The following is a 57,671-nucleotide window of genomic DNA, read 5'->3' as shown; positions in this document are numbered from 1 at the left end:
ATCCCCTGACGCTCGCTCTCCGGCTCCCTGCGCGGGGCATCCCCCTGTCGGCGTCCGGACGCGGAACCTGCTCTTCACCCCGCGGGGCCGGCCTCACGGGGTGAAGAGGGGGTCGCAGCGGTGCCGCGTCCGGTCGTAGGGCTGTCCGGGGCTACTCGACCGTGACCGACTTCGCCAGGTTCCTCGGCTTGTCGATGTCCCGGCCGAGGGCCTTCGCCGTGTAGTAGGCGAGGAGTTGCAGGGGGATGCCCATCAGGATCGGGTCGAGTTCGTCCTCGTTCTTCGGGACGACGATCGTCTGGTCGGCCTTCTCCTGGCACTCGTGGGCCACCGCGAGGATCCTGCCGCTGCGGGCCTTGATCTCCTCCAGGGCCGCGCGGTTCTTCTCCAGCAGATCGTCGTCGGGGACGATCGCGACCGTGGGGAGGGCCGGCTCGATGAGGGCCAGCGGGCCGTGCTTCAGCTCGGACGCCGGGTAGGCCTCGGCGTGGATGTAGGAGACCTCCTTGAGCTTCAGGGAGGCCTCGCGGGCGACCGGGTAGCCGCGGACGCGCCCGATGAAGAGCATCGAGCGGGCCTCGGCGAACTGCTCCGCCAGCTTCTCGATCTCCGCCTCCTGATCGAGGATCTCCGCGATCTGGCCGGGCAGCTTGCGCAGCCCCTCGATGATCCGCCTGCCGTCGCGGACCGAGAGGTCGCGGGTGCGGCCGAGGTGCAGGGCGAGCAGCGCGAAGGCGACCGTGGTGTTGGTGAAGCACTTCGTCGAGACGACGCACACCTCGGGGCCGGCGTGCACGTAGATGCCGCCGTCCGCCTCGCGGGCGATCGCCGAACCGACCACGTTCACCACGCCCAGCACCCGCGCGCCCTTGCGCTTGAGCTCCTGGACGGCGGCGAGGACGTCGTACGTCTCACCGGACTGGGAGACGGCGATGTAGAGGGTGTCGGGGTCGACGACGGCGTTGCGGTAGCGGAACTCGGAGGCCGGCTCGGCGTCTGCCGGGATGCGGGCCAGCTCCTCGATCATCTGGGCGCCGATCATGCCCGCGTGGTAGGAGGTGCCGCAGCCGAGGATCTTCACCCGGCGGATCTTGCGGGCCTCGCGGGCGTCCAGGTTCAGGCCGCCGAGGTGCACGGTGGAGAAGCGGTCGTCGATCCGGCCGCGCAGCACGCGGTCCACGGCGTCGGCCTGCTCGTGGATCTCCTTGTGCATGTAGGTGTCGTGGCCGCCCATGTCGTAGGAGGCGGCCTCCCACTCCACGGTGGTGGGCTCGGCCGTGGTGCGGGTGCCCTCGGTGGTGTAGGTGCGGAAGTCGTCGGCCTTGAGGGTGGCCATCTCGCCGTCGTCGAGCGTGACTATCTGGCGGGTGTGGGCGACCAGCGCGGCGATGTCCGAGGCGACGAACATCTCCTTCTCGCCGATGCCGAGGACGACCGGCGAGCCGTTGCGGGCGACGACGATACGGTCCGGGAAGTCGGCGTGCATGACGGCGATGCCGTAGGTGCCCTCGACGACCCGGAGGGCCTGGCGGACCTTCTCCTCCAGGGTCTCCGCCTGGGAGCGGGCGATCAGGTGGGTGAGGACCTCGGTGTCGGTCTCGGACAGGAACTCGACGCCGTCCGCCTCCAGCTTGCGGCGCAGGTCGGAGGCGTTGTCGATGATGCCGTTGTGGACGACGGCGACCTTGAGGTCGGCCGACATGTGCGGGTGGGCGTTCACGTCGGAGGGGGCGCCGTGGGTGGCCCAGCGGGTGTGGGCGATACCGGTGGTGCCCTTGAAGCGCGCCGGGACCTTGGCCTCCAGGTCCCGGACCCGGCCCTTGGCCTTGACCATCTTCAGACCGGCGGTCCTCGGGGAGGTGACGACTATGCCTGCGGAGTCGTACCCGCGGTACTCCAGCCGCTGCAGGCCCTCCAGCAGCAGGGGGGCGACGTCACGCTTCCCGATGTATCCGACGATTCCGCACATATATAGGTATCCCTCGGTCCTGGCTGGGTGGACTCACCCGTAGACGATGCGACGCAGCTGCCGGAGCGAGAGCTCCGGCGGTGCGACCGCCCGGTACTTCAGGTCCGCCGCGACCCGTTCGAAGATCTCCGCGTTGACCAGGCCCTGGGCCTGCAGCTCGCGGTGGCGGCGACGGACGTAGTCCTCGGTCGTCTCGTCGAAGTAGGCGAGCACGTCCTGGATCACCCGCAGTGCCTCGCCCCGCTGGAGGGGCGTGGACCGCGTCAGATGATCAACAAGTTCGTCGTGCACCCGGTAGATCCTGGGGGACGGTGGCGGCTTTCGCAAGAAATCTGCCCGATTTCGGGCAAGCGCCTGTTAAGGAGCCTTGGGGAAGCGTTGAATGTGTTATGAGCGCCTGTTCGCACCCCGTCCATTTGGTGTCTTGCGCGCCGTCGCCCAAGGCGACGATTTTCAGACCTCATGGACACTCCTCGCATGGGCGTACCCGACGAGCTCGCCGAGCGCATGAGCATGGCCGAGCAGCACGAGTACCTGCGCGCACGATTCTCCCGCCGCTCGATGATGCGCGGTGGCGCGGTCACCATCGGCGCCGTCGCCGGCGGTACGTTCCTGACCGGTACCGAGGCCCAGGCCGCCGTACCGACGAAGACCCCCGACAGCAGCCCGGCCGTCCAGTACGTCGACGGCGCGTACGTCGCCCCCTTCGGCCGCCACCTGGCCTGGGGCAACGACCCCCGCACGGAGATCACCATCTCCTGGCAGGTCCCGCTCCCGGTGAAGAAGCCCTTCGTCCGGATCGGCACCCACGCCTCGCACCTCTCCGTCAAGATCGAGGCCGAGGTCCGCGCCCTCTACACCCCGGCCGGCGTCGGCGCGAGCGGCGACCACACCCAGTACTACGTGCACGCCAAGCTGACCCACCTCAAGCCCGGCAGGACCTACTACTACGGCGTCGGCCACGACGGCTTCGACCCGGCCTCGCCGCAGTTCGCGGGCACCATAGGCACCTTCACCACCGCCCCCGCCCACAAGGAGCCGTTCACCTTCACGGCCTTCGGCGACCAGGGCGTCAGCTACCACGCGCTGGCCAACGACAGCCTGCTCCTCGGCCAGAACCCGTCCTTCCACCTGCACGCCGGCGACATCGCCTACGCCGACCCGGCCGGCCAGGGCAAGACCTCCGACACGGTGTTCGACTCGCGGACCTGGGACCAGTTCCTCGCCCAGACCGAGTCCGTCGCCAAGTCCGTGCCGTGGATGGTGTCGTACGGCAACCACGACATGGAGGCCTGGTACTCGCCCAACGGCTACGGCGGCGAGGAAGCCCGCTGGAACCTCCCGGACAACGGCCCGGACAAGAACAACCTCCCGGGCGTCTACTCCTTCGTCTACGGCAACACGGCGATCATCTCGCTGGACCCCAACGACGTCTCCTTCGAGATCCCGGCCAACCTCGGCATCTCCGGCGGCACCCAGACCAAGTGGTTCGAGGCGCAGCTGAAGAAGTTCCGCGCCTCGAAGGACATCGACTTCGTCGTCGTGTTCTTCCACCACTGCGCGTACTGCACGTCCACCGCGCACGCCTCGGAGGGGGGCGTGCGCCAGGAGTGGGTGCCGCTGTTCGACAAGTACCAGGTGGACCTGGTCATCAACGGCCACAACCACCAGTACGAGCGCACCGACGTGATCAAGGGCAACACGGTCACCAAGAAGCTCCCGATCGGCGGCACGGCCTACCCCGAGACCGAGGGTGTCGTCTACGTCACGGCGGGCGCGGCCGGCCGCAGCCTGTACGCGTTCACCGCCCCGGACTCCTACGAGGGCCACGAGAACGAGGTCGACTCCGTGGCCTCCTTCATCAACCTCAAGGGCGGCAAGCAGAACGAGACCGTCACCTGGTCGCGGGTCCGCTACCTGAACTACTCCTTCCTGCGCGTGGACGTCACCCCCGCGCCGAAGGGCCACTACACCACGCTGAAGGTCCAGGGCATCGCCGAGACCGGTGACCGGATCGACCACTTCACGGTGGCCCGCAAGGCCAAGTAGTCACCCCAGAGGCGAAGTGGTCGCCGAACGGCACCACCGCGCGCCCCGAAGGCGGGGCGCACACCCCTGAGCCCGGCAGGCGGTCCTCACATCTTCCTGAGGACCGCCTGTTTGGCCATCGTGAACTCCTCGTCCGTCAGCACCCCGTCCCGGTGCAGCTCGCCGAGCTCGCGCAGCCGCCGCAGCAGCGCGTCGTGGTCGTCCCCGGCCGCCGGGCGGTCCGGCCGAGGGCGCGGGGGCACGACGTCGCCGGGCGCCGTCGCCGGATGCGGCAGCCGGGCCTGGACGGCCGCCGCGACCAGCGCCATCAGCGGGTCCTTCTTGAAGCCCCACAGTTCGACGGCGTTGGGGTCGTACTTCGGCGGGGCCTTCGTGGGCGCGCCGCGCACGCTGAACCGCAGGTGGCCGTTCTCCAGGCCGACGGCCGGCTTCCACTCGACGCCGACGATGTCCTCGACGGCGAGGGTACGGGTGCCGGCGGCGGCCTTCGCGTCCTCGGTCTTCCAGTTCCACTCCAGCCGCACCCGCTCGCCGTCGAAGCTCGCCGTGCCGTCCCCGGCGGAGAAGGACAGCGGCACGGACGGGCCGGGCAGCAGGTACGCGCCCACCGGGCCGGCCGGCACCTGGTCCAGGGCCAGCGCGTGGCGCACCTCGTCGACGAAGTACTCGGCGACGCCGTACCGGTCGGAGTCGACGGTCAGCTGGTAGGGGTCGTGCGGCTCGGTCAGCCGGCCGCCGGTCGCGTGCAGCAGCGGGTCGGCGCCGTCCCGCAGCCGTAGCCGCAGCCGCCCGGCCCGCTTGCCCTGCTCGAACGAGACTCCCGCCAACGCTCCCAGCGGGAGCCCGAGTTCACCCAGTTCCCGGCGCAGCAGCCCGACGTTCTTGTCCCGGCCGGGGGTCAGCCGCAGCGCGTCACCGTCGAAGACCCAGGTGCCGTCCTTCTGGATGATTTCCGCCATGGGGGAATTCTGGCATCGGGCCGTCACGGCTCCAGCGCGTTCCCTGCAGGGAGAGCGGGGCTCGGGAGGACCGTACTTCCGAGCCCCGTCCCGCCTCGATCAGAACCCCGTGACGGGATTCTCAAGGGTTCCGATCAGCTGGAGGGCGCCCGAGGGATCCGCCAGGTCCACCATCTGCTCGTTGTTGCGCAGCTGGAGCCGGTTGAGGCAGGACAGGGCGAACTCGGGGGCGAACATGTCGTACTGGCGGAACCGGTCGGCCAGTTCGGGGTTCGCCTCCTGGTAGGCGCGGGTGACCTCGGCGACCGTGCGCCAGAAGCCGTCCTCGTCCAGGATCCCCTCGTCGGCCAGGCAGGCCGCGAGGAAGCGGAAGAAGCAGTCGAAGACGTCGGTGAAGAGGGACAGCAGTTTCCTGTCCTCGGGGACCTCGACGCGGATGCGCCGCACCTCCGGCGGCAGCACCGCGTCCGGGTCCAGCACCGCGATCTCCTCGGCGATGTCCTTGTAGACCGCCCGCCGCACGACCCCGTCCCTCAGCACGAGGATCGTGTTCTCGCCGTGTGGCATGAAGACCAGGTCGTAGGCGTAGAAGCTGTGCAGCAGGGGCGTGTAGTACGCCTCGAGGTAGTGGCGCAGCCACTCCGCCGGTGCCAGCCCCGACTGCTCGACGAGCGCGCCGGCCACCGACCTCCCCTCGTGGTCCACATGGATCAGGGAGGCCATGGTCGCGAGCGACTCGCCGTCCTGGAGGGACGGCACCGGGCTCTCCCGCCACAGCGCGGCCAGCATCTTGCGGTACGGCGAGTAGCGGTCCGTGGCCGCCTCGTACTCCAGGTGCCGGTAGCCCACGGCCGCCCGCTCCCGGATGATCGACAGTCCGGCCGACTTCAGCACCGGGTCGTTCTCGATCAGCTGGGCGAGCCAGTCGTTGATCGCCGGGGTGGCCTCCATGTACGCGGCGGAAAGCCCGCGCATGAAGCCCATGTTGAGGACGGACAGCGCCGTCTTCACATAGTGCTTCCCGGGGTGCGAGGAGTTGAAGAAGGTCCGGATGGACTGCTGGGCCAGATACTCGTCGTCGCCCTCGCCCAGGCACACCAGGTTCCTGCGGGCGACCTCGGCGGCGAAGGTGACGGTGAGCTTGTTCCACCACTGCCAGGGGTGGACGGGGACGAGGAGGTAGTCGGCGGGGTCGAGGCCCTGCTCGCGCAGGACGCCGTGGAACCGCTCGACGGTCGCCGGGCCCAGTTCCTCGCGCAGGAAGGACTCGTACTCGATGCCGGCACCGGCCGTGAAGGCCGCCCGCGACCGGTGCGCGGCCAGCCACACCAGGCGGACCGGGCTCGCGGTCTCCGGGGCGTAGGACAGGTATTCGTGGACGCCGAACCCGAGCCGCCCGTTGTTGGCGACGAAGCAGGGGTGGCCCTCGGTCATCCCGGTCTCGATGCCCTGGAAGCCGCCGCGGACCAGCTCCGCCGAAGTGACCTCGGGCTTGGTGAGCTTGTAGCAGGTGCCGGAGAGGGTGGAGGAGATCTCTTCCAGGTAGACCGGCAGGATCGCCTCGCTCAGCCCGAGGGTGTTCTTCAGCTCGACGAAGAAGTCCAGTGCCGCGAGCGGGAGTTCGGCGCCCTCGCGGGTGCGGGTGATCGAGTCGGCGGCCACCTGCCAGTGGTCGAGGGCGCGGCGGACGGCGGTGAAGCGGTAGTACGTCAGACCGTCGTCGCTGCGGATGACGTACCGCCCGTCCTTCTCCTCCGGGGTGATCAGCCGCTCGTGCGCGAACTCGGCGAGGGCCTTGCGGACGAGAAGGCGGTTGGCCTTCTCCCAGCGCTCGGGGGAGAGGTGGGCCACGGCGTCGGCGAGGGTCATACGGACACCCCCACGGCCGCCTCGAACCGCTCACGGGTGCAGAAACTCAACAACGCCTGCTTCTCCGGCTTCCGGATCTCTCGCTCGGCCACGAAGCCGACGGCCTCGTTCAGGGCGTGGACGGCCGTGTTGGACACATCGGGCTCGACGACGACGCGCCGCACCGCCGGGTCCTCGAAGAGGCGCGCCATCACCGCCGTGATGACGGCCCGGGTGAAGCCGTGCACCGGGGTGTCGGTCGCCGGGGTGAGGAAGTGCATGCCGACGTCACCGGGCAACGGCTCGTACAGGCCGACCAGTTCGCGGTGGGCGGGGTCGTAGTGCTCCATCAGGAAGACGGGCACGCCGTCCTGGAGACCGAGCAGGGCGTGCTGGTGCGGGTCGGCGGCGATCTCCATGTAGGCACGCTCGACGTCCACCAGCTTCGCGTCCTGCATCATCCAGTAGGCGGCCTTGGGATGTGTGAGCCAGGAGTGCAGCAACTCGGCGTCGGTCAGCGGGTCGAGGGGGCGAAAGGTGAACGTCATACGGTGAACTCCTGGAACGCGATCGTCTTCTCGACCGGGTAGTACTCGCTGCCGAGCAGCTCACGGATGATGAAGCTGTTGCGGTAGGCGCCCATGCCGAGGTCGGGGGACGTGACGCTGTGCGTGTGCACGCCGGCGTTCTGCAGGAACACGCCCCGGCCCGTGGTGTCGATGGAGTAGTTGCGGGCGACGTCGAAGTTGCCGTGGGAGTCGTAGCGCAGCCTGTCCTTGACGGGCGCGAGGAACTCCGGCTCGCTGTAGTGGTAGCCGGTGGCCAGGACCAGCCCCTGGGAGTCGAGCTCGAAGTCCTTCTCCTGCTCCTCCTGGCGGAAGGAGAGCGTGTACGTGCCGTTCTCGTGGCGCGCGCCGGTCAGCGCGGAGTTGGTGAGCAGCCGGGTGGGGACCGGCCCGCCGAGGTTCTTCTGGTACAGCAGGTCGAAGATCTCGTTGACGAGGTCACCGTCGATGCCCTTGAACAGGCCCTTCTGCGCCTGCGTGAGCCGGTAGCGGGTGGCCTCGGGCAGGGCGCGGAAGTAGTCGATGTACTCCGGCGAGGTCATCTCGAGGGTGAGCTTGGTGTATTCGAGGGGGAAGAAGCGCGGGGAGCGCGTCACCCAGTTGAGCCGGTAGCCGTGGACGTCGATCTCGCCGAGCAGGTCGTGGTAGATCTCGGCCGCCGACTGCCCGGACCCGACGAGCGTGATCGACTCCTTCTTCTGCAGCTCCGCCTTGTGCTGGACATAGCGGGAGTTGTGCAGGAAGTCGCCGCCGAGACCAGCGCAGGCGTCGGGGACGTACGGCGTCGTACCGGTGCCGAGGACCAGATGGCGGGCGCGGAACTCCTCACCGGCGGTCGTCTTCACCACGTACAGGCCGTCGTCGTACGTCACCTCCGAGACCGTCGTCGAGAAGCGCACGCTGCTCAGCTTGTTCGCGGCCCAGCGGCAGTAGTCGTCGTACTCGACCCGCAGCGGGTAGAAGTTCTCGCGGATGTAGAACGAGTAGAGCCGGCCCTTCTCCTTCAGGTAGTTGAGGAAGGAGTACGGCGAGGTCGGGTCGGCCAGGGTGACCAGGTCCGACATGAACGGGGTCTGGAGGTGGGCGCCGTCGAGGAACATGCCGGCGTGCCACTCGAAGTCGGGCTTGGACTCCAGGAAGACACCGTCGAGCGTGTCGATCGGCTCGGTGAGGCAGGCGAGGCCGAGGTTGAAGGGGCCGAGCCCGATCCCCACGAAGTCGAAGGTGCGGCTGGCTTCAGGACGCGCGGTCAAGGGAGTCTCCCAGGTACTGCTCGGCGTGGCCGGCGATCAGGTCGAGCACGGCGGCCATGTCGTCGATCGTCGTCTCGGGGTTGAGCAGGGTGAACTTCAGGTAGTGGCGGGCGCCCACCTTGGTGCCCGCGACCACCGCGTCGCCGGAGGCGAACAGGGCCTTGCGGGCGTGGAGGTTGGCGCGGTCGATCTCGGACGGATCGGTGACGGCGGCGGGGATGTAGCGGAAGACCAGGGTGGAGAGGGACGGCCGCACGACGACGTCGAAGCGCGGGTCGGCGGCCAGCAGGCCCCAGCCCTCCACCGCCAGGTCGCAGACCTCGTCGAAGAGCTGTCCGACGCCGTCGGCGCCCATCACGCGCAGCGTCATCCACAGCTTGAGCGCGTCGAACCGGCGGGTGGTCTGCAGGGACTTGTCCACCTGGTTGGGGATGCGTTCCTGCACCATGCGGCGCGGGTTGAGGTACTCGGCGTGGTAGGTGGCGTGGCGCAGCGTGGCCGCGTCCCGGACCAGCACGGCGGAGGAACTCACCGGCTGGAAGAAGGACTTGTGGTAGTCGACGGTGACGGAGTCGGCGCGCTCGATGCCGTCGATGCGGTCCCGGTGCCTGGGGGAGGCGAGCAGACCGCAGCCGTAGGCCGCGTCGACGTGCATCCAGGTGCCGTACCGGGCGCACAGTTCGGCGATCTCGGGGAGCGGGTCGATGGAACCGAAGTCGGTGGTGCCCGCGGTGGCGACGACGGCCATGGGGACGAGTCCGGCCCTCGTGCAGCGCTCCAGCTCCCGGGCGAGGGCGACGGTCTGCATGCGCTTGTCGTGGTCGACGGGTATGGAGACCACGGCGTCCTGGCCGAGCCCGAGCAGTTTCGCCGACTTCCTCACGCTGAAGTGGCCGGCCTCGGAGGTGAAGACGCGCAGTTCGGCGAGCGAGCGGGTCTTGGCCTCCTCGCGGGCGAGCAGCAGCGCCTGGAGGTTGGACTGGGAGCCGCCCGAGGTGAAGATGCCGTCGGCGGCCGGTCCGAGGCCGATGCGCTCGGCGGTCCAGTCGATCAGTTTCCGCTCGATGAGGGTGCCGCCCGCCGACTGGTCCCAGGTGTCGAGGGAGGAGTTGACGGCGGACAGGACCGCCTCGCCGAGCACGGCCGGGATGACGACCGGGCAGTTCAGGTGGGCGAGGTAGCGGGGGTGGTGGAAGTAGACGGCGTCACGGAGGTAGACCTCTTCGAGCTCGTCCAGGACGGCCGCGGTGTCGTGCAGCGGCCGGTCCAGGTCGATCCGCTCGATACGGGGGGCGAGGTCGTCGACCGTGACACCGGTGAACGGACGGTCGGTGGCGGCGATTCTGGCGGCCACCCGCTCGACTCCTTCGGTCACGGAGCGGCGGTACTGCTCCGCGGTCGTGTCATTGAGCAGGTGCGAGCGCATGGTGGGGGTCCTTCGGTGGGGACGGTCCGGTGCGGTGTCGATCAAACTTAGGTAAGCCTAACCTAACTAATCATGGGTCAGGTCTGGCTCTCCCGTGACGGTGATCACGTACGGGGAGTCGGTACGGCTATCCGGCCTCGCGCAGCTCTTCCTCGGTCATCCCGAGCCGCCAGTACCCCACGAAGGTCACGCGACGCCGGTCGATCCCGCGCTCGCCGACGAAGTGCCGGCGGAGCGCCTTCACGGATCCCGACTCGCCCGCGATCCAGACGTACGGATGCGCGGCCTCCGGCAGCCGGGCGGCACGGAGCGCGGCGAGTGAGCGCCCGGCGTGCAGCCAGGTCACCTCGGCGTCCGCCGGGGAGGTCAACTCGTGCACGTTTCCCGAGTCGTGGGCCTCGACCCAGGCCCGGACCCGCATCCCGGCGGGCAGGGACCCGAGGATGGCGGAGACGGCGGGCAGGGCGGTCTCGTCGCCCCACAGCACCACCAGGTCGGTGTCCCGCGGCGGCCGGAAACGGATCGCCCGGTTGTCGGCGACGGCCGGCCCGAGCAGCAGGACCCGGTCCCCGGCGGCGGCCCGTGAGGCCCACTCGGAGGCGGGCCCGGCCGGGCTGTGCAGCACGAAGTCGATGTCGATCTCGTCGGGATCGCGGCGCGACGCCCTCAGCGTGTACGACCGCATCACGGCCCGTACGTCATCGGGCAGCGCCCGCCACCCCTGCCACCACCCGTCCCCCAGCTCGACGGGCACCCGCGGCTCGAGCTGCCCGGGCGGCGGGACGAACAGGGACAGCGACTGGTCGAACCCGTCGGAGAGGAAGTGCCGTAGATCGTCCCCGGCGAAGGAGACCCGCACGAGCGAGGCCCCGACCCGCCGGGCCCGCACGACATGGAGGGAGAAGAACCGGAAAGGGGCGCTGCTCAAGGGGGTGACTCCTGAAACAAGGGGGCTCTGTTCAGCTGACCTGCTTCGCCTTCTCGAGCGCCTCGGCGAGGTTCTCCAGCAGCGGCACGCACTTGTCGTAGGACAGGATCGGCTCGGGCGACCGGGCGATGACCTGCCCCGCCTTCACGGCGGGCAGCTTCTTCCATGTCGCCTCGGTGATCGCCGAAGGCTGCAGCGCGGACGTCCGGTCGTCCATCATGATGATGTCCGCCGCGTACTTGTCGACGTTCTCCCAGCTCAGCGACTCGTACCAGCCGCCACCCTGCTTCTTCGCGCTCTCCGGCGGCTCGACGAAGTTCACGCCGAGGGCCTTGAAGTACTCCAGGTCGATGGAGAGATCGGTGCCGGAGACGTAGAACAGCTCGGCGCTCGCCGAACCGGCCATCACCTTGATGCCGGGCTTGGCCTTCGCCGCGGCGCGCAGCCGCGTCGCCGCGGTCTCGAACCGCTTCTTCGCGTCGGTGACCTCGGCCGCGCTCATGTCCGCGCCGAGCGACTCGGCCAGCTCCCACACGCGCTCCAGGGGAGCGGTCAGCTGACGGTCGTAGACGGATATGCCGACGCTCGGGGCCAGCTTGGCGATCTTGTCCTTGGAGGCCTCGGGGACGTACCAGAGCGTGCCGGCGTCGTCGAACATCGTGGAGATGAGGACGTCGGGCGCGAGGGCCGCGTACTTCTCGACGTTGAACTCGTCCCAGACGTTGCCCAGGACGGTGACCTTGGAGACGTCCATGTCGCCGGCCTGGACGTCGGCCTTGCCGTCGGTGGTCCTCGTCGGGCCGAAGACGCCCTTGACCTGGATGCCGTAGTCGTGGAGGGCGGCGCCGACGCCGGTGAACGCGACGATGTTCGCGGGGACCTCGTCGAGCTTCACCGTGGTGCCGCGGTCGTCCTTGAAGGTCCAGGGACCGGACTCGGCGGAGGTGCTCGCCGACGCGTCCGAGCCAGCGCTTTTCGCGTCGCCGTCCCCACAGGCAGCGAGTACGGCACCGAGGCCGACGGCACCGCCGGCGGCGAGGATGCCGCGGCGGGTGAGGTGGTGGGCGCTGGCGTTACGCATGAATATGACTGCTTTCGGACGTGCGGGATCACCGCCGGACAGATCGAAGATAGGTTAGCCTAACCTCACCTCCTGTCCAGTGGGCGGGACCCGCGCGCCGGCCTGCGGCTGCGGGCCGGCCTCAGCCCGCCAGCCCCAACTCCCGTGCGATCAGCATCCGTTGCACCTCGCTCGTGCCCTCCCCGATTTCCAGGATCTTGGAATCGCGCCACATCCGGGCCACCGGATACTCGTTCATGAAGCCGTACCCGCCGTGGACCTGGGTGGCGTCACGGGCGTTGTCGACGGCGATCGTCGACGAGTAGAGCTTCGCGAGCGCCGCCTCCTTCTTGAACGGCTCGCCCACCACCAGCCGCGAGGCCGCGTCCCGCCAGGCCAGCCGGGCCGTGTGCGCCTTCATCTCCATGTCGGCGATCTTGAACTGGACGGCCTGGTTGGCTCCGATCGGACGGCCGAAAGCGTGCCGTTCGCGCGCGTACTTCACCGACTCGTCCACACAGCCCTGGGCGAGCCCGGTGGCGAGGGCCGCGATCGCGATCCGCCCCTCGTCCAGGATCCGCAGGAACTGCGCGTATCCGCGCCCCTGCTCGCCCAGCAGGTTCGCCGCCGGGACGCGCACGTCGGAGAAGGACAGCTCCCTGGTGTCGGAGGCGTTCCAGCCGACCTTCGAGTACGGCTGGGCGACCGTGAAGCCGGGCGTGCCGGACGGCACGATGATCGCGGAGATCAGCGGACGGCCGTCCGGCTTGCGGCCGGTGACCGCCGTGACCGTCACCAGCCCCGTGATGTCCGTGCCCGAGTTGGTGATGAAGCACTTGGTGCCGTTGATCACCCACTCGTCCGTGTCCGGGTCGAGCCGGGCCGTCGTCCGTGTCGCGCCCGCGTCCGAACCGCCGTCCGGCTCCGTCAGCCCGAAGGCGCCCAGGATCTCGCCCGAGCACAGCCGCGGCAGCCACTCCCGCTTCTGCTCCGCCGTACCGAAGAGGTGGATCGGCATGGCGCCCAGCGAGACCCCCGCCTCCAGGGTGATCGCCACGGACGAGTCGACGCGCGCGAGCTCCTCCAGGGCGATGCCGAGCGCCAGATAGTCGCCGCCCATGCCGCCGTACTCCTCCGGGAACGGCAGCCCGAACAGGCCCATGCGGCCCATCTCGCGGACGATCTCGTACGGGAACTCATGCCGCTCGTAGAAGTCGCCGATCTTGGGCGCGACGACGTCGTGCGCGAACTCCTCCACCGTACGGCGGAGTTCTTCCAGTTCGGGGGAGAGACGGTGGTCCATGGTCGGTCACTCCTGGTGGGAGAGGGCGCGGACGGTGCGGGACGGGCTGGGTCGGCCCAGTTGTTCGGCCATCCACACGCTGGTGGCGACGAGGCGGCCGAGGTCGACCCCGGTGTCGATGCCGAGGCCCTGCAGCATCCACACGAGGTCTTCGGTGGCGAGGTTGCCGGTGGCGGACTTCGCGAACGGGCAGCCGCCGAGGCCGCCCGCGGAGGCGTCGACCGTGGTGACGCCGTGCTGGAGCGCGGCCAGGGTGTTGGCGAGCGCCTGTCCGTAGGTGTCGTGGAAGTGCACGCCGATCACGTTCGTCGGCACGCCCTGCTCGTTCAGCGAGGCGAGCAGCTCCAGCACATGGCCGGGCGTGGCCACCCCGATGGTGTCGCCGAGGCTCAGCTCGTCACAGCCCATGTCGAGCAGCGCCCGGCACACCCGGACCACCTGGGCGATGGGCACGGCCCCCTCCCAGGGGTCGCCGAAGCACATGGAGAGATAGCCGCGGACCTGGGCACCCTCCGCCTTCGCCCGCGCCACCACCGGCGCGAACATCGCCAGCGCCTCGTCGACCGTGCGGTTGAGGTTGGCCTTGGCGAAGGACTCGGTGGCGCTCGCGAACACGGCGATCCGGCGGGCGCCGAGGGCGAGGGCGCGGTCCAGTCCGCGTGCGTTCGGCACCAGGACCGGGAGCGCCGCGTCCAGATCGCTGACGAGCGGGAACAGCTGCTCCGCGTCGGCGAGTTGGGGCACCCACTCGGGGTGGACGAAGCTGGTGGCCTCGATGGTGGTCAGGCCCGCGCCGGCGAGGCGCCGGACGAACTCCGCCTTCACCGCCGTCGGCACGGTCGCCTTCTCGTTCTGCAGGCCGTCGCGTGCGCCGACCTCGTGGATCCTGACCCGCGCGGGCAGGTCCGGCGCCGGTACGACCATGGGGAGTGTCACTGGTCCTCCTCTGCGGGTGACTCCGCGGGGGCGATGACGGCCAGCACCTGGTCCATGGCGACCGTCGTCCCCGGTGTCACGTCCAGTTCGGCGACCGTGCCGGCGTGCGGGGCGGAGATGACGTGTTCCATCTTCATCGCCTCCACCACCAGCAGGCTCTGACCCGCCGCCACCTCGTCGCCGACGGCGACCTTCACGACCGTCACCGTCCCCGGCATGGGGGCCGTGAGCGAGTCGGCGCCGGAGTGCGCGGAGCCGGTCAGGGAGGCGGCCACCGGGTCGTGGTCGCGCACCTGCCACGCGTCGCCGCCGCGGCCGAGCCAGTCGGCGGCGCGGTGGAAGGTGTGGCGGAGGCCGTCCAGGGTGACGGTGACCTGGTCCTCGGTGACGGTGTGGGTGCCGCGGGGCACGTACTCGACGGGCTCGCGCACCCGGAGGTGGAAACCGACGGGCCGGGGCGCCCCGCCCAGCCGCCAGCCGCTCGGCACGGAGAAGGGGTCGACCCACTCTCCCCGGGGCCGGGGCCTCAGCCCCTCCAGCCGTACGGCCGCCGCCGCCTCGTACACCTCCTCCGGTACCTCCGTGGCGACCAGCTCGTCCACCACCCGCTCCACCAGCCCCGTGTCCAACTCGCCCGCCACTACCGCGGGATGGGCGAGCAGCCGGCGCAGGAAACCGGCGTTCGTCGGCACGCCCAGCGTGACCGTCTCCGCGAGGGCCGCCCGGAGCTTCCTGAGCGCCGTCGCGCGGTCGGGGCCGTACGCGATCACCTTGGACAGCATCGGGTCGTACAGGCTGCCGACCTCGGTGCCCTCGCTGAGCCCGGAGTCGGTGCGCACGCCGTCGCCCTGGGGCTCGTGCAGCCTGACGACCGTCCCGCCGGAGGGCAGGAAGCCGCGCGCGGGGTCCTCGGCACAGACACGCGCCTCGATGGCGTGCCCGGTGAGCCGTACGTCCTCCTGGCCGAAGCCGAGCGGCTCGCCGGCCGCCACCCGCAGCTGCCACTCGACGAGATCCAGCCCGGTGACCAGCTCGGTCACCGGATGCTCCACCTGGAGACGGGTGTTCATCTCCATGAAGGAGTACGACGACGGATCACTTCCCGGGACGATGAACTCCACCGTGCCCGCGCCCCGGTACCCGCACGAGCGCGCCGCCTGTACGGCGGCCTCGCCCATCGACGCGCGCGTGGCCTCGTCGAGGAGCACGCTCGGCGCCTCCTCGACCACCTTCTGGTGCCGCCGTTGGAGGGAGCACTCGCGCTCGCCCAGATGCACCACGTTCCCATGGGCGTCGGCCAGGACCTGGATCTCGATGTGCCGGGGGCGGTCGATCCACCGCTCGACGAGCAGCGTGTCGTCGCCGAAGGAGGCACGGGCCTCGCGGCGGGCGGCGGCGATCTCCTCCTCCAGCACGGACAGGTCCCGCACCAGCCGCATGCCCTTGCCGCCGCCGCCCGCCGAGGGCTTGAGCAGCACGGGCGCGCCCAGCTCGCGGGCCGCCTCGGCCAGTTCGGGATCACGGCCGCCGGGCACGACCGGCACCCCGGCCGCCTTCACCGTCTCCTTGGCGCGGATCTTGTCGCCCATGAGGGAGATCGCGTCGGCCGGCGGCCCGATGAAGACGAGCCCCGCCCCGGCGCACGCGCGCGCGAAGTCCGCGTTCTCCGCCAGGAAGCCGTACCCGGGGTGGACGGCCTGGGCGCCGGTCCGCGCGGCGGCCTCCAGCAGCCGCGTCACCGACAGATAGCTCTCGGCCGCCGGTGGCGGACCGATCCGTACGGCGGTGTCGGCCTCCCTGACGTGCCGCGCCTGAGCGTCGGCGTCGGAGAAGACGGCCACCGAGCGCACGCCCAGCGAGCGCAGCGTACGGATGACGCGTACGGCGATCTCGCCCCGGTTGGCGACGAGTACGGTGTCGAACACGAGTCCCCTCCTCACATCCGGAAGACGCCCATCCGGGGTTCACCCAGGGGCGCGTTGGCACAGGCGGTCAGGGCGAGGCCCAGCACCTGGCGGGTCTCCAGCGGGTCGATGACCCCGTCGTCCCAGAGCCGGGCGGTCGCGTAGTAGGCGTTGCCCTGGTGCTCGTACTGGGCGCGGATCGGGCTCTTGAAGGCCTCTTCCTCCTCCACGGGCCACTCCTGCCCCTGGGCCTGGAGCTGGTCCCGCTTGACCGTGGCGAGGACGGAGGCGGCCTGCTCGCCGCCCATGACGGAGATCTTGGCGCCCGGCCACATCCACAGGAAGCGGGGGGAGTAGGCGCGGCCGCACATCGAGTAGTTGCCCGCGCCGTACGACCCGCCGACCACGACCGTCAGCTTCGGCACGCGCGTGCACGCGACGGCCGTCACCATCTTCGCGCCGTGCTTGGCGATACCGCCCGCCTCGTAGTCCCTGCCCACCATGAACCCCGAGATGTTCTGCAGGAACACCAGCGGGATCCCGCGCTGGTCGCACAGCTCGATGAAGTGGGCGCCCTTCTGCGCGGACTCGGAGAACAGGATGCCGTTGTTGGCGACGATCCCCACCGGGTGGCCGTGGATCCGGGCGAAGCCGGTGACCAGGGTCTGTCCGAACTCCGCCTTGAACTCGGAGAAACGCGAGCCGTCGACCACGCGCGCGATGATCTCCCGTACGTCGTAGGGGGTGCGGGAGTCGACCGGGACGGCGCCGTAGAGCCCGTAGGGGTCGGCCTTGGGCTCGGTGACGGGCGCGACCTCCCAGGGGAGCGGCCCGCGCGCGGGGAGCGTGGCGGCGATGTTCCGCACGATCCGCAGTGCGTGCGCGTCGTCCTCGGCGAGGTGGTCGGTGACGCCGGAGACGCGGGAGTGGACCTCGCCGCCGCCCAGCTCCTCCGCGGTGACGACCTCGCCGGTGGCGGCCTTCACCAGCGGGGGACCGCCGAGGAAGATGGTGCCCTGGCCGCGGACGATGACCGCCTCGTCGCTCATCGCCGGGACGTACGCCCCGCCGGCCGTGCACGAGCCGAGGACCGCCGCGATCTGCGGGATCCGGGCCGCCGACATCCTGGCCTGGTTGTAGAAGATCCGCCCGAAGTGCTCGCGGTCGGGGAAGACCTCGTCCTGCATGGGCAGGAAGGCCCCGCCGGAGTCGACGAGGTACAGGCAGGGGAGGCGGTTCTCCAGGGCCACCTCCTGGGCGCGCAGGTGCTTCTTCACCGTCATCGGGTAGTACGTACCGCCCTTGACGGTGGCGTCGTTCGCCACGATCACGCACTCGCGGCCGCTCACCCGCCCGATGCCGGCGATCACCCCGGCGGCCGGGGCCTGTCCGTCGTACATCCCGTCGGCGGCCAGGGGGGCGAGCTCCAGGAAGGGCGAGCCGGGATCCAGCAGGGTGTCCACCCGGTCCCGGGGCAGCAGCTTGCCGCGCGCGGTGTGCCGGGCGCGCGCCTTCTCGCCGCCGCCGAGCGCCGCCGCGGCCAGCTTGCCGCGCAGCTCCCCGACGAGCGCGAGGTGGGCTTCCTCATTGGCCCGCCAGGCCTCCGACGCGGGGTCCGCCGCGCTCGTCAGCACCGGTGCCTGTTCCATCCCGTGGTTCCCCTCACCCGGTGATCGCCTGTTAATGAGCGTTAACCATTTCCTCCAGGTTAACGACCGCTAACCTCCCTGTCTAGAATTACCTCCATGGCCACCAGAACCGACGCCACCACCCGCCGCGAACAGATCCTCAAGGAGGCCGCGCGGCTGTTCGCCGAGCGCGGCTTCCACGGCGTCGGGGTCGACGAGATAGGAGCCGCGGTCGGCATCAGCGGCCCCGGCCTGTACCGGCACTTCCCGGGCAAGGACGCGATGCTCGCCGAGCTGCTGGTGGGCATCAGCGGCCAGCTCCTGACGGGCGCGAAGCGCCGCCTGGCGGAGGCCGACGGGGGTTCGGCGGAGACGGTCCTCGACTCGCTCATCGAGGGGCACATCGACTTCGCGATCGACGACCGTCCCCTGATCACCCTGCACGACCGCGAGCTGGACCGCCTCCGCGACAGCGACCGCAAGCTGGTCCGCCAGCTCCAGCGGCAGTACGTCGAGCTGTGGGTGGAGGTGGTCCGCGAGAACTACCCGGCCCTCACCGAACCGGCGGCGCGCTCGGCCGTCCATTCGGTCTTCGGCCTTCTCAACTCCACCCCGCACCTGGCCCGCCCCGGCTCCCTCCCGGGCCGCACCGCCACGGCGGCGCTGCTGCACCGGATGGCGAGGGGGGCTTTCGCGGCCGCGGGGGCGGGAGGAGCCGGGGCTTGAGGAGCCGGGCCGCCGGGCCGTGACCGGCTCGGGCGTCGGGCGTGACGAGCGTTACGGGCGTCCTGGCCGGATGCCTCTGGACGCCTCTCGCTACCCACCGGTACGGTAATCATCTGAGCAAGCGCTTAGATATGGACCTTTGAGCCAGGTGGAGGTGGCGGCGGTGCGCCGTACGGTGTTCAACGAGGATCACGAGGCGTTCCGGGAGACCCTCCGGGCCTTCATCGAGGCCGAGGTCGTCCCCGTCTACGACGAGTGGTTCGCCGCAGGCCAGGCGCCGCGCGACTTCTACTACAAGCTCGCCGAGCTGGGCCTCTTCGGGATCAACGTCCCGGAGGAGTTCGGCGGCGCCGGCATCGACTCGTACAAGTTCGAGGCCGTGATGTACGAGGAGACCGCCCGCGCGGGCGTCCACTTCGGCGGCTCCGGCGTGCACGTCCTGCTCGGTCTGCCGTACATCAAGATGCTCGCCACCGACGAGCAGAAGAAGCGCTTCCTGCCGAAGTTCGTCTCCGCCGAGGAGATGTGGGCCCTCGCGATGACCGAGCCGGGCACCGGCTCCGACCTCGCGGGCATGAAGACCACCGCCAAGCTCAGCGAGGACGGCACGCACTACGTCCTCAACGGCTCCAAGACCTTCATCACCGGCGGCGTCCACGCCGACCGCGTCATCGTCTGCGCCCGCACCGCCGCGTCCACCGCCGAGGACCGCCGCCACGGCATCTCCCTGTTCGCCGTGGACACCAAGTCCGAGGGCTACTCCATCGGCCGCAAGCTCGACAAGCTCGGCCTGCGCACCTCCGACACCGCCGAGCTGGCGTTCGTCGATGTCAAGGTGCCCGTCGAGGACCTCCTCGGCGAGGAGAACAAGGGCTTCTACTACCTCGGCCACAACCTCGCCTCCGAGCGCTGGGGCATCGCCTTCGGCGCCTACGCGCAGGCCAAGGCCGCCGTCCGGTTCGCCCAGCAGTACGTGCAGGACCGCACCGTCTTCGGCAAGCCGGTCGCCCACTTCCAGAACACCAAGTTCGAGCTGGCCGCCTGCAAGGCCGAGGTGGACGCGGCCGAGGCCGTCGTCGACCGCGCCCTGGAGGCCCTCGACGCGGGCGAGCTGACCCCCGCCGAGGCCGCCAGCGCCAAGCTGTTCGCCACCGAGGTCGCGCACCGCGTCATCGACCGCTGCCTCCAGCTGCACGGCGGCTACGGCTTCATGAACGAGTACCCGATCGCCCGCCTGTACGCGGACAACCGCGTCAACCGCATCTACGGCGGCACCAGCGAGATCATGAAGACGATCATCGCCAAGGACATGGGTCTGTAAGGTCCCGGCAACTACTGCCCGGTACAACCAGACGTCATGAGCCAGGCACTGAACGATCTCCTCGATCTGCTCGACCTCGAGCAGATCGAGGAGAACATCTTCCGCGGCCGGTCCCGCTCCGCCGTCGTCCCCCGCGTCTTCGGCGGGCAGGTGGCGGCGCAGGCGCTGGTCGCCGCCGGGCGTACGGTCCCCGCGGACCGGCACGCCCACTCCCTGCACGCGTACTTCCTGCGCATGGGCGACCCGGGCGCCCCCATCGTCTACAACGTCGAGCGGATCCGCGACGGCCGCTCCTTCACCACCCGCCGCGCCGTCGCCGTCCAGCACGGCCGGCCGATCTTCGCGCTGTCCGCGTCCTTCCAGTCGTACGAGGACGGCCTCGACCACCAGGCCCCCATGCCGCCCGCGCCCGACCCCGAGGCGGTCCCCACCGGCCAGGAACGCCTGCGCGGCTACGACCACCTCGACCCCGCGATCGTCGAGCGGTTCCTCGAGGCCCGCGAGGCCATCGACCTGCGGTACGTCGAGGACCCGCCGTACGGCAGGTTCGGCGAGCCGCGCGAGCCGCACTCCCAGGTCTGGTTCCGCACCAACGGCAAGCTGGCGGACGACCCGCTCCTCCACGTCGTCCTCGCCACCTACGTCTCCGACATGACGCTCCTCGACTCGGTCCTCCTCGCGCACGGCCGCGGCGGCTGGGCGGTCGGGGACGTGGTCGGTGCCTCCCTGGACCACGCGATGTGGTTCCACCGCCCGTTCCGCGCCGACGAATGGCTCCTCTACGACCAGGAGTCCCCGTCCGCGTACGGCGGCCGGGGACTCGGGCAGGCCCGCATCTACACCCAGGACGGGCGGCTCGCGGTCTCGGTCATCCAGGAAGGGGTCGTACGGGTGCCGAGGTCTACTCCTCGGTGAGCCCCGCCGCGGCCAGCAGGTACGCGATCATCGGGTCGTAGTGCCGCGGGCTGACCACATGGTCGTCGAGCGGGACCGCCACCTGGACGGTCCCCTCCGACTCGGCGACGAACAGCCCCGGGTCGTTGCAGTCGGCGTACCCGACGGAGTCGACGCCGTGCTGCCCCGCGTAGCCCGCCCAGCCGTGGTCGGCGACCACCAGATCGGGCAGCGGCCGGCCGTCCCGCTCCAGCGCCGTGAGGATCGCCTTCATCGGCTCACCCGAGTGGGTGTGCCACAGCGTGGCCCCGTGCTCGAGGACCGCCACGTCGGCGACCTGCCACACATACCCCTCGTCCGTCTGCAGCCCGGCCGGGATCACCAATATCTCGCAGCCGGCCTCGCGCAGCGCGGCCGCGGTACGACGGTGCACGTCGAGCAGGCCGCCCGGGTGACCGGTGGCGAGCAGCACCCGCTGCCGGTCCTCGGCGGCCTTGCGCAGCCGCGCCGCCAGCCGGTCCAGACCGGCGACGGTCAGCTCCGGGTCGATGGTGTCCTGCCCGTACCGGTACTCGGGATCGTCGTTGACCCCCACCCGCTCGGCCATCACCGCGAGCACGTCCTGCTCGTCGGTCCAGCGGTCGCCGAGTTCCAGGCCCAGCCAGTAGTTGCGGTTGCCGTTCGCGAGCTGGCGGTAGTGCGAGAGGTTGTTCTCGCGCGGCGTGGCGACCTCACCCGCGATACGGGTCTTGACGAGGTGGTCGACGAGCTCGGCGCGGCTGGGAGTCCCGGGTATCGGCATGGTCCCCATTGTGAGGCAGCGAACGGGGGCCGTCTGCGCTGTTCCGAGCGCTGGGACGCGCGTCACTGGCCGGTCACGCGCAGGGCGAACCACAGCTCCATGCGGACGTCTGGATCATCCGGATCCGTCCCCAGGAGCGCCGCGCACCGCGCGATCCGCTGCCGCACGGTGTTGCGGTGCACGCCCAGCGCGACCGCCGTCCGGTCCCAGCTGCCGTGCAGCGACAGCCAGGCGCGCAGGGTCTCGGCGAGGGCGGGCGAGGCGTCCAGCGGCGCGAGGACCGCACGGGCGTGCTCCCGCGCCTCGTCCTCCGCCACCAGGCCGGCGAGACCCGCGCGCCGGCCGTGCCGCACGAGGGCACCGCGGGTGGCCCGGGCCCGGGCCAGGGCGCGCGCCGCCTGGGCGTCGGCGGCCGGCCACTGCCCCGGTCCGGCGACGGCGCTCACCCCGAGCGTCCACCCGGCCTGCGGCCCGGGCTCCCGGCCGGCCGGCACCAGGACCCGTACGACGCCGTCGGCGAGGTCCACCAGCGGCGACCCGAGCGCGGCGCCGAGCGCGGAGGCGGCCAGGGCGTCGGGGGCCGCCGCCTGCCCGGCGGGCCGCGCGTGCACCACGAACCACCGCTCCCCGCCGCCCAGCAGCGGGGCCACCTCCTGCGGCGGGGCGCCCAGCAGCAGCCGTACGAGCGCGGCGGAACGGGCCGCGTCCGAGCCGCCGCGCTGCTCGCCGGTGAGGAGGGAGAGGAGGACGGCGGCCACCGAGGCGATGCTCTGGTCCCCGGGCTCCCGGCGCGGCGAGGCGACCCCGAGGACGAACCCCTGACCCGCCCCCAGCGCGTAGGCGGCGAGATGGACGCCCTCGGGGGTGGTGTCACTGGCGGTCGCGGAACCACGGGAGACGAGCAGCCGGGCGAGGGAGGACAGCGCTCCCTCTTCCGGGGCCGCCGTGCCCGCCGCCGCGACCTCCGTCCCCTCCGGCCCGTAGAGCACCGCCCGCCCCCCGGTCTGCCGGGCCAGCCGACGGAGGACCGCGAGGACCGGGTCGGGGCGGGCCGCGGCGGCGGCCAGACTCTGCTGGGCCTCGGTGACGCGGCGCAGCTCGGCCGTACGGGTCCGCTCCATCAGCTGCCAGACCGCGCGGGCCACCGCCGCGAACGTCGTCCGCGGCGGCACCTCGATCAGCGGCAGCCCGTACGCCTCGCAGGCCGCCACCAGCGCCCCCGGCACCGTGTCGTGCACCGGCGCCACCCCGAACCCGAGGGCCGCCCCGCCCGCCGCGACGATCCGCGAGACATAGCCGTCGAGGCCGGTCCCCGCACCGGCCGTCTCCGGAATGTGCACCCCGGCCGTCAGCAGCAGCTCGCCGCCCAGGAGATACGGGTACGGGTCGGCCATCTCCGAGGCGTGCGCCCCGTGCAGCACCGTCCCCGGGCCGGCGGGACCGGCGATCTGCCGCAGCGCCAGGTCCTCGCGGGCCAGCAGGGAGGCGAGGGACACCGGAGGGGTGAGGGGAACGGACGGCCGCTCGGACATGGTGTGCGTTCCCTCCACTTCACGGGTACGAGATGGATGAAACGTACACTTCGCGCCCGCTTTCCGGTCACCTATCGTCGAGGCAGTCCCCCAGGAAGAAGGCATGCGACCATGACCGGCAACGAGACGCCCCGCGGCCCCGTCGACTCCTCCCGCGTCCCCCGGTACGCCGGCCCCGCGACCTTCGCCCGGCTGCCCCGCCTCGACGAGGTCGGCCGCGCCGACGTCGCCGTCGTGGGCGTGCCCTTCGACTCGGGCGTCTCCTACCGGCCGGGCGCCCGCTTCGGCGGCAACGCGATCCGCGAGGCGTCCCGGCTCCTGCGCCCCTACAACCCCGCGCAGGACGCCTCCCCGTTCGCCCTCGCGCAGGTCGCGGACGGCGGCGACATCGCCGTGAACCCGTTCGACATCCACGAGGCGGTCGAGACGATCGAGGCGGCCGCCGACGACCTGCTCGGCACGGGCGCCCGGCTGATGACCCTCGGCGGCGACCACACCATCGCCCTCCCCCTCCTGCGGTCGGTGGCGAAGAAGCACGGCCCCGTGGCCCTGCTCCACTTCGACGCGCACCTCGACACCTGGGACACGTACTTCGGGGCCGAGTACACGCACGGCACCCCGTTCCGCCGCGCGGTCGAGGAGGGCGTCCTCGACACGTCCGCGCTGTCGCACGTCGGCATCCGAGGCCCCCTCTACGGCAAGCAGGACCTCACCGACGACGAGAAGATGGGCTTCGGCATCGTCACGTCCGCCGACGTGATGCGGCGCGGCGTGGACGAGATCGCCGACCAGCTGCGGCAGCGCATCGGCGACCGCCCCCTCTACATCTCCATCGACATCGACTGCCTCGACCCGGCGCACGCCCCCGGCACCGGAACCCCGGAGGCGGGCGGCATGACCTCCCGCGAACTCCTGGAGATCCTGCGCGGCCTGGCATCCTGCAACCTGGTCTCGGCGGACGTCGTGGAGGTGGCCCCCGCGTACGATCACGCGGAGATCACGTCGGTGGCCGCGTCCCACACGGCGTACGAACTGACCACGATCATGTCCCGCCGGATTGCGGAGGCTCGCTCGAAGTGACCCACGACCACGACCTGGTGCTCCGCCCGACCCGGGCGCAGATCTCCGCCGCTCTGAACCCCCCTCCCGGCCGTATCGGCGGGGACCTGGTCGTGGAGACCCTGGCAGCCCTCGGCACGACCACGGTCTTCGGCCTCCCGGGCCAGCACGCGCTCGGCATGTTCGACGCCCTGCGCCGCTCCTCCCTGCGCTACGTCGGCCTGCGCGTGGAGAACAACGCGGGCTTCGCGGCGGACGCCTACGGCAGGATCACCGGCGAGGCGGCCCCGCTGCTGCTGTCGACCGGTCCCGGCGCGCTGACCTCGCTGCCGGCGCTCCAGGAGGCCGCCGCGGCCTCCGCCCCGGTCCTCGCGATCAGCAGCCAGATCCCCACCGCCGGCCTGGGCGGCGGCCGCCACGGCTATCTCCACGAACTCCCCGACCAGGCGGCCTCCTTCCGGGGCGTGGTGAAGTCGGTCCACACCGTCCGCACCCAGTCCCAGATCCCGTCGGCGATCGAGGCGGCCTGGAAGTCGGCCCTGTCGGCCCCGCCCGGCCCGGTGTGGGTGGAGATACCCCAGGACGTCCTGCTGGCGGAGACGACGATCCCGGTGGTGACGGGCGGCGACGCCTTCCCCGAGGAGCTCCCCCCGCGCCCCGAGCTGACCGCCGTGGCCGCCGACCTCCTGTCCCGCGCCGCCCGCCCGGCGATCATCGCGGGCGGGGGAGTCGTACGGGCGGACGCCTCGCGAAAGCTGCGACAGCTGGCGGAGCGGATCGACGCGCCCGTCGTCACGACCCCCGGCGGCAAGGGCGCGTTCCCCTGGACGCACCCCCTGTCCCTCCAGTCCTGGATCGAGGACCGTCACACCACGGACTTCCTGGAGGACGCCGACGTACTCCTCGTCGTCGGCTCGGGCCTGGGCGAACTCTCCTCGAACTACCACACCTTCAAGCCGCGGGGCCGGGTCGTGCAGATCGAGGCCGACCTCGGCAAACTGGAGTCCAACCACCCGGCCCTGGGCATCCACGCGGACGCCCGCCTGGCGCTGCAGGCCCTGCTGGAGACGGTGGCGGAGCGCACGGACCCGTCCGCCCCCGAGCGGGTGCGCGAGGTGCTCGCCAAGGTCGCCGACCGCCTCGCCGCCCAGGAACTCACCCTGGAACAGGACCTGTTGTCCTCGATCCGCAAGGCCCTCCCGGCGGACTCGCCGTCCTTCTGGGACATGACCATCCTTGCGTACTGGGCCTGGTCGGCCTTCGACGCGAAGGGCCCGGGCCACATGCACTCCGCCCAGGGCGCCGGCGGACTCGGCTACGGCTTCCCGGCGGCCCTCGGCGCGGCGGTCGCGGACCCGGCCCGCCCGGTCCTCGCCGTCTCGGGCGACGGCGGAGCCCTCTACTCGATCGCCGAACTGGCCACCGCCCGGCAGTACGACCTCCCGGTCACCTGGCTCATCGTCGACGACGGCGGTTACGGCATCCTCCGCGAGTACCTGACGGACGCGTTCGGCGAGACGACGGCGACGGAGCTGACCCGCCCCGACTACGTGGCCCTGGCGGAGTCCTTCGGCGTCCCGGCGACCCGCACCTCCCCGGAATCCCTGGCAGCGGACCTGACGAAGGCCCTGGCGACGCCGGGCCCCTCCGTGGTCGTACTCCCGGCTCTCCTGCGGATGTTCGCGCCGACGCACCTCGACCGAGCCGAGGACCCCGGCACAGCCCTCACTCGATCGAGTGATCAATGATGAAAATCATCGCTGTTACTCCATTTTGGTGATTCTCTGCTGTCATATCAGGTATTCGGTACCGGTGGGCCGCCCATCCTTCCCGGAAGACTCGGAAGAAGCGGACATGCCCACCATCACTGCTGTCGCCCCCTCATCGGGCCCCACCACGGGTGGTACGAAAGTCACCGTCCTGGGCTCCGGATTCGGCGCCTCGGTCTCCAAGGTGCTGTTCGGCGGGATCTCGGTGCCCTTCACCGTGCTGAACGGCACCACGCTGACCTGCACCGCGCCCCCCAGGGCCGCCGGAACCGTGCAGATCGGCGTCGTCTCACCGTCAGGTACGGACATCGGCGGCCATTTCGACTATCTGGCACCGGTGGTACCGACCGTCACGGCCGTCCAGCCCTTGTCCGGCCCGATCGCGGGCGGCACCCAACTGACGATCAGCGGCCGTGGATTCACCGGCGCCACCGCTGTGACGATCGGTAACCTGCCGGCGACGGGTTTCTCGGTCACCGCCGACACCTCCATCCTGGCGACGGCCCCGCCGCACGCCGCCGGTGCCGCCACGGTCAGGGTCACCACGAGTGCGGGCAGCGGAACGGGCGGCAGCTTCACCTACCTGGCTCCGGCACTGCCCGCGGTCACCGGGATCAGCCCGTCCTCCGGCTCGACCGAGGGCGGCACCCTGGTGACGATCACCGGCACCGGTCTGACGGGTGCCACCGCGGTGGCGGTCGCCGGGGTTCCCGTCGCGAGCTTCACGGTGCTGGACGCGACGGCCATCAGCGCGGTCACCGCGCCGTCGACCCCGGTGACCGGTACCGTCACCGTCACCACATCCGTCGGCACCGGCTCCGGCGGCACCTTCGGCTATCTGGCGCCACTGCCGGTGATCCACGCCAACGCCCCCACGTCCGGACCGATCAGCGGCGGCACCGCCGTCACCATCACCGGGACCGGATTCACCAGCACCACAGCCGTCAGGATCGCGGGTGTCCCGGTGACGGATTTCGCCGTGCTCAGCGACACCACGCTCGACGTGATCACCGCGTCGTCGCCGCCCGCCTCCGGTCCCATCGCCGTCACGGCGCGAGGCGGGACGGCGAGCGGCGGCGGCTACACCTACCTGGCCGAACCGCCCCAGGTCACCGGGATCATCCCCAACAGCGGCTCGACCCAGGGCGGCACAACGGTGACGATCACCGGCAGCGGCTTCACGGACGTGACCGGCGTGGCGGTCGCCGGGGTCCCCGTCGCGAGCTTCACGGTGCTGGACGCGACGGCCATCAGCGCGGTCACCGCGGCATCGGCGCCCGTGAGCGGGCCCGTCAGCGTGGCGGACGCGGGAGACAGCGGCTTCGGCAGCCTCTTCACCTATCTGGCTCCGGTGCTGCCGGTGGTCGCCGCGGTCGACGCCCGGACCGGACCGGCCGCCGGCGGCACCCAGGTCATCGTCACCGGTACCGGCTTCACCGGCGCCACCGCCGTCACCTTCGGCGGTGTGCCCGCGCTCGACTTCTCGGTGCCCGACGACACGACGATCCTGGCCACCACCCCTCCACATCCGGCCGGAAGCGTCACCCTCGACGTCACCACCCCCACGGGCACGGTGTCCGGCGGCAGCTTCGGCTACCTCCTGCCCGCCGTGCCAACGGTCGGCGGTGTCGCACCGGGCACCGCACCGACCGGCGGCGGCACTCTGGTCACGGTCACCGGTACCGGCTTCACCGGCGCCACCGCCGTCACCCTCGCCGGTACGCCGGTCGTCAGCTTCACCGTCGTCGACGATGCGACGATCAGCGCGGTCACCGCGGAGTCCGTTCCCGCCACGGGCCCGGTCGCCGTGACCACCCCGGCGGGTACGGCCTCGGGCGGCGTCTTCTCCTACCTCGCGCCGAGGCCCACGGTCATCGGCGTCGAGCCGTCCTCCGGACCGACCAGCGGCGGCACCCTGCTGACGATCACCGGCAGCGGTTTCGACGGGGCCACCGCCGTCGTGATCGCGGGTGTGCCCGCCGCGAGTTTCACGGTGGACGACGACAGCACCATCAGCACCATCACCGCCACCACGGCCCCCTCACCCTCCGGACGGACCTCCGGGGACGTCGAGGTCGTCACGGACGGCGGCGCGGGGTTCGGAGGCAGCTTCACCTACCTCGTTCCGGTCACCCCCACGGTCGGCGGCGTCACCCCGCCGAGCGGGCCGACGGACGGCGGCACCCAGGTCACGGTCACCGGGAGCGGCTTCACGGGAGCGACCGCCGTCGTGATCGCGGGGGTGCCCGCGGCGGACTTCACCGTGGACGACGACACCACCATCACCGCCACCACCGCCACGGCCCCACCGGACGGCATCACGGGGCCGGTCGCGGTGACGACGAAGGGCGGCACCAGCGTCGGCGGCGGCTTCGCCTATCTGATTCCCGTCCTCCCCACCGTCGGCGCCGTCGAGCCCTCCTCCGGGTCGACCGACGGTGGCACCTCGGTGACCGTCACCGGCAGCGGCTTCACCGGAGCGACCGCCGTCTCCTTCGGCGGTGTGCCCGCGCTCGGCTTCTCCGTACTCGACGACACGACGCTTCTGGCCACCACCCCCGCACATCCGGCCGGAAGCGTCACCGTCGCTGTCACCACCCCGGAGGGCACGCGCTCCGGCGGCGGTTTCAGCTATCTCGTCCCCGTCACCCCCACGGTCGGCGGCATCGCCCCGCCGAGCGGGCCGACGGACGGCGGCACCCAGGTCACGGTCACCGGGAGCGGCTTCACGGGAGCGACCGCCGTCGTGATCGCGGGTGTGCCCGCGGCGGACTTCACCGTGGACGACGACACCACCATCACCGCCACCACCAACCCCGCGAGCCCCGCTTCCGGCCCTGTCGCGGTCACCACGAGCGCGGGCACCGGGTCCGGCGGCAGCTTCACCTACGCGGCCCCGGTGCCGGAGGTCAGCGGCATCGCCCCCGCAGCGGGTTCGACCGCCGGCGGCATTCCGGTCGTCGTCACCGGCAGCGGCTTCACCGGAGCCACGGCCGTGACCGTCGCCGGGGTGCCCGTCACCAGGTACGTGGTGACCAGCGACACCGTCATCGACGCGATCGTCGCCGCCGCGCCGGGTCCGGTGTCCGGGCCGGTCACGGTCACGGTGAACGGCAGCACCGGATCGGGCGGGGCCTTCGCCTATCTGGCTCCGGCGCTGCCGGTGGTCGCGACGGTCGACGCCCTGACCGGGCCGACCGGCGGCGGCACTCAGGTCATCATCACCGGCAGCGGCTTCACGGGAGCGACCGCCGTCTCCTTCGGGGGAGCGTCGGCGCTCGATTTCTCGGTGCCCGACGACACGACGATCCTGGCCACCACCCCTCCGCATCCGGCCGGAACGGTCACCGTCGGCGTCACCACCCCCGCGGGCACGGGCTCCGGCGGCAGCCACACCTACCTCGTCCCCGTCGTCCCCACGGTGACCGGCATCGCTCCGTCCAGCGGTACCGCCGACGGCGGTACCCAGGTCACCATCACGGGCACGGGCCTGACCGGAACCACCGCCATCACCGTCGCCGGCACCCCGGTCGCCGGTTTCGCCGTCATCGACGACACCACCGTCAGCGCCTTCACCACCCCGTCCGATCCGATCGCCGGGCCGGTCACCGTCACCACCGACGGCGGTACGGCCTCCGGCGGAGTCTTCGCCTACCTGGCCCCGCCACCCGTGGTCAGCGGTGTCCTGCCGAGCAGCGGTCTCACCCACGGAGGCCTGGAGGTGACGATCACGGGCAGCGGCTTCACCGGCGCCACCGAGGTTCTGATCGCGGGCGTACCGGCCGAGAGCTTCACGGTGGAGGACGACACCGTCATCACCGCCGTGACCGACGAGACCCCGACCCCCGCGTCCGGTGCCGTGATCGTCACGGCGAACGGGGGCACCGGCGCCGGGGGCTTCTTCGACTACCTGGCCGTACCGCCCGTCGTCACCGGGATCCTGCCGAGCAGCGGCCTGACGACCGGCGGCACGGTGGTGACCATCGCCGGTGTCGACTTCACCGGCACCACCGATGTCACCATCGCCGGGATTCCGGTCGACGGCTTCTCCGTGGACGGCAACACGACCATCACCGCGGTCACGGCCGCCGCGCCGGGTCCGGTGTCCGGACCGGTCACCGTCACCGCGAGCGGCAGCACCGGATCGGGCGGGACCTTCGCCTATCTGGCTCCGGCGCTGCCGGTGGTCGCCGCGGTCGACGCCCTGACCGGGCCGACCGGCGGCGGCACTCAGGTCATCATCACCGGCAGCGGCTTCACGGGAGCGACCGCCGTCTCCTTCGGAGGAACACCGGCGCTCGGCTTCTCGGTGCCCGACGACACGACGATCCTGGCCACCACCCCTCCCCATCCGGCCGGAACGGTCACCGTCGGCGTCACCACCCCCGCGGGCACCGGCTCCGGCGGCAGCCACACCTACCTCGTCCCACCCCCGCCGGCGGTCGACGGCATCGCCCCGGCAGCGGGCTCGACCCGCGGCGGCACCCTGGTCACCCTCACCGGTACCGGCTTCACCGGCGCCACCGCCGTCACCGTCGCCGGCGTCCCCGCCGCCGACTTCACGGTCCTGAGCGACACCGCCATCAGCGCCATCACGGCCCCGTCCGCCCCCGGCGCCGGGCCCGCCGCCGTCACCATCGGCCCGGACACGGCGTCCGGCGGCAGCTTCGCCTACCTGGCCCCCCGCCCCGTGGTCAGCGAGATCTTCCCGGGCAGCGGTCACACGACCGGCGGCACGCCGGTCACCATCACCGGCACCGGTTTCACGGGCACCTCCGACGCCACCATCGCGACGGTTCCCGCCGCGGACTTCACCGTCCTCGACGACACCGCCATCCGGGCGATCACGGCGGACGCGGAAACGCCCGGCACCGGACCTGTCACCGTCACCGCGGACGGCGGAGTGACCTCCGGCGCCAACTTCGCCTATCTGAACGCGCCGCCCGGCAAGGTCGTCTCCATCCCGGTGGGCGGCCGGCCGGCCGCCGTCGTCCTGGCGTCCGACGGGAGCCGGCTGTACGTCACGGACAACGCCGCGGACGCCGTGACGGTGATCAGTCCGGCCACCAAGGCGGTCGTCGCCACCATCCCCGTCGGCGTCGGCCCCTGGGGAGCGGCGATCGCCCCCGACGGCGGGCGGCTGTACGTGGCGAACAGCGGTGACGGTTCGGTCAGCGTGATCGACACCGCGACCGACAGCGTCATCGCCACCGTATCGGGCCTGTCCGACCCGGTCGGACTGGCCGTCACCCCGGACGGCACCCGCCTCTACGCGGCCTGCCGGGGTTCCGACACGGTGGAGGTGATCGACACCGCCACGAACCAGGTGAGCGCGGTGATCCCGGTCGGCCAGGCGCCGGAGGACGTGACGGTCTCGCCGGACGGGACGCGGGTCTACGTCAGCGAGGCGGGCACCGACGCCATCAGCGTCATCGACACCGGGACCGACGCGGTCACAGCCCACTTCACCGGCTTCCGCCGCCCCCGCGCGGCCGCCGTCGCTCGCGACGGGGAGCGGCTCTACGTACCGGACTACGACGGCAATTCCGTCACCGTGGTCGACGCGGCCACCGGAGACGTCGTCGAAACGGTCCACGGCTTCGCCGAGCCGGTCGCGGTGGCGGTCACCCAGGACGGCGCGCTCGCGTACGTCACCAGCAGCGGCGACGGCACCGTACGGGTCATCAGCACCGTCACCAACGCCCTCGTCGCCGCCTACAGCGGTCTGAACGTGCCCTACGGGCTCGCGATCGACCCGCACGATCTGAGCGTCTACGTCGCCGACAGCAACAACGGCACCGTCGCCGTCCTGCTCGGTCTCGAAGGTCTCTTCCCCGACCAGGGCCCCACCGGCGGCGGCACACCGGTGACCGTCATCGGCACCCACCTGGGGCAGGCCACCGGGGTGCACTTCGGCACCAGGCCCGCGACCGGCATGGTGGTGGTGAACGACACCGCGGTCACCGCGATGTCCCCGGCCGGACAGGGCACGGTCGGTGTCACCGTCACCACCCCCGGCGGCACCAGCCTCCCCCGGCCCTTCTACTACGTCCAGCCGCCCGTGGTGACAGGTCTCGCCCCCGCCGCCGGACCGGCCTCGGGCGGCATCCCGGTCACCATCTCCGGGCGCGGTCTCACCACGACCACCCTGGTGACCATCGGCGGCGCCGAGGTCCCCTTCACGGTGCATTCCGACAGCCGGATCGACGTCACCACCCAGCCCGGGGCGTCCGGAGTGCTTTCCGTGGTCGTCACCACCCGCGGGGGTGCGGCGGTCGCCGAGTACACCGCCGTCGACCTTCCCACGGTGACCGGCATCAGCCCGACGACCGGCCCCACCGCCGGTGACACCCTCGTGATCATCAGCGGTACCAACCTGTCCAGCGCGACCTCGGTCACCTTCGACGACACCCCTGCCCATTTCATCGCCGTCTCCGACACCCGGCTCGATGCCGTCGCCCCCGGCCACGAGGCCGGTCCGGTGCCCGTCGTCGTCACCAATCCCGCCGGCTCGGAGGAGGCCCCCACCCCGTACACCTATGCCTGACGGCGGACGCGGCGGCCTCGGCGAACTGTCCGAGGCCGCAAGCCCGTTGACTCCCGCCCGAAAATCCGCACTGTCGGATAAGGCGGAAAGTAATTCACCCGTTCGGCCTTGCCCTGAATAGCCTCCGCTGTCGTTTGTACCGATGTGAATGCATCAAATGAATATTCGCTGTATCGGTCACGCAGAGGCGTCACTGCCCCCGGTACTCTTCTTGATCGATCTCCCGGGGGCCCGAAACTTTCGATCAGGCCCATTGAACCGGGCAGCCCTCTCGGCATTTTTCTCACCGCGATGCAGGGAATCAAGAAGGATCTGGACGAGCGCTGGAAGGGCCTGGCCGGATGAACGGTTGCTGCCTTCCTCCCGCCGACCGGCTTCGCCGCAGCAGAGATTCCTTCCCTGACGTCCCGCACCTGAATCCACCGGTGACCCGGGGCGTCCGGGACGTCGCCGACGTTTCCCGGTGGCGCACACATGCGGACCGCACAGGCACCGATGTCAACGGCATTCGCGAAAATTCACTCCCATGTGGAGCGCACTGAGGCTTTTCAGAAAAATAACCGACCACCCCAGCCCCCTCGCGCCCCTCGGTATTTCCGGCTTCCGCTCGCCCGTCCCACACCCCCTGGGTACGGTTGGATTACTCGTCGAAGACGGGTGCCTCGCATGTGCAGTGACCGACCAGTTGGATGACCGCTCGGGGAACCGGATATGAATGAAGATAATCATCGCGCCTGTCGAACGACCGGAAGAACATTCCCCTTCTCGCGCCCTGACTGCCAGCCGCTCAGGTCTTGTAGCCAGAGGTGCCCGGATCCGGGCGAAGATGAAAACGAGGCAATAATTCTCCGGTTCTCCTGCACGCCTGCATCGGTTCCGGCCTCACGACGGCACACGCGCGAATTGATGTCGTCGTGGCAGATCATCCCGCCGGTGACGGACACGGTGGTACTCGTGGTCTCCGAGTTGGTCACGAATGCTGTGAAACATTCCGGTGGACGGCTGCTTCCGTACCGGGATGATCAACCCCGGTATTTCGATCTGGGGATGTACTTACGGACGAAACACGTACGTGTCGAGGTGCATGACGATGAAGACCGTCTGCCGGTGCACGTGGAAGCCCATGAGTATGCGGAGGGCGGGAGAGGCATGGACATCATCCGGTTCTGCGCGCGCCGCTGGGGGGCTCGCGGACTGTGCACCGGAGGGAAGGTCGTCTGGTGCGATGTGAGCCTGGCCGACTCCTCTCACGGCGCGTCGGCGCCGTGAAAGCCATCCCTTGCGCCGAGTCACTCCAGTGGCCTAACAGGCCTCGGTCCAGAGTGTCTCCGGACATGAGGTTTCGTTCCTCAGAGCATGATTCTCCGTCCCGTGTCCCCGACTGATACTGCCGCTCTGCCAGAGGGTCGCCGCGGGGCCGTGGCCGGGACCGTGCACTGGAGCAGCGGGGATGTGATGGTGCCCGTAGCGCGATCCGAGCCGGCGGCGAAGGAGAAGGGGCAGCAGCCGCCGCTGCTGCCGGCTCCCTCACCGCTGCCGCGCCCCCAGGCCGCCGGGCCTCGCCACGCCGCCCCGCCTCAGTCCGCGGACCTGCATCTCACACCGCTCTATGCGGCGCTCCTCTCCGAATGGGAGGCCCGGGGCGCGGTACTGCCCGGCGCCGCGGACCCGGATTGGCGGTTCGTCTCGTGGCCCGTCATGGACGCTGAGGTGTGCAGGACCCTGCGGAACCTGCGTCTGCAACGCGCGGTTCCGGAATGAGGGCGGCGCTCGGTGAAGGAGCCCCGTAGGAGTGCTTTTTTCATACGATCGTTGTAATCATCTGCCCCAAGCGGGCTCTCTTACCAGGCCGCCGTCCGGCTCGAACGCCAGAAGTCACCTAGCTTGAGCGCATCCAGCAACAGCCAGTAGCCGAAAATGCAAAAGGAGCTGACTCGTGGAGCGTAGGCATATCGGTGTTGGGTGGACAGGCCTTGTGACAGCAGCCCTGGTGACCGTGGTGGCTGTCGCGTCTCCGGCAGTCGCCGCCCCGTCGGCCACGAGCGTCACCGCGTTTCCCACCGCGACTTCCACCGGAACGTCGGTCGAACTCACCGCGATGGTCACCTGCGCGTCCGACCCGAGCGGCGGTCTGGGGATGACGTTCTTCGACGGCTCCGCTCTGCTGGGCACGGTGACCGTCGCAGCCGACGGACAGGCCGAATACACCGCCTCGTTCACCACACCCGGCATTCACACGATCACGGCCGCCTACAACGGCAATGGGTCCTGCGACGCCTCCCACAGCACGGCATCCGTCCAGGTCTCGCCATCACCCGCTCCGCCCACCACGTTCCCCGGCCTGTGCCTGCTCACCTGTGGAGGACTGATCAACTTCATGGTGGGGAACATCGACAACCACATCGAATGGTGATCGGCCGGTCACCACGCCGGGTTCGCTCTTCCGCCGCATCGGTTCGCAGCTCGGCGAATTTCTGACGGATCCGGGATCCGGCCCGAGGGCCTCCTGAACAGCTCGGTGACTCGACATCGACGAGCTGTTCAGGAGGCCCTGCCCGTTTTCCCGCACAAGTGCGGTAAAGAGGCCCGTCGTTACGACGCCCGTCCCCCTTACGGGTGACGTTCAGCCAATTCTCTTGTCATCCTCATCACCCGTATGGATCAATAGAGTTACCGAGGGGCGGCCCATCCCATTCGGGGTCAGCGAGTATCGCTGATGCTCGCGACATGGCTGACGCACATCCGTAGCCCGTGCAATGCGCCGCCGCCCACACCGAGAGCTGCACGACAGGTCCTCGGCGGCTCTTCGAAGGCCGTCACAGTCGATCAAAGATCGTGACCTCTCGCCCGGCACTGTGATCGTCCCACACCACACCCGGGTCATCTCCCCCTCTGGCGAGGCCGTGCCGACTCGGCACGAAGCCCACGCACGCATCCGCGGGGAGCGGCTGATGTGCCGCGCACGGCAACAACCAGTCCAGGAGGACTCCCATGTCGGAAACCACCCTGCTCCCCATCCTGTCGACGCCGACGCTGATCGCCGCGGTCCCCGGCTTCGGACCGACCGCCGGCGGCAACTCCGTCCTGCTCATCGGCACCAACCTCGGCGGCGCGACCTCGGTCACCTTCGGAGGCACGCCCGCGACCATCGTCTCCCAGGACCTCTTCGGCTTCCTGCTCACCGTGATCGCACCGCCGCACGCCGCCGGCAACGTGCCCGTCGTGGTGACCACCCCGGCCGGTGCCAGCACCCCGGCGAACTACACCTACGTGGGTCCCGTGGTGCCCTCGCCCCCGACCGTCCTCGTCCTCACGCCGACCTCCGGCCCGACGGCCGGCGGCACCCCCTTCACGATCGTGGGGACCAACCTCACCGGCGCGAGCGTCACCTTCGACGGTGTACCCGCCGTCGGAGTGACCGTCGTCGCGGGTGTGGTGCTGACCGGTGTCACGCCGCCGCACGCCGCGGGCAACGTGCCCGTCGTGGTGACGACCCCCGCCGGCAGCGCCACCGTCGCCGGCGGATTCACCTACGTCGGCCTGCCGCTGCCCACAGCGGTCTCCATCACCCCGGCTGTCGGCGCCACCGTCGGAGGTACGCCGATCGCCATCATCGGCACCAACCTCACCGGGGCGACCGTGACCATCGGCGGTGTCCCGGCGACCGGTGTGGTCGTCGACATCACCGGCACGGTGCTGGCGGCCGTCACCCCCGCGGGAGTGGCAGGAAACGCGGCGGTCGTGGTGACGACCCCCGCCGGCAGTGTGACCGTCGCCGGCGGATTCACCTACATGTGATCGACGCGTGTGTGTGGGCCCGGACAGCGATCGATGTCCGGGCCCACACGTGTGTCCGCCGGAGGCGAATTGACGCACCCTCACCGTTCGGAAACGTTCACCGCGTAAACCGACGGTGGCATTGAGATGATGCCGAAGAAATAGGGACGCCACCGGAAGGAGCCGTCCGGTGAATGTGCGGGAAGCTTTCTTCATGCCGATAGGACGGGTGCGAGGGAAGATTTCGATAATCGCGCGGGTGATTTGTGGGGGAAATGCGCCCCTTGGTGCGCCCCGCCGATCGGGTGACGGGAGATCATATCCCTTGCGGCATATTCCGGGGCCTGTATCAATGGGAGGTATCCAACCGGTGGGCAGCCCAGCCTCTCCGGGGGGCGCGGTATGCGGTCCCATTGTCGTCCGCCTTGCGCGTGAGGTGGTTCGGCGTCGGGCTTGATGCCGCGATGGGCACTCCCGAGAGGATTGGATCCCCCAGCCGGCGCCGTTTCCACGGCGCCGGCTGGGCGGTTGTCCGGCCGTGGGAAGGATCCGGCGCCGTTGTCGCCGCCCTGGTGCCGTCGAACCCAGGGCCGGTCCCGGTGCCATGGCCGCGAACAACGGCGACTCCACCGCGCTCGATGCCCGCAGAGAGAGACCCTGGCCCGGCGCCAAATCCGATGTGCGCTCCGCCATTCGGGTGACTCTCGGAATTGACGTCTTGTCAGCGGTGCGTCTATGTGGGTCAATTTGAACAGCGAACCGGTGGGCCGCCCATCCCATCCCGGGGGAATCGTGGTAATGGCGGCCTCTGCCGGTTTTTTCGCTGTACGCATGGAATCCGGTGCGTCCGGCAGGGCAGTCCCGTCGCCCGTCAGGCTCCGCCGGAGGACGACCGCGACAAGCGGGATCCACATCGCCCCGTATCCCACGGCCATAGCGCGCATGCATTGCTCGCTGGGGACCGCCGGCTCGCCCTGTCCCATTCCTGTCAGCGAGGAGAATCGTCATGCCTGTCTCTCCGAACCAAGGCTCCACCGGCGGCGGCACCCTGGTGACCATCACGGGTACGAACCTGTCCGGGACCAGCGCGGTGAAGTTCGGCAGCAAGTCCGCCACCAGCGTCACCAACGTCAGCCCGACCCAGGTCACCGCGGTGTCCCCGTCCGGGACCGGCACGGTGGGGATCACCGTCACCACCCCCGGCGGGACCAGCAACCCCGTGCCGTTCTTCTACGTCGGCGCCCCGTTCAAGGCCTCGCTCGGGGCCACCTCCGGGCCGCTGGCCGGCGGCAACAGCATCACCCTCAACGGCGTCGGCCTGTCCACCGCCACCAGCGTCTCCTTCGGCGGGGTGACCGCCACTCCGACGGTGATCTCCGACGCCCAGCTGAGCGTCACCGTGCCGGCGGGCCTGGCCGCCGGGCCGGTCGGCGTGAGCGTGACCACGGCCGGCGGAACGAACAACGGGCTGACCTACACCTACATCGACGTTCCGGGAATCACGACCGTCGCCCCGTCCTCCGGGCCGACGTCCGGCGGAACGAGCGTGACCATCACCGGCACGAACCTCGACACCACCGACTCGGTCACCTTCGACGGCACGCCGGCGCCGTTCTCGGTGGTCAGCTCCACGACCCTGTCGGTGGTCACGCCGCCCGGGACCGCGGGAGCCGTCGACGTGGTCGTCACCAACCCGGCGGGATCCGACACCGCCGTAGGGGCCTTCACCTACGTCGCGGGCCCCGGCATCTGACAGTCGTGAGTCCGGCGCCCGGCTTCCAGCCGGGCGCCTGCGGGTGCGCGCCGGGCTTGAGCCGGAGGCCGGCGAACCTCCCCGCCCACGCACGAGGCTGTCACCGAGGGAGCCTGTCCGCTCCGTCGGTCTCCGACCCAACCGGCTGAAACGCCGCACCAGTTGTCATAGGAGCACTCCATGGCCCCCACGGTCAGCACCGTCAGCCCCTCCCAAGGCCCCACGACCGGCGGAACCACCGTCACCATCACCGGGGCCGGTCTGACCGGTGCTACGGCCGTGCGGTTCGGTGGCACCCCCGCTGCCTCCTACACCGTGAACTCGAGCACGCAGATCACCGCCGTCACCCCGGCCCACAGCGCGGGCTCGGCACCAGTGACCGTGGTCAACCCCACGGGAACCAGCAACTCGGTCCCCTTCACCTACGTCACGGCCGCGCTGCCGACGGTCACGGCCGTCACGCCCTCCACCGGGCCGATGTCCGGCGGCACCACGGTCAGCGTGACCGGGACCGGGCTCACGGGTGCGACAGCGGTGAGTTTCGCCGGCACACCGGCGTCGTTCACGGTCAACTCGGCGACGCTCATCACCGCGGTCGCACCCGTGGGCAGCGCCGGCGCGGCCGAGGTCGTCGTCACCACCCCGGGCGGCCAGAGCGCCGTCTCACCCGGCTCGTACTTCTTCTACGCGGCGTCCCCCGTGCTGCAGAGCGCCGTTCCCTCCCTCAGCCCCACAGCCGGTGGCCCCACCGTCACGCTGACGGGCAGCAACCTGCTCAACGCCTCCGCAGTGCTGTTCGGCAGCACCAACGCCACCACCTACACCGTCGATTCGTCCACCCAGATCAGCGCCAAGGCACCCGCGGGCACCGGGACGACGCAGATCACCGTCGTCACTCCCGGAGGAACCAGCAACCCGCTGCCGTTCGCCTACGTCGCCGCTCCCACCCTGACCGGACTGGCCCCCACCGGCGGACCCACCTCCGCGGGCACCGTGGTCACACTGACCGGAACGGGATTCTCGACGGCGACAGCCGTCCAGTTCGGCATGACCGCGGTGGGATTCACCGTGGTCTCCGACACCCAGATCACCGCGACCGTTCCAGGCGGCCCCGCGGGACCCGTGACGGTGACGGTCACCTCCGGGGGAGGGACCAGCACCGGTCTGACCTACACCCGTGTCGCCGCACCCGCCATCTGACACCCCGCCATCCAGCGGTCCGGCGCAAAGGTCCGCGAAGCGTGCGCATGTGCGTGATTCTCCGCCGGCCGGGATGACGGTTGATACCGTCCCCGCATGTCCGATGACCGTGTCACCGCCGATGATGTCGAGTCCGCCGTACGGCTGGCAGCCGGCGCTCTGCGGGGCGCCGAGGCCGCCGACTGGGACGGCAAGGCCGGTTCACTGGAGTGGAGTTGCTGGGAGACCGTGGAGCATCTCGCCGACGATCTCTTCGCCTACGCCGCTCAACTCGGGCCGCAAGGGCCGTCGTTGGACACCGAGGTTCCCTTCGGGTGGGATGCGAAGAGGGCCGGTGGTCCGGCGAACGTCGTCTTCGCGGACCGAACCGCCGGCCCGGCCGGACTGATGCAGGTGCTGGAGGCCTGTGGGGCCCTCCTTGCGGCCATGGTGCGGACGACGCCGTCGACCGTGCGGTCGTATCACACCTTCGGGGTGTCCGATGCCGAGGGCTTCGCCGCCATGGGGGTCGTGGAGACGTTGGTGCACGTCCACGACGTCGCTGAGGGGCTGGGGGTCGGCTGGCAGCCGGACGCCGGTCTCTGCGACCGCGTTCTGCGCCGGCTCTTCCCCGACGCCCCGACGGACACCGACCGCTGGCCCACGCTCCTGTGGGCCACCGGTCGCGGCGAGATCCCCGGGTACGCGCGCCTCACCCGGTGGCGGTGGTACGGCGAGCCCAGGGCCTGACCCGCGGTTCAGGAGAACCAGAAGAAGATCGTGTCGTCGGTCCGGCCCAGCCGGCGCGACGTCTCCCACTCCCGCGCCTCGAAGCTCATCAGATCGGCGAACCTCCCCGCAGTCTCCGTGAACTCCGGGTCCAGCCGGTGCAGCACCCTCTCGTACGCATGGGCCAGCGTCCCCGCCCGCTGGGCCGGCAGCACGCCGATCTGCGGCATCGCGTCGCCGGGGTGCGGCAGCCGCAGCGGCGGCCCGTTGAACAGGAAGGAAGCGGGCCGGACCTCCGACGGGACGCCGTGCCGGGCGAGTTCGGAGTCCAGCGCGAAGAACCAGGACGGCCGGCGCCACGCCCCCAGGTCCGTCGTGTCCGAGAAGTGCGGGGCGACGGCCTCGCGGAAGGCGTACGTGTACGCGGGGCACGATTCCACGCTGGGCGGGCTGCCCTCCACCAGTTCCTCCAGCGCCCGGAGCACCGACACCTCCAGGGCGATGCCCTCCTCCCGCAGCCGCGCGTCGGCCTTCTCGCACCGCTCGCGCACGATGGCGTACATCAGCTCCTGCTTCTGCGTCCGCTCCACCGCGGTGAGCAGCCGGATCACACCGCGCATGTCACCGGTGCTCATCTCCAGGCAGTAGCTCACTGGTCCGTCCTCCCCGTCCGACGCCCATCCCGGCGATCACCATGACCATGATCCACCACGAAGTACGGCCCCGAACACGGCCGCAGGGCCCTCCCGGAAAACACCCGGGAGGGCCCTGCGGTCCGTACCGCGCTGTCCGCTGCTACCAGATGGCCTCGACCCACTCCGGGTGGTCGATGAACGGGTTGCGGTTGTGCTGGTACGTGTCGTAGATGGCCTGGTTGCGCTTCTCCTCGAAGGCGCTCGGCGGGTCCTCGTCGTTCCACGCCTTCAGTACGGAGAGCTTGCCCATGTACGGGTTGCTGCCGTTGTTGACCTTCTCGTTGGGCTCCAGGTCGGCGAAGCCGTCGTCGCCCTCGTACCGGACCGCCATGTAGAGGATCATGCGGGCCACGTCGCCCTTGTCGGCGTCGCGCGGCTCGAAGGAGTCGGAGTCGACCAGGCTGCCGCCGCCATTGGTGACCGTGCTGCCGCCGTTGTCGAAGTCCAGGTTGCCGCGGATGCTGTTGACCTGTACGTCCGCCGGGCGCAGGTGGTGCAGGTCCGTGCCGGGACCGGTCACCTCGCCGAAGTCGCCGTGGGACTTGGCCCACACGTGCTCGCGGTTCCAGTCGCCGACGTCGCCGCCGTTGAGGGACTTGCTGCGCGAGACGCCGCTGTACAGCAGGATCACGTTGCTGCTGTTGTTCGGGTCCTGGTCGGTGACCTTCAGCGCGTTCCAGACCGCGGAGTACGAGATCTTCGTGACGTTGGCGCTGATGATCGTGTGGAGGGACGACTTCAGACTCGTACCCGTTTTGCCGACCGCGTTCTTGTAGTACGTCGAGTCGTAGGCCGTCGTGGTGGCCGCGGCGGGGGTCGCGGTGAGCGCGGGCGCGGTGAGACCGGCCAGGACGGCGGCGGTGGTCAGCGCCACCGACTTCCATCGGCGTGTGCGTGTCGCCAGCATAAAGGGTGTCCCATCTACGCGGGTTGAATGGAGGCGGCAATCGGGAGAGTGACATGAACATGCGGTCCTGGCAATGAATCTGACATGTCGATCAGATGACGCGACTCGGCAAATCGCCACTTGTGCACGCGAGTCGACAGCGGGGCGGCACACCGGAACGGCCCCTGACCGGAGAGTCAGGGGCCGTTGGTGCCGTACCGGTCAGCTCACGTCGGATCAGCTGACATCGGAGGGGTCCAGCCGGTAGACGGTGGAGGTGTTGGAGGTGTTGGAGGAACCAGAGGCGTCAGAAGTGCCAGAGGTGCCGGAAGTGCCGGACTCGGAGCCGGAGTTCGAGCTGTACTCGCTCTCCTTCACCGCCGTACCGTTCTTCTGCACCCAGGTGGTCAGCTCCTGGTTCTGGCTGTTGTTGCCGCCCATGCCCATGCCGCCGCCGAGCTGGATGTAGTGCAGCTCGCCCTTCTTCACCAGCTCCTTGAGCCTGGCGAGCGTCATCGCGTTGTCGGAGCCGGTGAAGCCGAACATCGAGATCACGGGCTTTCCGGTGCTGAGGATCATCTGGCCCGCGCTCTGCGAGTTGGACACCGCGATCAGCCACTTGGCGCCGTCCTGGTGCTTCTCCAGGTACGAGACGAGCTGGCTGTCGGCGCCACCCATCCCGCCGCCACCGCCCATCCCGCCGCCCGTGCCGCCACCGGGGCCGCCGCCGGTCCCGCCCGGCGCGCCGCCGCCCTGCGCCTGGCCGCCCTCCGCGCCGCCGGGGAACTCCCCGTTGCTACCGCCCTGTTGGCCGCCGCTCGGCGCGCCGCTGGGGGCGCCGCCCTGCGGGAGTTCACCGTTCCCGCCGCCCGGCGTCATCTGGCCGTTGCCGCCGCCGGGGAACTCGCCGTTCGCCTGGCCGCCCTGCTGCGTACCGCCACCCGGCATCTGACCGCCGGGACCGCCGTTGCCGCCGCCGAAGCCGCCCCGGCCACCGCCGGGACCGCCCATGCCGCCCCCGGTGGACGGCCCCGCGGTGGGGTTGGTGCCGCCCATGCCGCCGCCGGTGGAGGTGTCGAAGGCCGGCGAGGCGGCGTACGCCGTCGGACCGGCGAGGGCCGCCACGATCGCCGCGGCGACGGACGCGCCGAGCAGCCGCAGCCGGGTTCCGGAGCTCGCGGACCGCAGGACGAACAGGCCCACGATCGCCAGGACCATGACCACGCCCACGACGGGCCACAGCCAGGTGTTCCAGCCGGTGGCCCGGCGCAGCAGCACGATCGCCCAGACACCGGTCACGGCCAGCCCCGCCGGCAGCACCCAGGACCAGCGGGCGTCGCCGCCGCGGAAGGCGCGCCACAGCATGACGCCGCCGCCACCGGTGAGTGCCGCGATGCCCGGGGCGAGCGCGGTCGTGTAGTACGGGTGCATCGTGCCCTCGGCCATGGCGAAGGTCAGGTAGTGCAGCACCAGCCAGCCGCCCCACAGCACCAGCGCGGCACGGGTGACGTCGGTGCGCGGGGCCCGCCCGCACAGCACCAGGCCCGCCACCAGAGCGACGCCCGAGAAGGGGATCAGCCAGGAGATCTGGCCGCCGAGGATGTCGTTGAACATCCGGCCGATGCCCGCGGTCCCGGCGAAGGTGCCGCCCCCGCCGCCACCGCCCCCGCCGTTGCCCTCGCCGCCGAGGACCCGGCCCAGACCGTTGTAACCCATGATCAGGTCCCAGGCGCTGCCGTCGGTCGAGCCGCCGATGTACGGGCGGTCGTCGGCCGGCACGAGCGAGACCGCCGTGGCCCACCAGAAGCTGGAGACGGCCAGCGCCACGGCGGCCAGCGCCAGGTTGACGACCTTCTTCTTCCAGCCCAGCTTCGACGCGTACACGTACACGGCGAAGACGGCGGGCAGGGCGATGTAGCCCTGCAGCATCTTGGTGTTGAAGGCGAGCCCGAAGCACACCGCGGAGCCGATGAGCGGCAGCAGCCGCTCGTCGCGCGTGGCGCGCAGGGCGAGGGCCGCGCCGGCCACCATCAGCAGGACGAGGACGGTGTCGGGGTTGTTGTCGCGGTTGATGGCGACGGTGATCGGGGTCAGCGCGAGCACGAGTGCCGCGATCGCGGCCGCCACGTGCCCGAACACCCGCTTCACGGAGGAGTGCAGGATCCAGATCGTGCCCAGCGCCGCCGCGATCTCCGGCGCCATCATCTGCCAGGTGCCGAAGCCGAAGATCCGGCAGGACAGCCCCATGATCATGAGCGCGAACGGCGGCTTGTCGACGGTGATGAAGTTCCCGGCGTCGAGCGAGCCGAAGAACCACGCCTCCCAGCTCTTCGTGCCGCTGTAGACGGCGGCGCTGTAGAAGCTGTTGAGGCTGTTGCCGGAGAGGTTCCAGCCGTAGAGCACCGCCGCCAGGATCAGGATCGCGATCAGCGCGGGCAGCGACCAGCGTGGCGCCTTGTCGGCCGGCGGTGCCTCGGCGGTCGCCGACGGCGGGGCCCAGTCGGGGGACACGGGGGAGACGGTCGGGTGGGGAAGTGGATCGGTGGCTGATGTCACCCTGCGCATGCTGTACGCCGGTTGTGGGTGGTCGCTGTGCCGAAGCTGGCCAATGGCTGTGAAGACGCACAGGGGGCGGTAAGGGCTTGCCCACGCTTTGCCCAACAGGGCCGGCGGAACGGATCGTTCGTACAACCTTTCCTACGAACTGGTGCGTCAAAGGGGCATGACTCACCGGACCGCAAGGCACAGGAGAGGACTGGTGGCCACGGCACTCGGCACCGGCGTCCTCATAACCGGCGTCGCCACCGCCGCACCCGCGACGGCCGCCACCCCCACCGTCAGCTGCACGTCGAACAAGGCCGCCCTGGCCACCAAGTTGAAGAAGGACATCACGGCCGCCCTCACCACGCGCAAGGGCACCGTCGCGGTCGGTCTCTACGACCGCAGCACCAACACCACCTGCACCCTGCGGGCCTCCACCGCCTACGACTCGGCCAGCGTCGTCAAGGTGACCGTCCTCGCCACCCTGCTGTGGGACGCGCAGAGGACGAGCCGCGCGCTGACCAGCCGCGAGAAGACACTCGCCACCAACATGATCACCAAGTCGGACAACGCCTCCACCTCCACCCTGTGGAAGCAGCTCGGCGTGACGAAGGTCAAGAAGTTCCTGACCGCCGCCAAGATGACCCAGACCAAGCCCGGCGCGAACGGCTACTGGGGGCTGACCCAGATCACCGTCACCGACGAGCAGAAGCTGCTCAAGCTGATCACCGCCAAGAACACCGTGCTCAAGGACGCCTCGCGCTCCTACATCAGCACGCTGATGGGCAAGGTGATCTCCTCGCAGCGCTGGGGCACCCCGTACGGCAGGCCCTCGGGCGTCTCCTGGCACGTGAAGAACGGCTGGCTGTCGCGCGCCACCCACGGCTGGCGCATCCACAGCGTCGGCACCTTCAAGGGCGGCGGCCACGACTACATGATCAGCGTCCTCACCCAGGACAACAGCACGATGAACTATGGCATCACGACCATCCAGAACGTCGCCAAGGTCATCCACAAGGATCTTGCCGCGTCCTAGAACAGTCCTGGGGGCCGCTCTTCAACGACTCGCCCCCCGCACGTCACCGGTCCGCCCTACGGTGACGCCCATGCGCCTGCGAACCGTACTCGCCACCTTCACCGCCGGCCTGGCGGCGGCCGCCTGTCTGACCGCCGCCGGGACCGCGAACGCCGACCCCCGGGTGACCAACGCCTGTTCGCCCACGGTCTCCATCGACCGCTTCTCCGACGTCCTCGACAAGACGACGTACGACGGCACCTTCGTCGGCAACTTCTCCGCCCTCGCCCTGGACGGGCGCGGCTCCCTCGCCGCCCTCTCGGACCGCTCCTCCCTCTTCGGCCTGGACGCGAGAACCCTCGCGCCGCGGAAGGCCGTCCCGCTCGCCGACGAGAACGGCGCCGCGCTCGACTCCGAGGGCCTGGTGACAGACCGGGACGGCACCCGCCTGATCTCCTCCGAGACCGAGCCGTCCGTCCGCCGCTACAGCACCGACGGCAAGATCCTCGACCGCCTCCCGGTCCCGGCCGCCCTCCTCGTCGCCCCCGCCGGCCGCGCCACCGCCAACCAGACCTTCGAGGGCCTCACCCTCCTGCCCGGCGGCCGCACCCTGCTCGCGTCGATGGAGTACGCGATCTCCGGCGACAGCACGAACACCGTCCGCTTCCAGACCTGGACCAGGACCAGGGGGAACCACTTCCGGCTCGCCGCCCAGTACGCCTACCGCACCGACACCGGCCTCGGCGTTCCCGAGGTCCAGGCCCTGCCCGACGGCCGCCTCCTCGTCCTGGAGCGCGGCTTCACCACCGGCGTCGGCAACACGGTCCGCCTCTACCTGGCCGACCCCCGCCACGCCACGGACACCAGCGGCATGGAGAACCTCACGGGCCAGGACGGCGTACGGCCGGTGAAGAAGACCCTCCTCACCGACATGGTGACCTGCCCGTCACTCGGAGCGACCGCCAGGCAGCCCCAGCCGAACCCGCTCCTCGACAACATCGAGGGCATGGTCGTCACGGGGTACTCGAAGGGCCGGGCGAAGGTCCTCCTGGTCAGCGACGACAACCAGAACGCGGTCCAGACGACCCGGTTCTACTACCTGCGGGTACGGGTCTGACCTCTCGCCCGGTTTGTTGCGGAGGGATGAAATCCCCTTCGGCCGACGTTGGTGCCTTCCGGAAGAGCAGGTCAGGAATCGGAGGGCACCGGCGTGATGGAGCAACGGGGATGGGCACGGCGACTGGCGGGATACGCCTGGCGGTACCGCAAGGACGTCGTCCTCGCCCTCGGCTCCTCGCTTCTCGGCATGGCCGTCATGGCGCTCGTCCCCCTGGTCACCAAGGTGATCATCGATGATGTGATCGTCGGCCACACCCGCGACATGGCGCCCTGGGCGGGCGCCCTGATCGCCGCCGCCGTCCTCGTCTACGCCACCACCTACGTCCGCCGCTACTACGGTGGCCGGCTCGCCCTGGACGTCCAGCACGACCTGCGCACGGAGATGTTCGGGACGATCACGCGGCTCGACGGCCGCCGCCAGGACGAGCTGTCCACCGGCCAGGTCGTCGGCCGCGCCACCAGCGACCTCCAGCTCATCCAGGGCCTTCTTTTCATGTTGCCCATGACCGTGGGCAACTTCGCCCTCTTCCTGATCTCCCTCGTGGTGATGGCGTGGCTGTCGATCCCGCTCACCCTGGTCGCCCTCGCGGTCGCCCCCGCCCTCGCCTGGATCGCCAGGCGCAGCCGCACCAAGCTGCACCCCTCCACCTGGTACGCGCAGGCCCAGGCGGCGGCCGTCGCCGGTGTGGTCGACGGCGCCGTCAGCGGCGTACGCGTGGTGAAGGGCTTCGGGCAGGAGGACCAGGAGACCGGGAAGCTCCGCGAAGTGGGCCGCCGGCTGTTCGCGGGACGCCTGCGCACGATCCGGCTGAACTCGAAGTACACCCCCGCCCTGCAGGCCGTCCCCGCCCTCGGCCAGGTCGCCATGCTGGCGCTCGGCGGCTGGCTCGCCGTCCGCGGCCACATCACCCTCGGCACGTTCGTCGCCTTCTCCACCTACCTCGCCCAGCTCGTCGGCCCGGTCCGGATGCTCGCCATGGTCCTCACGGTCGGCCAGCAGGCCCGCGCCGGCACCGAACGCGTCCTCGAGCTGATCGACACCGAGCCGTCGATGAAGGACGGCACCAAGGAACTCCCCGCCGACGCGCCCGCCACCGTGGAGTTCGACGACGTCTCCTTCGGCTACGACGCCGACCACCCCGTCCTCGACGGGCTCAGCCTCGAGATCCGCCAGGGCGAGACCCTCGCCGTAGTCGGCTCCTCGGGCTCCGGCAAGTCCACGGTCTCCCTCCTCCTGCCGCGCTTCTACGACGTCACCCACGGCGCGGTCCTCATCGGCGGCCACGACGTCCGCGAACTCACCCAGGACTCCCTGCGCGCCGCGATCGGCCTGGTCCCCGAGGACTCCTTCCTCTTCTCCGACACGGTCCGCGCCAACATCGCCTACGGCCGGCCGGAGGCGACGGACGACGAGATCCGCACCGCCGCGCGCGCCGCCCAGGCGGACCGTTTCATCGCCGAGCTGCCCGACGGGTACGAGACGAAGGTCGGCGAGCACGGCCTCACCCTCTCCGGCGGCCAGCGCCAGCGCGTCGCCCTTGCCCGCGCCATCCTCACGGACCCCCGCCTGCTGGTCCTCGACGACGCGACGTCGGCCGTGGACGCGGCGGTCGAGCACGAGATCCACGAGGCGCTGAAGCAGGTCATGGAAGGCCGCACGACCCTCCTGATCGCCCACCGCCACTCCACCCTCAACCTGGCCGACCGGATCGCCGTCCTGGACGCCGGCCGCCTCGCCGACCTCGGCACCCACGAGGAACTCCAGCGGCGCTCGGCCCTCTACCGCCGGCTGCTCACCGACCCGGAGGAACTCGGCGGCGTCTCGCCCGGCCACGTACAGCCCGCGCCGGAGGCCGAGGACACCTCCGTACGGGAGGAACTCGACGCCGAGTTCGACGCCGAGCGCGGCATCACGCCCCGGCTGTGGGCGGGGGAGCGGGCACCCCGGGACACCGCGATGGAGGGCATGCCGGCCACCCCGGAGCTGCTGGCCCAGGTGGAGGCGCTGCCGCCGGCGACCGACACCCCCGACGTCGACGAGGCCCGCGCGGTCACCCCCGAGGAGTCGTACGGCCTGCGCCGGCTGCTGCGCGGCTTCGGCGCCCCGCTCCTGATCAGTCTCGTCCTGGTCGCCGTGGACGCCGGCATGAGCCTGCTCCTGCCCGTCATGATCCGGCACGGCATCGACGACGGTGTCACGCGGATGGCGCTCGGCGCGGTCTGGACGGCATCGCTGCTCGCCCTGCTCGCCGTGGCCGTCCAGTGGGTGGCCCAGACGGGCGAGACCCGGATGACCGGCCGCACCGGCGAACGCGTCCTCTACACCCTCCGGCTGAAGATCTTCGCCCAGCTCCAGCGCCTCGGGCTCGACTACTACGAGCGGGAGCTGACCGGCCGGATCATGACCCGGATGACGACCGACGTCGACGCCCTCTCGACCTTCCTGCAGACGGGCCTGGTCACCGCGTTCGTCTCGGTCGTCACCTTCTTCGGCATCATGGTCGCCCTGCTGGTGATCGACGTACAGCTCGCGCTCGTCGTCTTCGCGACCCTCCCGCCGCTGGTCGTCGCCACCTACTTCTTCCGTCGCGCGAGCGTGAAGGCGTACGAACTCGCCCGTGAGCGGGTGTCGTTGGTCAACGCGGACCTCCAGGAGTCGGTCTCCGGGCTGCGGATCGTGCAGGCGTTCCGCCGCGAGCGGGACGGCGGGGCGCGGTTCGCGGAGCGCAGCGACAGCTACCGCCGAGCCCGCATCCGCGGCCAGTGGCTGATCTCGATCTACTTCCCCTTCGTCCAGCTGCTGTCGTCGGCGGCGGCCGCGGCGGTCCTGGTCGCGGGCGCGGGCCGGGTCGACGCGGCGACCCTGACGACCGGCGCCCTGGTCGCCTACCTCCTCTACATCGACCTGTTCTTCGCCCCGGTCCAGCAGCTCTCACAGGTCTTCGACGGCTACCAGCAGGCCACGGTGTCGCTGGGCCGCATCCAGGAACTCCTCCAGGAGCCGACGTCCACGAAGGCGGCCGACGAGCCCCTCGAAGTGCTCTCCCTGCGCGGTGAGATCGCCTTCGAGGACGTGCACTTCGCGTACGGCGCGGAGGAAGAGGCACTCCGCGGCATCGATCTGAAGATCCCCGCCGGCCAGACGGTCGCCTTCGTCGGCGAGACCGGCGCCGGCAAGTCCACCCTGGTCAAACTGGTGGCCCGGTTCTACGACCCCACGGCGGGCCGGGTGACGGTCGACGGCACGGACCTGCGCTCCCTGGACATCACCTCGTACCGCCACCGCCTGGGCGTCGTCCCCCAGGAGGCGTACCTGTTCCCGGGGACCGTCCGGGACGCCATCGCCTACGGCCGCCCCGACGCCACCGACGCCGAGGTCGAGGCGGCGGCACGGGCGGTCGGCGCGCACGAGATGATCGCCACGCTCGACGGCGGCTACCTCCACGAGGTCGCCGAACGCGGCCGCAACCTCTCGGCGGGCCAGCGCCAGCTGATCGCCCTGGCCCGCGCCGAACTGGTCGACCCGGACGTCCTCCTGCTCGACGAGGCCACCGCCGCCCTCGACCTGGCCACGGAAGCCCAGGTCAACCAGGCCACCGACCGCCTGGCGGGCCGCCGCACGACCCTCGTCGTCGCCCACCGCCTGACCACCGCCTCCCGCGCCGACCGCGTGGTGGTCATGGATCACGGCGGGGTGGTGGAGGACGGCACGCACGGCGAACTCCTCGCGCTCGGCGGCCGGTACGCGGCTCTGTGGCGGACTTTCGTGGGGGAGGACGAGCCCGCGGCGGTGTGACAGGCACGCAACCATCCGACGCACGTCCTGCGTCCGTACATCTGTGCGGAGAACACGTACGGGAACGCTTACGGCGAACGTGGGAGGGGCGGGATCCGTGGCCGGAAACGGGTGGGGTGTGCCGGGTGCGCTGCGGCGGCGGCTGGCGGTCGTCATCGCCGTACTGACCGCCTCCGGGGTGCTCGCGCTCGCCGCGCCCGGCGCCGCGCACGCCGCGTCCTCGCCCTGTGCCGGCCGCAAGGTGCGGACGCTGTCGTTCTCCACCGGATCCGTGCTGGTCTTCAGGAACGGCGACTGGGTCTGCGCCTACACCCTCCAGAAACACCCGGGCCGGGAACGGAGCGTCTCGGTCAGCGTGCAGGCCCGCGGACAGGTCCCCGTGCGCAGGTCGAGGGAGCACACCCGCAGCTCTCCGCCGGTGAAGGTGCACGCCGGACACCGCCTTGTGCGTGTGAAGGGCTCGGTGGGCCGCGCCTCGACCAGCTCGGGCTGGATCCGCTGCTGAACCGTTCCAGACCCTGACGTATCGCCAACCCCCTCTGGTGCGACGGGTGTTGACCCGGATAGCTTCCGGTGCACATCTGTCTCACAGGGAAGGGTGCACGCGCATGCGCAAGGCGCTCAGATGGCTGCTGGCGCTCACCGTGCTCATAGGCACGCTGAGCACGGCGAGCGCGGCGACCGCCGCCGAGCCGCGGCCGGCGGACATCAAGGACCGGCTTCTCGCGATCCCGGGCATGAGCCTGATCGAGGAGAAGCCGTACCCCGGCTACCGCTACTTCGTCCTGAACTACACCCAGCCGGTGGACCACCGGCACCCCTCCAAGGGCACGTTCCAGCAGCGCATCACCGTGCTGCACAAGGACGTCAGCCGCCCCACGGTCTTCTACACCGGCGGCTACAACGTCTCCACCACCCCCGGCCGCCGCGAGCCCACCCAGATCGTCGACGGCAACCAGGTCTCCATGGAGTACCGCTTCTTCACCCCGTCCCGCCCCGACCCGGCCGACTGGTCCAAGCTGGACATCTGGCAGGCGGCCGCCGACCAGCACCGCATCTTCAAGGCGCTGAAGAAGATCTACTCCAGGAACTGGATCTCGACCGGCGGCTCCAAGGGCGGCATGACGGCGACGTACTACGAGCGCTTCTACCCCCACGACATGGACGGCGTGGTCGCCTACGTCGCCCCCGACGACGTCGTCGACGACGAGGACTCCGCCTACGACCGCTTCTTCACCACCGTCGGCACCAAGGAGTGCCGCGACCGGCTGAACGCGGTCCAGCGCGAGGCCCTGGTGCGCCGCGCGCCGCTGGAGAAGAAGTACAAGGCGTACGCGGCGGAGAACGGCTACACCTTCACCACCATCGGCAGCCTGGACCGCGCGTACGAGGCCGTGGTGCTGGACTACGTCTGGGGCTTCTGGCAGTACAGCCTGCTGTCCGACTGCGACACGATCCCGGCGAACGCGGCCACGGCCACCGACGACGAGATCTGGACGTCGATCGACACGATCTCCGGCTTCTCCTTCTACACGGACCAGGGCCTGGAGCCCTACACCCCGTACTACTACCAGGCGGGCACCCAGCTCGGCGCGCCCACCATCCACTTCCCGTACATCGAGAAGAAGTACCTCCGCTACGGCTACCAGCCCCCGCGCGACTTCGTCCCCCGCGACATCAAGATGCGCTTCCAGCCGGGCGCGATGCGTGACGTCGACACCTGGGTGAAGCACAACGCCCGACACATGCTCTTCGTCTACGGCCAGAACGACCCCTGGGGCGCGGAGCGCTTCAGCCTCGGCAGGGGCGCGAAGGACTCGTACGTCTTCACCGCTCCCGGTCTCAACCACGGCGCGAACGTCGCCGGCCTGACCGCGAACGAGAAGTCCCTGGCCACGGCCCGGATCCTGGACTGGGCGGGCGTCTCGGACACCGCCGTCGCCCAGGCGAAACCGCTCGCGAAGTTCGACAGCGGGCTGGACGTGCGGGACGTGGAGCGAGAGCCCGCGCTGCGCCCGTGAGCCCGGCTCACCCCGGTCGCTGAAGAACCGTGGACACCGGCCACTTCACCCGATGTCCACGGCCTTCGCCGCGGTGCGCGTTGCGGACGGCGCTCATGGACGGGCGCCGTGTACCAGAACCAGGTTTGTTCGCTGAACCCGGGAAAACCGTTGGACCCGCTGACGGGGGCGCGTCATAGGGTTCGGGCGCGGAGACGCGGTCGGCGGAGAGGGAACGGTGGATGGCGGGACTGTACGAGATCTGGCTGCGGGCGGAGGTGTCGCGCAGGCTCGATGTGCTGTCGGGCTTCATCGCGATGTGCGTGGCGGGGGACGACGAGGCGCGACGCCGTCTCGCCCGGCTGGTCGCCGGCGCGGACGCGGCCCTCTCCGCCTCGCCCCCGGATCTGGTGGTCGCCTCGGAGCACCTGGACGAACTCGTCCGGTGGGCCGACACGGAGTGGGTCGATCACCCCTTTCGTCCCGTGGAAGCCCGGCCTGACGAGGCCGACCGGCAAACGCGTGACTACGCCAAGGACCTCCGGCACGCCGCACTCCCGGTCCGCGTCCGGGACGAGATGGGCCGCATCGAACTCAGTCTCGAGGTGAGGTTCCTGGCCCTGTGCCGCCAACCGGGGCTGGACTGTCGGATCCGCCAGGACATCTTCTACGTCGCCGGGCGTGCCGCGATGGCCCTCGACCTCGGGCACCTGGAAGCGGCAGAGCGGGAGATCCGGCGCATGGAACAGGTGGGTTCCGTGGAGCCATGGGAGAGCCGCTGCGGCTGAGCCGCGTCTGCAACCACGCGACCTCCGCAGGCTGATCGCCATGTTGCGCCACCAATGATCACCGGAGTCACCAGGGAGCCCGCAGCATGACCGGCACCACGGAGGCCCTTGGCGGGTCGGCCGCAGTCGACAATGCAGCACGCAGGGTCACGCGCCCGTTCTACGTGTACGCCGTGCTCGCCAACGCGCTGTTCCAGCGGGGCGTATTCGTCCTCTTCCTTCAGCAGCGAGGTTTCTCCGCCGGGCAAGTGGCCCTACTGCAGACACTGCTCTACCTGGTCAGCGGACTCGCGGAGTTGCCGACGGGAGTCATCGCCGACCGAATCGGCAGGCGTGCCGCCATCGTGATCGGCCAGATGCTGACAGCCGGATGTCTGCTCGGCCAGGGCACGTTCTCCAACTACTGGGTGTTCCTGGCGCTGTTCATCGGGCAGGGCGTGGGCATGGCATGTGTGTCCGGCTCGGACACCGCTCTGCTGTACGACCTGCTCGTGCGTCGTGGTGCAACGGCCGACTACGTCAAGATCAAGTCCCGGTTCACCATGCTCGGGACGGTCACCTCGGGAGCCGCCATCGTCCTCGGCGGCCAACTGCAGCAGATCTCCTGGGGAGTCGTCTACGTCGGTTCGGCGGCGTGCCTCGTCCTGGCCGTGGTGGTGCTGATGTCACGGGTGCCCGAGATCCGCGGCGCGGACGCGGTGGACGAGCAGGACGGAGCCGGGGAGCACGGCGACGCCACAGCATGGCGGGCGATGCTTCGGGTCGCCACGCCGGCGCTCCTGACGCTTGTCGTGGTGTCCGGACTGATGCATGCGACTTTGACGCCGTACATCATCTTCGCGCAGAAGACCCTCTCCGATCAGGGAGCGGGCACCGCATTGGTCAGCGTGGTCGTATCGGCGGGATTCCTCGCCGGCGGGCTCACTCCGCTGCTGTCGGACCGCGCGGGCCGGCGCATCGGGTACCGGGTCATGGTCCCGGTGTCCCTCCTGACGCTCGCCGCGGCACTCGGCCTGAGCGGCCTCGGCCTTGTCCGGGTCACCATCGCCGCGTTCCTGGTCCTGGTCGGGATTCCCGAGATCACCGCGGTGATCGTGGACAACGTGTTCAACGAGGCCGTGCCGTCGCGCCACCGGGCGAGCCTGCTGTCGATGATCGCGTTCGTGGAGTCGGCGCTCATCGGCATCGGCTATCTCGTCCTCGGCGCGCTCATGGACGGGCTGGGCTCCAGTGCGGGCATGGCCACCTACGCCGCGGTCCCCCTGCTGGCATGTCTCCTGTGGCTCCCGGTGCTCTTCCGAGGGGCACGGGTGACCACCGGGATCGAGAAGCCCGCCGACCAAAAGGCGACGACTGCAAGGCGTGGACCGAGTCAGGCGCCGAAGCCGCTGTCGGACGAACACTGACGATTGCCGACGGCGGGAATTGCCTGCGGAAGATCCTCCGCGACTGCCGTCTCGAAGGCGACGGTGTCCACCACGCCATGCTCGGCATCGCTCGCCTGCACGACCTTGCTCTCACCGGGTAAGCGAGGACGGATCTCGGGCAGGCCGGCCTGCGGCCGGCAGCGGGGGCGGCGTGTGCCGGGGCCACGGTGCGCCGACCTGTTCCGACGCGGCGGACCGGAACGCTTCGGCCAGGACGCTTCCCGGATACGTGCCGAACACCGGGTACTTCCAGCGGTAGTAGCAGTCCCAGTAGCTCACCACGCGCCGTTCCGTCCGAGCGAAGAACGAAGGGTTGCGGACGATGAACTCCCCATACAGGCCACGCGCGAAGGAGTTGGGGACATCGAGGCCGGGGAGTTCCTTGCGGATCGCTTCCAGGATCTCCACGACGTACTCGCCGGCCAGCTGCACCACAAACGGGACCACCCACGGCTCGCTTGAAGCCACGATCCGTTCGAGACGGCGCTGGCGAACCCTGCCGTCACTGTGCCGGGAGTACAGACAATGCAAGATCAGCTGCTGAGCCCCGGTGAGGGAACCTTCCATGCCAGTTTCCGGCTCGCCGTGGTAGATCCGTGAGGGGATGGTGACCGTCTCGTCCTGTACCTCGACGCGGAACGGCTCAACCGGCGAGATCGCGGCGACGGGCATGACGGCCAGAACGCTCCGCACGTCCCCGGCAAGCCGAGACGGGAACGCCGCCATCAGGACATCAGAACCATTCGGCAAAGCCCGAGACCGCCGCACAGCTCCAGGGTAGGCGGGTGGCTTCCGAACCCCTGGGCCGCCCGCCCCTCACGACCGTGCACCAGAGCCATCCCCTGCCGTCACGGGACAGCCCTTGGTACCGCAGGGCTGATACCCCAGGCCGTGCCCGACCGGGTACAGCACCCGGGCCGGGTCGTCCGCGCGCGGCACCGCCACCGGGAGCCGTCCCCGGGGCCGTACCGTTCCGGCGATCACCCGGGCGGCGGCGAGCAGTTCGACGTCGGTCCAGGAGTAGGCGGCGAGGCAGGCCCGGGCGGAGGGCAGGTGGGCAACGTCGTACGGGTTGCGGACCGCCACCGCGACCACCGGCCGCCCGGTCGCCGCGAGCCGCTCCACGAGGGTGCGCTGCGGGCTGGTGGCGGTGACGTTGTACGTCGTCACCAGCACGGCGTCCGCCTCGCCCGCCGCCGCGACTGCCCGCCCGATCGCCGCGTCGGACGGTTCCGTGCCCGTGGACAGGGCGGTGGCCGTGAACCCGAGGCCGGTGAGCGCGGTGGCGAGTACCCCGGTCGGCGGCCCGGTCGTACCGGAGGGGGAGGCCGGGTCGGCGCCCACGACCAGCAGGCGGGGGTGCGTGCGGGGGGAGAGGGGCAGCAGTGGGCCCTCGTCGACGATCAGGGTCGTCGTCCGCTCGGAGATCCGCTCGGCGAGCGCGAGATGCTCGGGCCGTCCGACGATCCGCCCGACGGCGCCAGGATCGACGTACGGCTCGGCGAGCAGCCCCAGCTTCTCCTTCAGCCGCAGAATCCGCAGCACGGACGCATCGAGCCGCTCCTCGCTGATCTCTCCTTCCTTCACGGCACTCAGCACGGCGTTCCAGGCGACGGCGAGGTCGGGCGGGTCGAGGAGCTGATCGGCCCCGGCCTTGAGCGCGAGCACCGGCACCCGCTCGTCGCCGTACTTGGTCCGCACCCCGGCCATGTTCAGCGCATCGGTGACCACGACCCCGTCGAAGCCGAGGCGTTCGCGCAGGATGCCGGTGAGGATGGGGCGGGAGAGGGTGGCGGGGTCGCCCGAGTCGTCGAGGGCGGGGACGAGGAGATGCCCGGTCATCACGGAGTCGACGCCGGCCGCGATCGCCGCCCGGAAGGGTACGGCGTCCAGCCGCTCCCACTCGTCCCGGCTGTGGGTGATGACGGGGAAGCCGGTGTGGCTGTCGACGGCGGTGTCGCCGTGCCCGGGGAAGTGCTTGACGGTGGCGGCGACCCCGGCCTCCTGACAGCCCGCGACCTCCTCGGCGACCAGGCCCGCCACCGCCTCCGGGTCGGCGCCGAACGAACGCACGCCGATGACGGGATTGGCCGGATTGACGTTCACATCGGCCACGGGGGAGTAGTTCTGCCGGATCCCCATCGCCCGCAGCTCACGTCCGGCGATCAGCCCGAGGGCGCGGGCGTCGGCGCGCGAGCCTCCCGCCCCCACGGCCATCGCGCCGGGAAAGAGGGTCGCGGGCCGGCCGATCCGGCACACGATCCCGTGCTCCTGATCCGTGGAGATCAGCACGGGCAGACCGCGGGGGAGGGCGAGCGAGGCCCGCTGGATGCCGTCGGAGAGCTCGGCGATCTGGCGCGGGTCGCGGGTGTTGTGCGCCCAGCTGAAGTAGATGATCCCGCCCGGCCGGTACCGCTCGACCAGTTCGGCGGCGGTACGGACGCCGAGCTCCGTCAGGTTGGCGTCGGCGTCGGCCTGGTCGGGCGCGGTCGCGGAGCGCCCGTACACCCGCGCGACGAAGAGCTGGCCGACCTTCTCCTCGAGCGTCATCCGGCTCAGAAGGGCCGACGGGTCGTGGTCGTCCGCCCGCGCCGTGCCGCCGACGGTGAGGGCGGCCGCGGTGGCGGCGAGGACGGCGCGTCGGGAGGGCATGCGCGCTCTCCTTCCGGAGGGGCGGACCGGTGCTTCCTGGTGCTTCCGGTGGCGCACGCTACCCGCGAAGGGGGACGCCACCGGCGCATTGAAGGGGGCGCGCCGATGACGGCAACACCGTCGGCCCCGGTGCGGCGGAGAGGGCGGGCCGGCGATCGCAGCCGGCGGCGAGGGCCGACACCGCACCGAGAACACTCTTCCGACGGCTTTGGGATTTCATGGAAGAGCCCGGCCTGCATGCGTGTTCACCCCGAACCCTCGTGGCCACGTCCGCGCACGCGTCGAGGCCTGTGCCGATCTCGGGCAGCTCACCGTGTGCTCCGGGCGCGCGGTGCACGCCACCGTCGCCGACGACCTCTTCGTGCAGGTCAGCCGGAGACCCTCGGCCAGCACTCCCGCAGCACCCGTACCGTCTCCGCGATCGCCAGGCGGCGGGACGCGCCCTCGCGCCACAGGGCGTACAGGCGGCGGACGGGGACCGGGTCGAGCGGGACCTCCACCACCCCCGGCGGGAGCGGGCCGCGGCCCAGGCGGGGGATGAGGGCGACGCCCAGGCCCGCCGCGACCAGGGCGACGAGGGTCGGGTTCTCGTCGGCCGTGTGGACGACGTCCGGCTCGTGGCCCGCCCCGCGCAGGGTGCGCAGCAGCCAGTCGTGGCAGACCCGGCCGGGCGGCTGGCAGATCCAGCGTTCGCCGCCCAGTTCCTCCCGCCGGACCGCCGTACGGCCCGCGAAGAGATGGCCGGCCGGGACCAGCAGGTCGCACTCGTCGTCGCCGATCATCGCGTGCTCCACGCCCGCCGGGGCGGGCAGCGGGGCGATGTCCCAGTCGTGGG

Annotated in this window: 42 protein-coding genes and 1 pseudogene (2 of these 43 cut by a window edge); 22 read left to right on the top strand and 21 right to left on the bottom strand. The window is 70.7% G+C overall.

The features are described from left to right. Positions 1-9, top strand: the final stretch of a protein-coding gene (locus ABT057_RS16485; RefSeq protein WP_352343681.1) for a universal stress protein. The gene continues 519 nt to the left of window position 1, outside the view; only the last 9 of its 528 coding nucleotides appear in the window; its start codon lies beyond the left edge, outside the window; its stop codon occupies positions 7-9. A 142-nt stretch (positions 10-151) separates the two neighbouring features. On the opposite strand, the gene glmS is transcribed toward ABT057_RS16485, so the two are convergent. Both glmS and ABT057_RS16475 read right to left on the bottom strand, forming a co-directional pair. Beyond that, positions 152-1,969, bottom strand: coding sequence for a glutamine--fructose-6-phosphate transaminase (isomerizing) (gene glmS, locus ABT057_RS16480; RefSeq protein ID WP_352343680.1), 1,818 nt, complete (start codon positions 1,967-1,969; stop codon positions 152-154). A 33-nt stretch (positions 1,970-2,002) separates the two neighbouring features. Next, the gene (locus tag ABT057_RS16475; RefSeq protein WP_352343678.1) at positions 2,003-2,260 is read right to left on the bottom strand and encodes a hypothetical protein; all 258 of its coding nucleotides are present in this window, start codon (positions 2,258-2,260) and stop codon (positions 2,003-2,005) included. 186 nt (positions 2,261-2,446) lie between these two features. On the opposite strand from ABT057_RS16475, the gene ABT057_RS16470 reads away from it, so the two are divergent. Further along, a complete protein-coding gene (locus tag ABT057_RS16470) occupies positions 2,447-4,018 on the top strand; it encodes a purple acid phosphatase family protein (RefSeq protein ID WP_352343677.1) in 1,572 nt (523 codons plus the stop codon). An 86-nt stretch (positions 4,019-4,104) separates the two neighbouring features. Here ABT057_RS16470 and ABT057_RS16465 read toward each other — a convergent pair whose 3' ends face one another. The 11 genes from ABT057_RS16465 to ABT057_RS16415 all read right to left on the bottom strand — a co-directional run bounded on the left by ABT057_RS16465 (position 4,105) and on the right by ABT057_RS16415 (position 17,850). Further along, complete coding sequence (locus ABT057_RS16465) at positions 4,105-4,977, bottom strand: DUF4429 domain-containing protein (protein ID WP_352343676.1); 873 nt, start codon at positions 4,975-4,977, stop codon at positions 4,105-4,107. Positions 4,978-5,076: 99 nt separating this feature from the next. Beyond that, a complete protein-coding gene (locus ABT057_RS16460; protein WP_352343675.1) occupies positions 5,077-6,846 on the bottom strand; it encodes an IucA/IucC family protein in 1,770 nt (589 codons plus the stop codon). After that, positions 6,843-7,373: a GNAT family N-acetyltransferase gene (locus ABT057_RS16455; RefSeq protein ID WP_352343674.1), complete on the bottom strand. Its 531-nt coding sequence runs from the start codon at positions 7,371-7,373 to the stop codon at positions 6,843-6,845. Before ABT057_RS16455 ends, ABT057_RS16460 begins: the two co-directional genes overlap by 4 nt. Then, positions 7,370-8,644 (bottom strand): lysine N(6)-hydroxylase/L-ornithine N(5)-oxygenase family protein, encoded by a 1,275-nt coding sequence (locus ABT057_RS16450; protein WP_352343672.1) that lies wholly within the window; start codon positions 8,642-8,644, stop codon positions 7,370-7,372. The genes ABT057_RS16455 and ABT057_RS16450 overlap by 4 nt, the downstream gene beginning before the upstream one ends. Beyond that, a complete protein-coding gene (desA, locus tag ABT057_RS16445; protein WP_352343671.1) occupies positions 8,628-10,070 on the bottom strand; it encodes a lysine decarboxylase DesA in 1,443 nt (480 codons plus the stop codon). The genes ABT057_RS16450 and desA overlap by 17 nt, the downstream gene beginning before the upstream one ends. Positions 10,071-10,197: 127 nt before the next feature. Further along, complete coding sequence (locus ABT057_RS16440; protein ID WP_352343670.1) at positions 10,198-10,998, bottom strand: siderophore-interacting protein; 801 nt, start codon at positions 10,996-10,998, stop codon at positions 10,198-10,200. A gap of 31 nt (positions 10,999-11,029) precedes the next feature. Then, positions 11,030-12,079, bottom strand: coding sequence for an ABC transporter substrate-binding protein (locus tag ABT057_RS16435; protein WP_352343669.1), 1,050 nt, complete (start codon positions 12,077-12,079; stop codon positions 11,030-11,032). 121 nt (positions 12,080-12,200) lie between these two features. Then, positions 12,201-13,361 carry an acyl-CoA dehydrogenase family protein gene (locus tag ABT057_RS16430; protein WP_352343668.1) on the bottom strand — a complete coding sequence of 387 codons (1,161 nt, stop codon included), beginning with the start codon at positions 13,359-13,361 and terminating at the stop codon, positions 12,201-12,203. 6 nt (positions 13,362-13,367) lie between these two features. Beyond that, a complete protein-coding gene (locus ABT057_RS16425; protein ID WP_352343714.1) occupies positions 13,368-14,285 on the bottom strand; it encodes a hydroxymethylglutaryl-CoA lyase in 918 nt (305 codons plus the stop codon). Positions 14,286-14,293: 8 nt separating this feature from the next. Continuing rightward, positions 14,294-16,222 (bottom strand): acetyl/propionyl/methylcrotonyl-CoA carboxylase subunit alpha, encoded by a 1,929-nt coding sequence (locus tag ABT057_RS16420; protein WP_352343667.1) that lies wholly within the window; start codon positions 16,220-16,222, stop codon positions 14,294-14,296. A gap of 11 nt (positions 16,223-16,233) precedes the next feature. Further along, the gene (locus tag ABT057_RS16415) at positions 16,234-17,850 is read right to left on the bottom strand and encodes a carboxyl transferase domain-containing protein (protein WP_352343666.1); all 1,617 of its coding nucleotides are present in this window, start codon (positions 17,848-17,850) and stop codon (positions 16,234-16,236) included. 96 nt (positions 17,851-17,946) lie between these two features. Here ABT057_RS16415 and ABT057_RS16410 point away from each other — a divergent pair, with 96 nt between their 5' ends. From ABT057_RS16410 to ABT057_RS16400, 3 genes are all read left to right on the top strand, one after another. Further along, the gene (locus ABT057_RS16410; RefSeq protein WP_352343665.1) at positions 17,947-18,555 is read left to right on the top strand and encodes an SACE_7040 family transcriptional regulator; all 609 of its coding nucleotides are present in this window, start codon (positions 17,947-17,949) and stop codon (positions 18,553-18,555) included. A gap of 163 nt (positions 18,556-18,718) precedes the next feature. Further along, entirely contained in the window at positions 18,719-19,876 is a 1,158-nt protein-coding gene (locus ABT057_RS16405) for an acyl-CoA dehydrogenase family protein (RefSeq protein WP_352343712.1), read from the top strand. Between the two features lie 36 nt (positions 19,877-19,912). After that, a complete protein-coding gene (locus ABT057_RS16400; RefSeq protein WP_352343663.1) occupies positions 19,913-20,791 on the top strand; it encodes an acyl-CoA thioesterase in 879 nt (292 codons plus the stop codon). On the opposite strand, the gene ABT057_RS16395 is transcribed toward ABT057_RS16400, so the two are convergent. Together ABT057_RS16395 and ABT057_RS16390 are read right to left on the bottom strand one after the other, a co-directional pair. Beyond that, on the bottom strand, positions 20,778-21,572 hold the full coding sequence (locus ABT057_RS16395; RefSeq protein ID WP_352343661.1) for a phosphatase: 795 nt from the start codon (positions 21,570-21,572) through the stop codon (positions 20,778-20,780). The genes ABT057_RS16400 and ABT057_RS16395 overlap by 14 nt on opposite strands. Before the next feature lie 62 nt (positions 21,573-21,634). Next, the gene (locus ABT057_RS16390) at positions 21,635-23,104 is read right to left on the bottom strand and encodes a helix-turn-helix domain-containing protein (RefSeq protein WP_352343660.1); all 1,470 of its coding nucleotides are present in this window, start codon (positions 23,102-23,104) and stop codon (positions 21,635-21,637) included. A 111-nt stretch (positions 23,105-23,215) separates the two neighbouring features. On the opposite strand from ABT057_RS16390, the gene speB reads away from it, so the two are divergent. The 9 genes from speB to ABT057_RS16345 all read left to right on the top strand — a co-directional run bounded on the left by speB (position 23,216) and on the right by ABT057_RS16345 (position 39,938). Beyond that, a complete protein-coding gene (gene speB / locus ABT057_RS16385) occupies positions 23,216-24,184 on the top strand; it encodes an agmatinase (RefSeq protein WP_352343659.1) in 969 nt (322 codons plus the stop codon). Next, positions 24,181-25,911, top strand: a complete 1,731-nt coding sequence (locus tag ABT057_RS16380; RefSeq protein ID WP_352343657.1) for a thiamine pyrophosphate-binding protein — start codon at positions 24,181-24,183, stop codon at positions 25,909-25,911. Before speB ends, ABT057_RS16380 begins: the two co-directional genes overlap by 4 nt. Positions 25,912-26,017: 106 nt before the next feature. After that, positions 26,018-32,479, top strand: coding sequence for an IPT/TIG domain-containing protein (locus tag ABT057_RS16375; RefSeq protein ID WP_352343656.1), 6,462 nt, complete (start codon positions 26,018-26,020; stop codon positions 32,477-32,479). A 711-nt stretch (positions 32,480-33,190) separates the two neighbouring features. Then, the gene (locus tag ABT057_RS16370) at positions 33,191-33,748 is read left to right on the top strand and encodes an ATP-binding protein (protein ID WP_352343655.1); all 558 of its coding nucleotides are present in this window, start codon (positions 33,191-33,193) and stop codon (positions 33,746-33,748) included. A 706-nt stretch (positions 33,749-34,454) separates the two neighbouring features. Then, entirely contained in the window at positions 34,455-34,892 is a 438-nt protein-coding gene (locus ABT057_RS16365; protein WP_352343653.1) for an Ig-like domain-containing protein, read from the top strand. Between the two features lie 578 nt (positions 34,893-35,470). Then, positions 35,471-36,277, top strand: coding sequence for an IPT/TIG domain-containing protein (locus ABT057_RS16360; RefSeq protein WP_352343652.1), 807 nt, complete (start codon positions 35,471-35,473; stop codon positions 36,275-36,277). 985 nt (positions 36,278-37,262) lie between these two features. Next, complete coding sequence (locus tag ABT057_RS16355) at positions 37,263-38,009, top strand: IPT/TIG domain-containing protein (RefSeq protein ID WP_352343651.1); 747 nt, start codon at positions 37,263-37,265, stop codon at positions 38,007-38,009. A 180-nt stretch (positions 38,010-38,189) separates the two neighbouring features. Further along, positions 38,190-39,209, top strand: coding sequence for an IPT/TIG domain-containing protein (locus tag ABT057_RS16350; RefSeq protein WP_352343650.1), 1,020 nt, complete (start codon positions 38,190-38,192; stop codon positions 39,207-39,209). Positions 39,210-39,305: 96 nt separating this feature from the next. Continuing rightward, positions 39,306-39,938: a hypothetical protein gene (locus ABT057_RS16345; protein ID WP_352343649.1), complete on the top strand. Its 633-nt coding sequence runs from the start codon at positions 39,306-39,308 to the stop codon at positions 39,936-39,938. 8 nt (positions 39,939-39,946) lie between these two features. Here the strand turns inward: ABT057_RS16345 and ABT057_RS16340 are convergent, their stop codons facing one another. The 3 genes from ABT057_RS16340 to ABT057_RS16330 all read right to left on the bottom strand — a co-directional run bounded on the left by ABT057_RS16340 (position 39,947) and on the right by ABT057_RS16330 (position 44,054). Further along, entirely contained in the window at positions 39,947-40,570 is a 624-nt protein-coding gene (locus ABT057_RS16340; protein ID WP_352343648.1) for a DUF7691 family protein, read from the bottom strand. 142 nt (positions 40,571-40,712) lie between these two features. Next, positions 40,713-41,519: an endonuclease I family protein gene (locus tag ABT057_RS16335; protein WP_352343646.1), complete on the bottom strand. Its 807-nt coding sequence runs from the start codon at positions 41,517-41,519 to the stop codon at positions 40,713-40,715. A 216-nt stretch (positions 41,520-41,735) separates the two neighbouring features. After that, positions 41,736-44,054 (bottom strand): mannosyltransferase YkcB-related protein, encoded by a 2,319-nt coding sequence (locus tag ABT057_RS16330; protein WP_352343644.1) that lies wholly within the window; start codon positions 44,052-44,054, stop codon positions 41,736-41,738. A 166-nt stretch (positions 44,055-44,220) separates the two neighbouring features. Here ABT057_RS16330 and ABT057_RS16325 point away from each other — a divergent pair, with 166 nt between their 5' ends. The 8 genes and pseudogenes from ABT057_RS16325 to ABT057_RS16290 all read left to right on the top strand — a co-directional run. Then, positions 44,221-45,075 (top strand): serine hydrolase, encoded by an 855-nt coding sequence (locus ABT057_RS16325; protein ID WP_352343642.1) that lies wholly within the window; start codon positions 44,221-44,223, stop codon positions 45,073-45,075. A gap of 70 nt (positions 45,076-45,145) precedes the next feature. Next, positions 45,146-46,171: an esterase-like activity of phytase family protein gene (locus ABT057_RS16320; protein ID WP_352343641.1), complete on the top strand. Its 1,026-nt coding sequence runs from the start codon at positions 45,146-45,148 to the stop codon at positions 46,169-46,171. Between the two features lie 96 nt (positions 46,172-46,267). Further along, a complete protein-coding gene (locus tag ABT057_RS16315; RefSeq protein ID WP_352343710.1) occupies positions 46,268-49,969 on the top strand; it encodes an ABC transporter ATP-binding protein in 3,702 nt (1,233 codons plus the stop codon). A gap of 97 nt (positions 49,970-50,066) precedes the next feature. Further along, complete coding sequence (locus ABT057_RS16310; RefSeq protein WP_352343640.1) at positions 50,067-50,474, top strand: hypothetical protein; 408 nt, start codon at positions 50,067-50,069, stop codon at positions 50,472-50,474. Positions 50,475-50,577: 103 nt separating this feature from the next. Then, positions 50,578-51,990: a S28 family serine protease gene (locus ABT057_RS16305; protein ID WP_352343639.1), complete on the top strand. Its 1,413-nt coding sequence runs from the start codon at positions 50,578-50,580 to the stop codon at positions 51,988-51,990. 221 nt (positions 51,991-52,211) lie between these two features. Continuing rightward, positions 52,212-52,757 (top strand): hypothetical protein, encoded by a 546-nt coding sequence (locus ABT057_RS16300; RefSeq protein WP_352343638.1) that lies wholly within the window; start codon positions 52,212-52,214, stop codon positions 52,755-52,757. 86 nt (positions 52,758-52,843) lie between these two features. Continuing rightward, complete coding sequence (locus tag ABT057_RS16295; RefSeq protein ID WP_352343637.1) at positions 52,844-54,163, top strand: MFS transporter; 1,320 nt, start codon at positions 52,844-52,846, stop codon at positions 54,161-54,163. Then, positions 54,106-54,285: pseudogene (locus ABT057_RS16290) on the top strand (IS5/IS1182 family transposase); the annotation flags it as partial. The gene ABT057_RS16295 and the pseudogene ABT057_RS16290, both read left to right, overlap by 58 nt. Here the strand turns inward: ABT057_RS16290 and ABT057_RS16285 are convergent. The 3 genes from ABT057_RS16285 to ABT057_RS16275 form a co-directional block, all read right to left on the bottom strand. Further along, positions 54,275-54,910 carry a hypothetical protein gene (locus ABT057_RS16285; protein ID WP_352343636.1) on the bottom strand — a complete coding sequence of 212 codons (636 nt, stop codon included), beginning with the start codon at positions 54,908-54,910 and terminating at the stop codon, positions 54,275-54,277. The pseudogene ABT057_RS16290 and the gene ABT057_RS16285 sit on opposite strands and share 11 nt — an antisense overlap. 90 nt (positions 54,911-55,000) lie before the next feature. Further along, the gene (locus tag ABT057_RS16280) at positions 55,001-56,836 is read right to left on the bottom strand and encodes a glycoside hydrolase family 3 protein (protein WP_352343635.1); all 1,836 of its coding nucleotides are present in this window, start codon (positions 56,834-56,836) and stop codon (positions 55,001-55,003) included. Positions 56,837-57,204: 368 nt separating this feature from the next. Further along, positions 57,205-57,671: the 3' portion of a LysR family transcriptional regulator gene (locus ABT057_RS16275; RefSeq protein ID WP_352343708.1), read on the bottom strand. It continues 439 nt past the right edge of the window; only the last 467 of its 906 coding nucleotides appear in the window; its start codon lies beyond the right edge, outside the window; it ends in the stop codon at positions 57,205-57,207.

Source organism: Streptomyces sp. NPDC002588 (assembly GCF_040295925.1).
Taxonomy (GTDB): Bacteria; Actinomycetota; Actinomycetes; order Streptomycetales; family Streptomycetaceae; genus Streptomyces.
The sequence above is the reverse complement of the archived record's forward strand: the minus strand, read 5'-3'. Positions and strand labels throughout refer to the sequence as shown.

Coding starts and splice junctions, on each gene's coding strand:
- glmS (WP_352343680.1), bottom strand. CDS start 1,969: ATGTGCGGAATCGTCGGATACATCGGGAAGCGTGACGTCGCCCCCCTG.
- ABT057_RS16470 (WP_352343677.1), top strand. CDS start 2,447: ATGGGCGTACCCGACGAGCTCGCCGAGCGCATGAGCATGGCCGAGCAG.
- ABT057_RS16465 (WP_352343676.1), bottom strand. CDS start 4,977: ATGGCGGAAATCATCCAGAAGGACGGCACCTGGGTCTTCGACGGTGAC.
- ABT057_RS16460 (WP_352343675.1), bottom strand. CDS start 6,846: ATGACCCTCGCCGACGCCGTGGCCCACCTCTCCCCCGAGCGCTGGGAG.
- ABT057_RS16455 (WP_352343674.1), bottom strand. CDS start 7,373: ATGACGTTCACCTTTCGCCCCCTCGACCCGCTGACCGACGCCGAGTTG.
- desA (WP_352343671.1), bottom strand. CDS start 10,070: ATGCGCTCGCACCTGCTCAATGACACGACCGCGGAGCAGTACCGCCGC.
- ABT057_RS16435 (WP_352343669.1), bottom strand. CDS start 12,079: ATGCGTAACGCCAGCGCCCACCACCTCACCCGCCGCGGCATCCTCGCC.
- ABT057_RS16430 (WP_352343668.1), bottom strand. CDS start 13,361: ATGGACCACCGTCTCTCCCCCGAACTGGAAGAACTCCGCCGTACGGTG.
- ABT057_RS16425 (WP_352343714.1), bottom strand. CDS start 14,285: ATGGTCGTACCGGCGCCGGACCTGCCCGCGCGGGTCAGGATCCACGAG.
- ABT057_RS16415 (WP_352343666.1), bottom strand. CDS start 17,850: ATGGAACAGGCACCGGTGCTGACGAGCGCGGCGGACCCCGCGTCGGAG.
- ABT057_RS16410 (WP_352343665.1), top strand. CDS start 17,947: ATGGCCACCAGAACCGACGCCACCACCCGCCGCGAACAGATCCTCAAG.
- ABT057_RS16400 (WP_352343663.1), top strand. CDS start 19,913: ATGAGCCAGGCACTGAACGATCTCCTCGATCTGCTCGACCTCGAGCAG.
- ABT057_RS16395 (WP_352343661.1), bottom strand. CDS start 21,572: ATGCCGATACCCGGGACTCCCAGCCGCGCCGAGCTCGTCGACCACCTC.
- ABT057_RS16390 (WP_352343660.1), bottom strand. CDS start 23,104: ATGTCCGAGCGGCCGTCCGTTCCCCTCACCCCTCCGGTGTCCCTCGCC.
- speB (WP_352343659.1), top strand. CDS start 23,216: ATGACCGGCAACGAGACGCCCCGCGGCCCCGTCGACTCCTCCCGCGTC.
- ABT057_RS16375 (WP_352343656.1), top strand. CDS start 26,018: ATGCCCACCATCACTGCTGTCGCCCCCTCATCGGGCCCCACCACGGGT.
- ABT057_RS16370 (WP_352343655.1), top strand. CDS start 33,191: ATGAATGAAGATAATCATCGCGCCTGTCGAACGACCGGAAGAACATTC.
- ABT057_RS16360 (WP_352343652.1), top strand. CDS start 35,471: ATGTCGGAAACCACCCTGCTCCCCATCCTGTCGACGCCGACGCTGATC.
- ABT057_RS16355 (WP_352343651.1), top strand. CDS start 37,263: ATGCCTGTCTCTCCGAACCAAGGCTCCACCGGCGGCGGCACCCTGGTG.
- ABT057_RS16350 (WP_352343650.1), top strand. CDS start 38,190: ATGGCCCCCACGGTCAGCACCGTCAGCCCCTCCCAAGGCCCCACGACC.
- ABT057_RS16345 (WP_352343649.1), top strand. CDS start 39,306: ATGTCCGATGACCGTGTCACCGCCGATGATGTCGAGTCCGCCGTACGG.
- ABT057_RS16335 (WP_352343646.1), bottom strand. CDS start 41,519: ATGCTGGCGACACGCACACGCCGATGGAAGTCGGTGGCGCTGACCACC.
- ABT057_RS16325 (WP_352343642.1), top strand. CDS start 44,221: ATGACTCACCGGACCGCAAGGCACAGGAGAGGACTGGTGGCCACGGCA.
- ABT057_RS16320 (WP_352343641.1), top strand. CDS start 45,146: ATGCGCCTGCGAACCGTACTCGCCACCTTCACCGCCGGCCTGGCGGCG.
- ABT057_RS16315 (WP_352343710.1), top strand. CDS start 46,268: ATGGAGCAACGGGGATGGGCACGGCGACTGGCGGGATACGCCTGGCGG.
- ABT057_RS16305 (WP_352343639.1), top strand. CDS start 50,578: ATGCGCAAGGCGCTCAGATGGCTGCTGGCGCTCACCGTGCTCATAGGC.
- ABT057_RS16300 (WP_352343638.1), top strand. CDS start 52,212: ATGGCGGGACTGTACGAGATCTGGCTGCGGGCGGAGGTGTCGCGCAGG.
- ABT057_RS16295 (WP_352343637.1), top strand. CDS start 52,844: ATGACCGGCACCACGGAGGCCCTTGGCGGGTCGGCCGCAGTCGACAAT.
- ABT057_RS16285 (WP_352343636.1), bottom strand. CDS start 54,910: ATGGCGGCGTTCCCGTCTCGGCTTGCCGGGGACGTGCGGAGCGTTCTG.
- ABT057_RS16280 (WP_352343635.1), bottom strand. CDS start 56,836: ATGCCCTCCCGACGCGCCGTCCTCGCCGCCACCGCGGCCGCCCTCACC.